The organism is Stenotrophomonas sp. NA06056, from assembly GCF_013364355.1.
Classification (GTDB): Bacteria; Pseudomonadota; Gammaproteobacteria; order Xanthomonadales; family Xanthomonadaceae; genus Stenotrophomonas.
In genome coordinates, this window is the sequence record NZ_CP054931.1 from 1,481,184 (window position 1) to 1,538,854 (window position 57,671).

The 57,671-nt window shown below is 65.8% G+C and carries 42 protein-coding genes and 1 pseudogene (2 of these 43 cut by a window edge); 20 read left to right on the plus strand and 23 right to left on the minus strand.

What is annotated here, in order from left to right:
• The 8 genes from HUT07_RS06515 to HUT07_RS06550 all read left to right on the plus strand — a co-directional run.
• Positions 1–1,426: the 3' portion of a thiamine pyrophosphate-dependent enzyme gene (locus HUT07_RS06515; protein WP_176020237.1), read on the plus strand. The gene continues 854 nt to the left of window position 1, outside the view; the window shows 1,426 of its 2,280 coding nt (coding positions 855–2,280); its start codon lies off the left edge, out of view; it ends in the stop codon at positions 1,424–1,426.
• A 3-nt stretch (positions 1,427–1,429) separates the two neighbouring features.
• Positions 1,430–3,373, plus strand: a complete 1,944-nt coding sequence (asnB, locus tag HUT07_RS06520; RefSeq protein ID WP_176020238.1) for an asparagine synthase (glutamine-hydrolyzing) — start codon at positions 1,430–1,432, stop codon at positions 3,371–3,373.
• A gap of 66 nt (positions 3,374–3,439) precedes the next feature.
• Entirely contained in the window at positions 3,440–4,000 is a 561-nt protein-coding gene (locus HUT07_RS06525) for an NAD(P)H-dependent oxidoreductase (RefSeq protein WP_176020239.1), read from the plus strand.
• Between the two features lie 213 nt (positions 4,001–4,213).
• Positions 4,214–5,650, plus strand: coding sequence for a replicative DNA helicase (locus tag HUT07_RS06530; protein WP_176020240.1), 1,437 nt, complete (start codon positions 4,214–4,216; stop codon positions 5,648–5,650).
• Between the two features lie 169 nt (positions 5,651–5,819).
• Positions 5,820–8,063 carry a TonB-dependent receptor gene (locus tag HUT07_RS06535; protein ID WP_176020241.1) on the plus strand — a complete coding sequence of 748 codons (2,244 nt, stop codon included), beginning with the start codon at positions 5,820–5,822 and terminating at the stop codon, positions 8,061–8,063.
• The gene (locus HUT07_RS06540) at positions 8,063–9,655 is read left to right on the plus strand and encodes an alkaline phosphatase D family protein (protein ID WP_176020242.1); all 1,593 of its coding nucleotides are present in this window, start codon (positions 8,063–8,065) and stop codon (positions 9,653–9,655) included. The genes HUT07_RS06535 and HUT07_RS06540 overlap by 1 nt, the downstream gene beginning before the upstream one ends.
• Positions 9,656–9,868: 213 nt before the next feature.
• Positions 9,869–10,087 carry a hypothetical protein gene (locus tag HUT07_RS06545; protein WP_099821131.1) on the plus strand — a complete coding sequence of 73 codons (219 nt, stop codon included), beginning with the start codon at positions 9,869–9,871 and terminating at the stop codon, positions 10,085–10,087.
• A complete protein-coding gene (locus HUT07_RS06550; RefSeq protein ID WP_176020243.1) occupies positions 10,084–10,359 on the plus strand; it encodes a hypothetical protein in 276 nt (91 codons plus the stop codon). The genes HUT07_RS06545 and HUT07_RS06550 overlap by 4 nt, the downstream gene beginning before the upstream one ends.
• A 96-nt stretch (positions 10,360–10,455) precedes the next feature.
• Here HUT07_RS06550 and HUT07_RS06555 read toward each other — a convergent pair whose 3' ends face one another.
• The 6 genes from HUT07_RS06555 to HUT07_RS06580 all read right to left on the minus strand — a co-directional run bounded on the left by HUT07_RS06555 (position 10,456) and on the right by HUT07_RS06580 (position 19,036).
• Positions 10,456–10,692 carry a hypothetical protein gene (locus HUT07_RS06555; protein WP_176020244.1) on the minus strand — a complete coding sequence of 79 codons (237 nt, stop codon included), beginning with the start codon at positions 10,690–10,692 and terminating at the stop codon, positions 10,456–10,458.
• 280 nt (positions 10,693–10,972) lie between these two features.
• The gene (gene lpdA / locus HUT07_RS06560) at positions 10,973–12,409 is read right to left on the minus strand and encodes a dihydrolipoyl dehydrogenase (protein WP_176020245.1); all 1,437 of its coding nucleotides are present in this window, start codon (positions 12,407–12,409) and stop codon (positions 10,973–10,975) included.
• Positions 12,410–12,472: 63 nt separating this feature from the next.
• Positions 12,473–13,675 (minus strand): dihydrolipoyllysine-residue succinyltransferase, encoded by a 1,203-nt coding sequence (sucB, locus tag HUT07_RS06565; RefSeq protein ID WP_176020246.1) that lies wholly within the window; start codon positions 13,673–13,675, stop codon positions 12,473–12,475.
• 39 nt (positions 13,676–13,714) lie between these two features.
• On the minus strand, positions 13,715–16,546 hold the full coding sequence (locus HUT07_RS06570; RefSeq protein ID WP_176020247.1) for a 2-oxoglutarate dehydrogenase E1 component: 2,832 nt from the start codon (positions 16,544–16,546) through the stop codon (positions 13,715–13,717).
• 186 nt (positions 16,547–16,732) lie between these two features.
• Positions 16,733–17,635, minus strand: a complete 903-nt coding sequence (locus tag HUT07_RS06575) for a GNAT family N-acetyltransferase (protein ID WP_176020248.1) — start codon at positions 17,633–17,635, stop codon at positions 16,733–16,735.
• Between the two features lie 3 nt (positions 17,636–17,638).
• On the minus strand, positions 17,639–19,036 hold the full coding sequence (locus tag HUT07_RS06580; RefSeq protein ID WP_176020249.1) for a cupin domain-containing protein: 1,398 nt from the start codon (positions 19,034–19,036) through the stop codon (positions 17,639–17,641).
• 803 nt (positions 19,037–19,839) lie between these two features.
• On the opposite strand from HUT07_RS06580, the pseudogene HUT07_RS06585 reads away from it, so the two are divergent.
• Positions 19,840–20,752: pseudogene (locus HUT07_RS06585) on the plus strand (IS110 family transposase).
• 250 nt (positions 20,753–21,002) lie between these two features.
• Here the strand turns inward: HUT07_RS06585 and purB are convergent.
• Positions 21,003–22,370: an adenylosuccinate lyase gene (gene purB, locus HUT07_RS06590; protein WP_176020250.1), complete on the minus strand. Its 1,368-nt coding sequence runs from the start codon at positions 22,368–22,370 to the stop codon at positions 21,003–21,005.
• 289 nt (positions 22,371–22,659) lie between these two features.
• Here purB and HUT07_RS06595 point away from each other — a divergent pair, with 289 nt between their 5' ends.
• Entirely contained in the window at positions 22,660–24,099 is a 1,440-nt protein-coding gene (locus HUT07_RS06595) for a class II fumarate hydratase (RefSeq protein ID WP_176020251.1), read from the plus strand.
• Between the two features lie 117 nt (positions 24,100–24,216).
• On the opposite strand, the gene HUT07_RS06600 is transcribed toward HUT07_RS06595, so the two are convergent.
• The 6 genes from HUT07_RS06600 to HUT07_RS06625 all read right to left on the minus strand — a co-directional run bounded on the left by HUT07_RS06600 (position 24,217) and on the right by HUT07_RS06625 (position 28,558).
• Entirely contained in the window at positions 24,217–24,642 is a 426-nt protein-coding gene (locus HUT07_RS06600) for a hypothetical protein (RefSeq protein ID WP_032951937.1), read from the minus strand.
• 106 nt (positions 24,643–24,748) lie between these two features.
• Positions 24,749–25,351 (minus strand): DUF2884 family protein, encoded by a 603-nt coding sequence (locus tag HUT07_RS06605; RefSeq protein WP_176020252.1) that lies wholly within the window; start codon positions 25,349–25,351, stop codon positions 24,749–24,751.
• 30 nt (positions 25,352–25,381) lie between these two features.
• The gene (locus tag HUT07_RS06610) at positions 25,382–26,266 is read right to left on the minus strand and encodes a DUF2807 domain-containing protein (RefSeq protein ID WP_176020253.1); all 885 of its coding nucleotides are present in this window, start codon (positions 26,264–26,266) and stop codon (positions 25,382–25,384) included.
• A gap of 23 nt (positions 26,267–26,289) precedes the next feature.
• Positions 26,290–27,312, minus strand: a complete 1,023-nt coding sequence (locus HUT07_RS06615; RefSeq protein WP_176020254.1) for a hypothetical protein — start codon at positions 27,310–27,312, stop codon at positions 26,290–26,292.
• A complete protein-coding gene (locus HUT07_RS06620) occupies positions 27,309–28,199 on the minus strand; it encodes an ABC transporter ATP-binding protein (RefSeq protein ID WP_176020255.1) in 891 nt (296 codons plus the stop codon). Before HUT07_RS06620 ends, HUT07_RS06615 begins: the two co-directional genes overlap by 4 nt.
• Positions 28,199–28,558: a GntR family transcriptional regulator gene (locus HUT07_RS06625; RefSeq protein ID WP_012511573.1), complete on the minus strand. Its 360-nt coding sequence runs from the start codon at positions 28,556–28,558 to the stop codon at positions 28,199–28,201. Before HUT07_RS06625 ends, HUT07_RS06620 begins: the two co-directional genes overlap by 1 nt.
• Positions 28,559–29,184: 626 nt before the next feature.
• Between HUT07_RS06625 and HUT07_RS06630 the strand changes: the two genes are divergently transcribed.
• The 6 genes from HUT07_RS06630 (at position 29,185) to HUT07_RS06655 (ending at position 35,291) form a co-directional block, all read left to right on the plus strand.
• Positions 29,185–29,772, plus strand: coding sequence for a glutathione peroxidase (locus tag HUT07_RS06630; RefSeq protein ID WP_176020256.1), 588 nt, complete (start codon positions 29,185–29,187; stop codon positions 29,770–29,772).
• 96 nt (positions 29,773–29,868) lie between these two features.
• On the plus strand, positions 29,869–30,846 hold the full coding sequence (locus tag HUT07_RS06635; RefSeq protein ID WP_176020257.1) for an FKBP-type peptidyl-prolyl cis-trans isomerase: 978 nt from the start codon (positions 29,869–29,871) through the stop codon (positions 30,844–30,846).
• A 23-nt stretch (positions 30,847–30,869) separates the two neighbouring features.
• Positions 30,870–32,219 carry a UDP-glucose/GDP-mannose dehydrogenase family protein gene (locus HUT07_RS06640; protein WP_176020258.1) on the plus strand — a complete coding sequence of 450 codons (1,350 nt, stop codon included), beginning with the start codon at positions 30,870–30,872 and terminating at the stop codon, positions 32,217–32,219.
• The gene (locus tag HUT07_RS06645; protein ID WP_025876828.1) at positions 32,212–32,451 is read left to right on the plus strand and encodes a SlyX family protein; all 240 of its coding nucleotides are present in this window, start codon (positions 32,212–32,214) and stop codon (positions 32,449–32,451) included. Before HUT07_RS06640 ends, HUT07_RS06645 begins: the two co-directional genes overlap by 8 nt.
• Positions 32,452–32,461: 10 nt before the next feature.
• Positions 32,462–33,145: a DUF2058 family protein gene (locus HUT07_RS06650; protein ID WP_176020259.1), complete on the plus strand. Its 684-nt coding sequence runs from the start codon at positions 32,462–32,464 to the stop codon at positions 33,143–33,145.
• Between the two features lie 67 nt (positions 33,146–33,212).
• Positions 33,213–35,291, plus strand: coding sequence for an acyltransferase family protein (locus tag HUT07_RS06655; protein WP_176020260.1), 2,079 nt, complete (start codon positions 33,213–33,215; stop codon positions 35,289–35,291).
• Positions 35,292–35,304: 13 nt separating this feature from the next.
• On the opposite strand, the gene metH is transcribed toward HUT07_RS06655, so the two are convergent.
• Genes metH through HUT07_RS06670 form a run of 3 tightly spaced genes read right to left on the minus strand, consistent with a single transcriptional unit; the run spans position 35,305 to position 40,072 of the window.
• Positions 35,305–37,989 carry a methionine synthase gene (metH, locus tag HUT07_RS06660; protein WP_176020261.1) on the minus strand — a complete coding sequence of 895 codons (2,685 nt, stop codon included), beginning with the start codon at positions 37,987–37,989 and terminating at the stop codon, positions 35,305–35,307.
• A gap of 51 nt (positions 37,990–38,040) precedes the next feature.
• The gene (locus HUT07_RS06665) at positions 38,041–39,135 is read right to left on the minus strand and encodes a homocysteine S-methyltransferase family protein (RefSeq protein WP_176020262.1); all 1,095 of its coding nucleotides are present in this window, start codon (positions 39,133–39,135) and stop codon (positions 38,041–38,043) included.
• Positions 39,136–39,142: 7 nt separating this feature from the next.
• Positions 39,143–40,072 carry a metalloregulator ArsR/SmtB family transcription factor gene (locus HUT07_RS06670; protein ID WP_025876836.1) on the minus strand — a complete coding sequence of 310 codons (930 nt, stop codon included), beginning with the start codon at positions 40,070–40,072 and terminating at the stop codon, positions 39,143–39,145.
• A 164-nt stretch (positions 40,073–40,236) separates the two neighbouring features.
• Between HUT07_RS06670 and HUT07_RS06675 the strand changes: the two genes are divergently transcribed.
• The gene (locus HUT07_RS06675) at positions 40,237–41,385 is read left to right on the plus strand and encodes an acyl-CoA dehydrogenase family protein (protein ID WP_176020263.1); all 1,149 of its coding nucleotides are present in this window, start codon (positions 40,237–40,239) and stop codon (positions 41,383–41,385) included.
• A gap of 278 nt (positions 41,386–41,663) precedes the next feature.
• Here the strand turns inward: HUT07_RS06675 and HUT07_RS06680 are convergent, their stop codons facing one another.
• The 3 genes from HUT07_RS06680 to HUT07_RS06690 are packed head-to-tail and all read right to left on the minus strand — an operon-like array spanning position 41,664 to position 46,773.
• Positions 41,664–44,837 (minus strand): multidrug efflux RND transporter permease subunit, encoded by a 3,174-nt coding sequence (locus tag HUT07_RS06680; RefSeq protein ID WP_176020264.1) that lies wholly within the window; start codon positions 44,835–44,837, stop codon positions 41,664–41,666.
• Between the two features lie 14 nt (positions 44,838–44,851).
• Positions 44,852–46,117 (minus strand): efflux RND transporter periplasmic adaptor subunit, encoded by a 1,266-nt coding sequence (locus HUT07_RS06685; RefSeq protein ID WP_176020265.1) that lies wholly within the window; start codon positions 46,115–46,117, stop codon positions 44,852–44,854.
• Complete coding sequence (locus HUT07_RS06690) at positions 46,117–46,773, minus strand: TetR/AcrR family transcriptional regulator (protein WP_176020266.1); 657 nt, start codon at positions 46,771–46,773, stop codon at positions 46,117–46,119. Before HUT07_RS06690 ends, HUT07_RS06685 begins: the two co-directional genes overlap by 1 nt.
• A 250-nt stretch (positions 46,774–47,023) precedes the next feature.
• On the opposite strand from HUT07_RS06690, the gene HUT07_RS06695 reads away from it, so the two are divergent.
• The 3 genes from HUT07_RS06695 (at position 47,024) to HUT07_RS06705 (ending at position 54,060) form a co-directional block, all read left to right on the plus strand.
• Entirely contained in the window at positions 47,024–52,000 is a 4,977-nt protein-coding gene (locus tag HUT07_RS06695) for an NAD-glutamate dehydrogenase domain-containing protein (protein ID WP_176020267.1), read from the plus strand.
• A 295-nt stretch (positions 52,001–52,295) separates the two neighbouring features.
• Positions 52,296–53,069, plus strand: a complete 774-nt coding sequence (locus HUT07_RS06700) for an NAD kinase (protein ID WP_176020268.1) — start codon at positions 52,296–52,298, stop codon at positions 53,067–53,069.
• A 46-nt stretch (positions 53,070–53,115) separates the two neighbouring features.
• Complete coding sequence (locus HUT07_RS06705; RefSeq protein ID WP_033831508.1) at positions 53,116–54,060, plus strand: 5'-nucleotidase; 945 nt, start codon at positions 53,116–53,118, stop codon at positions 54,058–54,060.
• A 75-nt stretch (positions 54,061–54,135) separates the two neighbouring features.
• Here HUT07_RS06705 and HUT07_RS06710 read toward each other — a convergent pair whose 3' ends face one another.
• From HUT07_RS06710 to HUT07_RS06725, 4 genes are all read right to left on the minus strand, one after another.
• Positions 54,136–54,687: a DUF2939 domain-containing protein gene (locus tag HUT07_RS06710; RefSeq protein ID WP_176020269.1), complete on the minus strand. Its 552-nt coding sequence runs from the start codon at positions 54,685–54,687 to the stop codon at positions 54,136–54,138.
• A gap of 72 nt (positions 54,688–54,759) precedes the next feature.
• Positions 54,760–55,446, minus strand: coding sequence for a DUF2461 domain-containing protein (locus tag HUT07_RS06715; protein WP_176020270.1), 687 nt, complete (start codon positions 55,444–55,446; stop codon positions 54,760–54,762).
• On the minus strand, positions 55,443–56,882 hold the full coding sequence (sbcB, locus tag HUT07_RS06720; protein WP_176020271.1) for an exodeoxyribonuclease I: 1,440 nt from the start codon (positions 56,880–56,882) through the stop codon (positions 55,443–55,445). The genes HUT07_RS06715 and sbcB overlap by 4 nt, the downstream gene beginning before the upstream one ends.
• Positions 56,882–57,671: the 3' portion of an NAD(P)/FAD-dependent oxidoreductase gene (locus tag HUT07_RS06725; protein ID WP_176020272.1), read on the minus strand. The gene runs 578 nt beyond the window's last position; only the last 790 of its 1,368 coding nucleotides appear in the window; its start codon lies beyond the right edge, outside the window; the stop codon is at positions 56,882–56,884. Before HUT07_RS06725 ends, sbcB begins: the two co-directional genes overlap by 1 nt.

The window sequence follows — 57,671 nt, forward strand, 5'->3', positions numbered from 1 at the left end:
CGAGCATTGCCGGCGCCTGCGTCGGCCCACTTTCCTGCACCTGCGTACCACCCGGTTGATGGGCCACGCCGGTACCGACTTCGAGGTGGAATGGCGTGCGTTGGCGGACCTGTGCGCCGCCGAGGCGCAGGACCCGCTGCTGCGTTCGGCGCAGATCGCGCTGGAATCGGGTTGGATGGATGCGGCGGGCGTCGAGTCGGCCTATGAAACCCTGCGCGCGCGCTGCATGGCTGCTGCCATCGATGCCGATACGCGTCCGAAACTGCAGACATTGCAGGAAGTGATCACCCCGTTGGCACCCTATACGCCGGCAGCGGTGCAGGCCGAGGCCGAGCGCGTGGCGCCCGTCGAGGCACGGCAGGCACTGTATGGCGGTGCCGATGCGCTGCCCGAACGGCAACCGCCGCGGCACCTGGCAATACAGATCAACCACGCGCTGCAGGAGCTGCTGGGCAAGTATCCGCAGGCGCTGCTGTTTGGCGAGGACGTCGCGCAGAAAGGCGGCGTCTACACGGTGACGCGCGACCTGCTGCGCCGCTTCGGCCCGCGCCGGGTCTTCAACACGCTGCTGGACGAGACCATGATCCTGGGCATGGCCCAGGGCCTGGCCAACATGGGAATGTTGCCGATCCCGGAGATCCAGTACCTGGCCTACCTGCACAACGCCATCGACCAGGTGCGCGGCGAGGCCTGCTCGCTGCAGTTCTTCTCCAATGACCAGTTCCGCAACCCGATGCTGGTGCGGGTAGCCGGGCTGGGCTACCAGAAGGGGTTCGGTGGCCATTTCCACAACGACAATTCGATCACGGCGCTGCGTGACATCCCGGGGCTGGTGGTGGGCTGTCCGTCGCGTGGCGATGATGCGGTGATGATGCTGCGCACCTTGGCGGCATTGGCCCGCGTGGACGGTCGGGTGGCGGTGTTCCTGGAACCGATCGCCCTTTACATGACCAAGGATCTGCACGTGGCCGGCGACGGCCAGTGGCTGTTCGACTACCCCGCGCCCGGGGAGGCGCTGGTGCTGGGTGAGGGCAGGGTGTACGCGCCGGATGCCACCGATCTGGTGATCTTCACCTACGGCAACGGTGTGCCGATGGCGCTGCGTGCAGCGACCGGTATCGAGCAGCAGCTGGGCTGGCAGGTGCGGGTGGTGGACCTGCGCTGGCTGGTGCCGTTGAATGCCGCCTTCATCGGCGCCCAGGCCGCCACCGCGCAACGGGTACTGGTGCTGGACGAGGGGCGGCAGAGCGGGGGCGTCGGCGAAGGCGTGATCACCGCGCTGGTCGAGGCTGGCCATGGCCACCTGCCAGTGCGCCGGGTCTGTGGTGCCGATACCTATACGCCGCTGGCGGGGGCAGCAATGTTCGGGCTTCCAAGCGACAATGCGGTGATTGGCGCCGCCCTCGACCTGGCGCAGGAACCCTGATGCATGTGTGGATTGGCGGGAATGTTGTTGCCGGCGGCACAGACACCGGCTGAGGTTCTGCAGGCGCAGGCGCTGGCCATGGGCCAGGCGTTGCACCATCGCGGGCCGGATGACGGCGGTACCTGGGTCGATGCCGCCGCCGGCGTCGCCCTGGCCCACCGGCGCCTGAGCATCCTCGATCTTTCACCGTTGGGTCACCAGCCGATGGCCTCGGCCGACGGCCGCTATGTGATGGCCTACAACGGCGAGGTCTACAACTTTGCCGCCCTGCGCGCCGAACTGGAGCCGCTGGGCCACGCGTTCCGTGGCCATTCCGATACCGAGGTGCTGTTGGCCGCGATCCTGCAGTGGGGCGTCGAGGACACGCTGCAGCGCGCCAACGGCATGTTCGCCATCGCCCTGTGGGACCGCCAGGAACAGTGCCTGTGGCTGGCCCGCGACCGGGTCGGCAAGAAGCCGCTGTATTACGGCTGGGCCGGTGATGCCGTGGTGTTCGGCTCCGAACTGAAGGCGCTGTGGCAGCACCCCGACTTCGACAACGATATCGACCGCGATGCGCTGACGCTGCTGCTGCGGCTGGACTACATTCCCGCCCCGCACAGCATCCACCAGCGCTGCTACAAGCTGATGCCCGGTCGCGTGCTGCGGCTGGACGCGGCGGCGGTGGCGGCAGGAGCCGCCGCACATCGCCCTGAGCAGGCACAGCGTCCGTACTGGGACGCGCGTGCGCGCATGCAGGCGGCACTGGCCGCACCGTTCCAAGGTCGCATCGAGGAGGCCGAGGAGCAGCTGGACGGCCTGCTGCGCGATGCGGTGGCGCTGCGCATGGTGGCCGATGTGCCGGTGGGCGTGTTCCTGTCCGGCGGCACCGATTCGTCGCTGGTGGCAGCGCTGATGCAGGCGCAGAGCGGGCAGCCGGTGCACAGCTTCAGCATCGGCTTCAGCGGCTCCCACCACGACGAGGCGCCGTTGGCCAGGGAACTGGCCACCCATCTTGGCTGCGATCACACCGAGCTGTACGTCAGCGGCGCCGACGCACTGGCGGTGGTGCCGCAGCTGCCGGCGATGTTCGATGAACCCTTTGCTGATGCGTCGCAGGTGCCGACCGCGCTGGTCGCCCGCCTCGCGCGGCAGGGCGTGACTGTCGCGTTGTCCGGCGATGGTGGCGATGAACTGTTTTTCGGCTACACCCGCTATGTGCGCGCGCTGCGCAACTGGCAGATGCTGGGGCGGGTGCCCGCGCCGCTGCGGCGCTGGATGGGCACGCGTGCGCACCAGCAGGGCGAAGCATCGCGCACCGGCGGGTTGGCCGCGTTGCTGGCCGAAACCGGCGCACGTGGCATCGGCGATGTGTATCGCAACCGTATCTCGCGCTGGCGCGATCCGGCGGCGGCGGTGATCGGTGCACGGGAGGCAGGCAGCTTCTACGACCTGGCCGATCCGCTGCATGGTGCCGGCACGCCGGCCGACGCGATGATGCTGGCCGACTTCGTCAGCTATCTTCCCGATGATCTGCTGTGCAAGGTCGACCGCACCTCGATGGCGGTCAGCCTGGAAGCGCGCGCGCCGTTGCTGGACTGGCGCGTGGCCGAGTTCGCGTGGTCGTTGCCGCTGGGCTTCAAGCGCAGTGAATCGACCAGCAAGGTGCTGCTCAAGCGCGTGCTGGGGCGCTATGTGCCGCAGTCGATGGTGCACCGGCCCAAGCGTGGCTTCGGCGCGCCGGTCAGCGATTGGCTGAAGGGCGATCTGAAGCCGTGGGCGGATGAACTGCTGCAGCCGGCGCGGCTGGAACGGGAAGGGGTGCTGTCGGCCGCGGCCGTGCAGCCGCTGTGGCAGCAGTTCCTGGGCGGCCAGCGCAAGTGGCACACGCACCTGTGGAACGTGCTGATGTTCCAGGCCTGGCAGGACCATTGGCGGCAGGTGCGCGCAGGCGTGCGGCGCGGCTGATCTTCACCGGTGGGGAAGGGCGCGGCCGCTACGCTGGCTCTCCCGCACCGTGAGGAGTATGCCCCGATGTCCGTCCCCACCATTGCTGTTTTCGTCGGCAGCCTGCGCAAGGAGTCCTGCAACCGCAAGCTGGCGCACGCGCTGGAAAAGCTGGCCGGCGACAAGGCGCGCTTCCAGTACGTGCAGATCGGCGACCTTCCGCTGTACGACCAGGATTTCGACGCCAGCTACCCGGCGCAGGGCACGCGCCTGAAGGACCAGGTGCGCGCCGCAGACGCCGTGCTGTTCGTTACCCCCGAGTACAACCGTTCTGTGCCGGGCGTGCTGAAGAATGCGATCGACATCGGTTCGCGCCCCTACGGCGACAGTGCCTTCGCAGGCAAGCCAGCGGCGGTGATCGGCGCCTCCATCGGCCAGATCGGCACCGCGGTGGCCCAGCAGCACCTGCGCAACAGCCTGGCCTTCCTGGACATGCACGTGCTTGGCCAGCCCGAGGCGTTCATCCACTTCAAGGATGGCCTGATCGATGCCGACGGCACGATCCACAATGAAGGCACGCAGGCCTTCCTGCAGGGCTACGTGGACCGGTTCCTGGCCCTGATCGCGGTACATGCCAAGGGCGATTGACGCCAGCGGCGGCGGTCCCCATCTGCGATAATGCTCCGCTGCGGGCGTCGCAACGACGCCCGTCGCAGGCAATGCGACGTCCTCGCGCCAGTCTGGACAGGCTCAGGTGGATATCCCCCGTTCTTCCACGGCTTATCCACAGGTTTGTCCATGGTCGCCGGGGTCGGCGCATGCCTACACTCGTCTGGCCCCTTTTGCAGGAAACACCGCAGCATGTCCGCCCGTTCCGGCTTCCGTTCCAACCGCAGAGAGCGCGGCGAAGGCTTCGATCGCGATCGTGATCGCGATGAATCGCGTATCGACCAGTTGCGCGTGCCGCCGCATTCGGTGGAAGCCGAACAGGCGGTGCTGGGCGGCCTGATGCTGGCACCGGACGCCTACGACCGGGTCAACGACCAGTTGACCGAGGGCGACTTCTACCGCCGCGACCACCAGATGATCTACCGGGCAATCCGCGAGCTGTCCGAGCGCGAGCGCCCCTTCGATGCGGTGACCCTGGGCGAGTGGTTTGAATCGCAGGGCAAGATGGAGCTGGTGGGCGATGGCGCCTATCTGATCGAACTGGCCAGCACCACGCCGTCGGCGGCCAACATCGTGGCCTATGCCGAGATCGTGCGCGACAAGGCGGTACTGCGGCAGCTGATCCAGGTTGGCACTGACATCGTCAATGATGGTTTCCAGCCCGAGGGCCGCGACAGCAGCGAGCTGCTGTCCGCTGCGGAAAAGAGCGTGTTCGCCATTGCCGAGCAGGGTGCGCGCGGCCGTACCGACTTCGTGGCCATGCCCGGTGCGTTGAAGGACGCCTTCGAAGAGCTGCGCAACCGTTTCGAGAATGGTGGCAACATCACCGGCCTGCCGACCGGCTACACCGATTTCGATGCGATGACCGCCGGCCTGCAGCCGACCGATCTGATCATCCTTGCCGCGCGACCTGCGATGGGCAAGACCACCTTCGCCCTGAACATCGCCGAGTACGCGGCGATCAAGTCGAAGAAGGGCGTGGCGGTGTTCTCGATGGAAATGTCCGCATCGCAGCTGGCGATGCGACTGATCTCCTCCAATGGCCGCATCAACGCGCAGCGCCTGCGTACCGGCCAGCTGGAGGACGAGGACTGGAGCCGGGTGACCGGTGCGATCAAGATGCTGAAGGAAACCAAGATCTTCATCGACGATACGCCGGGCGTGTCGCCGGAGATCCTGCGTTCCAAGTGCCGCCGCCTCAAGCGCGAGCACGATCTGGGCCTGATCGTGATCGACTACCTGCAGCTGATGAGCGTGCCGGGCAACAGCGAGAACCGCGCGACCGAAATTTCCGAGATCTCGCGTTCGTTGAAGGGCCTGGCCAAGGAACTGCACGTGCCGGTCATCGCACTGTCCCAGCTCAACCGCTCGCTGGAAACACGTACCGACAAGCGCCCGGTGATGGCCGATCTTCGCGAATCGGGCGCAATCGAGCAGGATGCGGACATGATCGTCTTCATCTACCGCGATGATTACTACAACAAGGAAAATTCGCCGGACAAGGGCCTGGCCGAGATCATCATCGGCAAGCACCGTGGTGGCCCCACTGGCTCGTGCAAGCTGAAATTCTTCGGCGAGTACACCCGCTTCGACAACCTGGCCCACGACTCGGTCGGTTCGTTCGAATAACCGTAGTGCCGGCCGCCGGCCGGCAACCACTCCCGGCCGGCAAACCAGTTGAAACGCCAAACGTCCGTACCTGGCGTGTAAATGACATGTAACGCAACGCTTCTACGATTCCGCCGCTGCTGCCCTTTCGACGCCGCCCTTCGGCGTCCAGCGCGCCCAAGGAATCCCCATGTCTTGCCATGCTCCGCTTCGCCGCAATCTGCTGGCCCTGCTGGTCTGTGCTTCGCTGCCATCGCTGGCCGCTGCTGAAACCGCTCCTGCCGTCGACGCGCAGTCGGCCACCACCCTGGATTCGGTCTCGGTGATCGGCCGCGGCGAGGCGCGCCAGGTCCAGCGCGTGACCGCCGAGGACATGAAGGTGCTGCCGCCCGGCGCCAACCCGCTGAAGCTGCTGGCCAGCAAGCCAGGCGTGCATTTCGAATCGGCCGATGCCACCGGTGCCTACGAGTGGTCCACCAGCATCAGCCTGCGCGGCTTCAACCAGAACCGCCTGGGCTACACGTTGGATGGCATTCCGCTGGGCAACATGGCCTATGGCAACAGCAACGGCCTGCACATCAGCCGCGCGGTGATCAGCGAGAACCTGGGCGGTGCCGAGGTCTCCACCGGCATCGGCGCGCTGGGCACCCCGTCCACCAGCAACCTGGGTGGCGTGTTCCAGTTCTATTCGATCGATCCGTCCACCGAGTACGGTGTGGTGCTGGCACAGAGTTTCGGTACCGACAGTGCACGCCGTAGCTATGCACGCCTGGAGACCGGCGAGCACCAGGGCTTTGCCGCCTATCTGTCCGGCGTGTATTCCGAAGGCGACAAGTGGAAGGGCAAAGGCTCGCAGGAGCTGAAGCAGTTCAACGGCAAGGCGACCTACAACTTCGGCGTCGACAGCAGGATCACCGCGCTGTTCAATGCATCGCGCCGCGTCGAGGCTGACTACCAGGATCTGTCGCTGGAAATGATTGATCGCCTGGGCTGGAACTGGGACAACTATGCGCCGGACTGGGATCGCGCGGTGGCCGCCGCCCGTGGCCAGTACAGCGGCGGTGTCAACAGCCCATGGGACGCGTACTACTCCGGTCACGGCCTGCGCAATGACGACCTGTCCAGCATCGCCGGTGACTTCGGCCTCCACGAGTCGATGCGCCTGAAGGTCAACGTCTACAACCACAGCAATCGCGGCCAGGGTCACTGGTTCAGCCCGTCCAATCCCTCCAACCCGGGTACCAGCCGCGAAATTCCGATCTCGATCCGCACCACCGAATATGCGATCGACCGCACCGGCGTGACCTCGGCGTTCACCTGGAACGTGGGTGGCCACGAGCTGGAAGCGGGCCTGTGGTACGAAGACAACGGTCACAGCGTGCAGCGCAACTTCTACTACATCGATGGGCCGATCACCGACGACTTCTTCCTGCGCAATCCGGACCAGCGCGTGTGGCACCAGCGCTATACCACCATCACCCGCCAGTTGTACGTGCAGGACCGCTTCCGCCTGTTCGACGACCGCCTGACCATCGATGTCGGCGCCAAGTCGCCCAATACACGCACCAGCGTGCGTACACCGCTGGGCAGTTATGCCGACAACAGCAGCCTGACCGCGAAGGAGGGCTTCCTGCCGCAGGCCGGCTTCAACTTCAAGCTGGACGAGCGCAACGAAATTTTCGGTTCCTATGCGAAAAACATCGCGGCCTACGCGCTGGGCGTGGGCAGTCCGTTCAATGTGCCGCAGGCAGCGTTCGATGCCAGCGCCAAGGATCTGAAGCCAGAACAATCGCGCACCATCGAACTGGGCTGGCGCGGCTACGGCCAGGGCTATGAAGCCTCGGTCGCGGTGTACGACGTCAAGTTCGACAACCGTCTGCTGGCCATCGCCCAGTGCGTCGGCATCCTCGGTTGCCCGGCGCTGTATTCCAACGTTGGATCGGTGACCAGCCGCGGCGCCGAGGCGACCCTGCAGCTCAAGCCGATGCAGGACCTGACCTGGTCCAACGCGCTGTCGTGGAATGACAGCACCTACGACAACGACTACGTGAACAATGGCGTGGTGCCGACCCGCGGCAAGAAGACGGTCGACACCCCGGAATGGATGTTCGCCAGCACCCTGGCGTGGACGCCGGGCCCGTGGGACCTGCGTTTGGCCGCCAACCACGTCGGCAAGCGTTACGTGACCTACACCAATGACCTCTCCGTGCCGAGCTACTGGCTGATCAATGCGTCGGTGGCCTATGACATGGGCAAGCTCGGCCCGGCGCAGAACCTGACGTTGGCGCTGAACCTGACCAACCTGGCTGACAAGAAGTACCTGGCAACCATCAACACCAACGGCACCTACGCCGCTGATCCGACCCGCAGCCTGGCGACCATGCAGGTCGGCGCGCCACGGCAGGTGATGGCCACCGCGACCGTGCGCTTCTGATGAAGCGCATCGCCGATCCGGAAACCCGCCGTCGTCTGCTGCGCCTGGCCTGGCAGGGGACCGGAGCGGCCATCGCCCTGGCGGCGATGCCCGGCGCCGCCGCTGCCGGTCCGCGGCCGCGGTTGGGACGCGATCCGTTCACCCTCGGCATCGCCGCGGGTGATCCCGATCCGCAGGGCGCGGTGCTGTGGACGCGTCTTGCACCCGATCCCCTCAACGGCGGCGGCATGCCGTCGCGCGCGATCCCGGTGCGCTGGTTCATTGCCGAAGATCCGTCGATGTGCCGGCTGGTGCAGCGTGGCGTGGCGGCGGCCGTGCCGGAGCTGGCCCATTCGGTGCACGTGGAAGTGACCGGCCTGCGCCCGGGCCGCGATTACTACTATCGATTCGCCTGCGACGGCGGCGAGGAGAGTCCCATTGGGCATTTCCGCACCGCACCGCTGCCGGATGCGCAGCTGCAGCAGCTGCGGCTGGCGTTGTGCACCTGCCAGGCCTGGAACAGCGGCTTCTATCCGGTGCTGGCTGACATTGCCCGCAGTGATGTCGATCTGGTGCTGCATGCCGGTGACTACCTGTACGAATACAGCCCGCTGCAGAACGCGCGTGGCATGACGCTGGATGCACAGCGCTTCAGCGGTGAAACCCTCAGCCTGGAGCGCTATCGCGACCAGTACGCGCTGTACAAGCTCGACCCCGACCTGCAAGCCGCGCACGCCGCGCACGCCTTCGCGGTGATCTGGGACGATCACGAAGTGCAGAACGACTATTCCGGCATCCACCCGGAAAAGAGCGACGTGCCGACCGAGGACTTCATCGTCCGTCGCGCCGCTGCGTATCGCGCGTTCTACGAACACCTGCCGATGCGCAGCACGCCCACCGGCAACGGAGGCCTGCGCGTGCACCGCCGCCTGCGCTACGGCGACCTGGCCCAGCTGACGTTGCTGGATTGCCGCCAGTTCCGTCCGGCCAATCCCTGTGGCGTCGGCGAATCGCCACGCTGCGACGCGGCCCTGGACCCGCGCATGAGCATGCTCGGCGTGGGGCAGGAGGCCTGGTTCGCGCAGTCGATGGCGGCCGCAACGGGAACACGCTGGAACGTGGTGGTGCAGCAGCTGCTGATGGCGCAGTTGCGGTTGGATCAGGGTACGCCGCGCGAACGGTTCTGGAACGATGCCTGGGATGGCTACCCAGCGGCCCGCAACCGGTTGCTGCAGGCGATGCAGGCGGGCGGGCGGGGCAATGCCATCGTACTGGGCGGCGACTGGCATTCCACGTTCGTCAACGACCTGAAGCTGGATTTCGATGCCGCCGATGCGCCGGTGATCGCCACCGAGTTCATCGCTCCGGCGATCAGCAGCGGCGGTGATGACACGCCGTATGGCCCGTACTACGGCCCATCGATTCCGCAGAACCCGCACATCCGCTATTTCGATGGCGACCGGCGTGGCTGGTGGAAGCTGCAGTTGAACCGGCAGACGGTGGACGCGGAACTGCGCGTTGCCGACAGCGTGTTGCGCGCGGATGCCGCAGTGCGCACCGCGGCGCGCTTCCAGGTGGCCCACGGCCGCCCGGGGGCATCGCAGCTTCTGTAGAGCCGAGCCCACGCTCGGCTGCTCTCTGCCTCCGGTGGGTGCGGACCGCTGGTCCGCACATTCCCATGAGCAGCCGAGCGTGGGCTCGGCTCTACAACAGCGTTGGACCGGTTTCATCGCCCCCAGCCGGGTTTCGTCGCAAACCGTTTGCGGCCGCCGGGGCAGGGCAGCAAGGTGTCCGCAGGCGGCAAGGTGCCGCCGAAGGAGCCTGTGATGAAGACCTTGTTCGCGCTCGGGGTGTGGTGCCTGCTGTTCGTGCTGTGCTGGCCGCTGGCGATCCTCGCCTTGATCGCCTGGCCGTTCGTATGGCTGCTGAGCCTGCCGTTCCGCCTGGTCGGCATCACCTTCTCGGCGCTGTTCGCCTTCCTGCGTGCGCTGTTCATGCTGCCGGCACGCCTGCTGGGCGGTGGCCGTGGGGCGGTGACCGCATGAGGCCGCATGCCATCATCACGCTGGTGCTGCTGATGGCGGCGCCAGCCTTGGCCAAGGAGCCGCCGTCGGCCTACCTTGAGCGCCAGCACGCTGCAGGCAACGCGGAAGCCAAGGGCGCCGGGAAGAGCGCCGAGAAGGAAGGCTGCCGGATAGTGAAGGAATGGAAGGTGGGTGAGGTGATCGCCCAGCACCGCATTTGTGACGATCCGCCGAAGACGGACACTATGGACCGACCTGCACCGCCGCAGCGTGAGGCGCGGCATGCAATGTAGTCAGGCAGTCTTCGCGCGCGGCCCGTCCTCCGCAGTCGGCCGAGCGCTGATCCGTTGCAGATAGGCTGGCGCTGCAGGTCCCATGCCAAGCACGACTCAGCCCGAGGGCGGTCGAGCGATGGCCAACGGCCGGACCAGCTCTTCGCCGGTAGCGGCGATTTCGAAATCCACGCCGTCGAAGGTGACGGAACTGCCATTTGCCAGCGCGTATCTCGGCAGACCTTCGGCCAGGCCTGAAGCAGGAAGAATCGTTGCGTCGAACTGCGGCCAGAACTTGAACACCAACACCCTGCGGCCATCTTCGCCCCGGGTCTCAATTCGTTCGTTCTCCATCCAGATCTCCACTGTCTGAACAGCCCCACGAGCAGGTGCGGGAGCACCACCTGTCGCGCATCCGTGGCTTGGCGATGCTACGCGACCTCAGGTGTGAGCCTACCGCATTGGAGGTCAACGCCCGTGTGAGGGCGAGGGCGACACCGCTCGCCTGACGCGCGCCGAGTGCCAATGGGCTCCGCCCTTGCTCTGCAGTCATCGTGAAACAAGAAACCCCGCCGAGGCGGGGTTTCTGGTATCCAGCAATGCCGGCCAGTGGCCGGCACTACCTGGCGAACGATCAGTTCGCCTTGTGGATGGCGCGCTTGCTCACGGCCATCGCTGCGTCGTGGATCACTTCCGACAGCGACGGGTGGGCGTGGCAGATGCGTGCCAGGTCGTCGGCCGAACCGCTGAACTCCATGGTCAGCACGCCTTCGTGCACCAGCTCGGACACGTTGGCGCCGACCAGGTGCATGCCCAGGATGCGATCGGTTTCGGCGTGGGCCAGAACCTTCACGAAGCCTGCCGGCTCGATCATCGCCACGGCACGGCCGTTGGCGGCGAACGGGAAGCTGCCGGCCTTGTACGGGATGCCTTCGGCCTTCAGCTGCTGCTCGGTCTTGCCGACCCAGGCCAGTTCCGGCTCGGTGTAGATGACCCACGGAATGGTGTCGAAGTTGACGTGGCCCGGCAGGCCGGCGATCAGCTCGGCAACCGCGATGCCTTCCTCGAAGCCCTTGTGCGCCAGCATCGGGCCGCGCACGCAGTCACCGACCGCCCAGACGCCGTTGACGCCGGTGTGGCAGTGCGCGTCGACTTCGATCTGGCCACGCTCGTTGATCTTGACGCCGGTACCTTCGGCCAGCAGGCCCTTGGTGGCGGCGCGACGGCCGACGGCCACCAGCAGCTTGTCCACGACCAGCGACTTCTCGCCTTCGGCGTCGGTGTAGGTCAGGGCGACTTCCTTCTTCTTGCCCTTGCCGGTCACTTCGGCCTTGGAGACCTTGGCACCCAGGCGGATGTCCAGGCCCTGCTTCTTGAATTCCTTGGCGGCGGTCTTGGCCACTTCGGTATCAGCGGCAGCCAGGAAGTCCGGCAGCGCTTCCAGGATGGTCACTTCCGAACCCAGGCGCTTCCACACGCTGCCCAGTTCCAGGCCGATCACACCAGCGCCGATCACGGCCAGGCGTGCCGGCACTTCGGTGAAGTCCAGGCCGCCGACGTTGTCGACGATGGTCTCGCCGTCGAACTTGGCGAACGGCAGTTCGATCGAGTCCGAACCGGCGGCGATGATGACGTTGGTGCCCTTCAGTTCGACGACCGAGCCGTCATGCTGGGTGACCTTGACCACGTTGCCCGGCTGCAGTTCGCCGAAGCCGTAATAGGCGGCGACCTTGTTGGCCTTGAACAGCATGGCGATGCCGCCGGTGAACTGCTTGACGATCTTGTCCTTGCGGCCAACCATCGCCTCGACGTCCATCTTGGCATCCTTGAAGCTGATGCCGTGGTCGCCAAAGATGTGGCCCATGTTCCAGAACTGGCGCGAGGAATCCAGCAGCGCCTTGGACGGGATGCAGCCCACGCGCAGGCAGGTGCCACCGAGGGCCGGCTTGCCGTCCTTGCCCAGCGCTGCGTCGATGCAGGCGGTCTTCAGGCCAAGCTGGGCCGCGCGGATGGCAGCGTGGTAACCGGCCGGGCCGGCACCGATGACGACGACGTCGAATTGTTCAGCCATTGAATTATTCCTTGATGCATTACCAGAACCCCTCCGCGCAGGCGCGGAGGGGCGGGAGGTTTCTTACAGGCCGAACAGCATGCGGCCCGGGTTTTCCAGCTGGTTCTTGATGTCCACCAGGAACTGCACCGAGTCCTTGCCGTCGATGATGCGGTGATCGTAGGACAGCGCCAGGTACATCATCGGCGCGATCACGACCTGGCCGTTCTGGGCGATCGGACGCTCCTTGATGGCATGCATGCCGAGGATGGCGCTCTGCGGCGGGTTGATGATCGGGGTCGACAGCAGCGAACCGAAGGTGCCGCCGTTGGTCACGGTGAAGGTGCCGCCCTGCAGTTCTTCCAGGCTCAGCTTGCCGTCACGGGCCTTCTTGGCGTAGTCGGCGATGGTCTTTTCGATGTCGGCGAACGACATGCGCTCGACGTTGCGCAGCACCGGCGTGACCAGGCCCTTCTCGGTCGACACGGCGATCGAGATGTCCGAGTAGCCGTGGTAGATGATGTCGTCGCCGTCGATCGAGGCATTGACCAGCGGGAAGCGCTGCAGCGCGTTGGCGGCGGCCTTCACGAAGAAGCTCATGAAGCCGAGCTTGATGCCATGTGCCTTGACGAACTCGTCCTGCAGTTCCTTGCGCGCCGCCGACACCTTGGACAGGTCGACTTCGTTGAAGGTGGTCAGCATGGCGGTGGAGTTCTTCGACTCCATCAGGCGCTCGGCGATGCGCTTGCGGATGCGGGTCATCGGCACGCGTTCTTCCGGACGTGCACCACCGGCCTTGCCGGCGCCACCGTTGCGGGCGAAGTTGACGATGTCTTCCTTGGTGACCGCGCCACGACGGCCGGTGCCATCGACGTCGGCCGGGTTCACGCCTTCAGTGATGGCGCTGAAACGGGCGCCCGGCGGCAGTGCATCTGCAGCCGACTTCGCAGCCGGGGCCGGAGCGGCGGCTGCGGCCGGAGCAGCGGCGGCCGGGGCAGCGGCTGCAGCCGGCGCGGCTTCAGCGGCCGGAGCCGGGGCAGCGGCCACGGCGCCTTCTTCGATGATCGCCACGACCTGGCTGGAGGTCACGGTCGCGCCTTCGGCGAACTTGATTTCCTTGATCACGCCATCGACCGGCGACGGCACTTCCAGGACGACCTTGTCGGTTTCCAGGTCAAGCAGGTTTTCGTCGCGCTTGACGGCGTCGCCCACCTTCTTGTGCCAGGTGGCGATGGTGCCGTCGGCGACGGATTCGGGCAGTACCGGGGCTTTGACTTCGGTGGCCATGCGGGAGCTTCCTGGTTTGTCTTCTAAATAGGGGGAGAGTTATTCAGCGAACGAGTCGTTGAACGGGTTGACCAGTGCATCGGCGACCAGCTGCTGCTGTTCGCGGACGTGGTCAGCCATGTGACCGGCAGCCGGCGAAGCCGAACGTGCGCGACCGGCGTAGTGCAGGCTCTGGCCATCGGCCAGGCAGAACTGCAGGTGGTGGCGGATCTGGTACCACGCGCCCTGGTTCTGCGGTTCTTCCTGCGTCCACACCACGTCGGTGGCCTTGCCGTACTTCTGCAGTTCGGCGGCCAGCAGCGCACGCGGGAACGGATACAGCTGCTCCACGCGGATGATCGCCACGTCGTCCTGGCCACGCTTGGTCTGGTCTTCCAGCAGGTCGTAGTAGACCTTGCCCGAGCACAGCACCACGCGCTTGACCTTCTTGGCGTCGGCATTGGCATCGCCGATCAGGTGCTGGAACTCGCCATTGGCCAGCTCGTCCAGGGTCGACACGGCCAGCTTGTGGCGCAGCAGCGACTTGGGCGACATGACCACCAGCGGCTTGCGGGTGGTGAGGTGCTGCTGGCGACGCAGCATGTGGAAGGCCTGCGCCGGGGTCGACGGCACCACCACCAGCATGTTCTCCAGCGCGCACAGCTGCAGGAAGCGCTCCAGGCGCGCCGAGCTGTGTTCCGGGCCCTGGCCTTCATAGCCGTGCGGCAGCAGCAGGGTCAGGCCGGAAATGCGGCCCCACTTTGCTTCGCCGGCGGCGATGAACTGATCGATCACCACCTGGGCGCCGTTGGCGAAGTCGCCGAACTGGCCTTCCCAGATGCACAGGGTGTTCGGATCGGTGGTGGAGAAGCCGTACTCATAGGCCATCACCGCTTCTTCGCTGAGCAGCGAATCGATGACGGTGGCCTTCTCCGGCGAATCCACCAGCTGCCGCAGCGGCAGGTAGTAGTTGTCGGTCTTCTGGTCGTGCAGGATCGCGTGGCGGTGGGTGAACGTGCCGCGGCCGACGTCCTGGCCGACAAGGCGCAGGGCACTGCCTTCGTCCAGCAGGGTGGCGTAGGCCAGGTTCTCGGCAAAGCCCCAGTCGCCCGGGATCTCGCCGGCAGCCATCTTGCGACGGTCGTCATACACCTTGGCGACGCGCGAGTGCAGCTGCACTTCTTCAGGCACGGTGTTGATCAGCTTGGCCAGCGCCAGCAGCTTGTCCTTGTCGACCTTGGTCGAGATCGGATCGGACAGCTTGCCTTCCAGCAGCTTGGGCCAATCAACGAACAGCGGGCTGGTCGGCGGGGTCTTCTCGACCTTGGCCAGCTCGGTGGTCACTTCACCGGCATCGAGCTTCTCGCGGTACGCATCGACCATCGCCTTGCCGGCACCGGCGGCGATCACGCCCGCCTTTTCCAGCTGCTCGGCATACATCTCGCGGGTGGTGGCGTGCTTGCGGATCACCTGGTACATCAGCGGCTGGGTGATCGCCGGCTCGTCGGCCTCGTTGTGGCCCCAACGGCGGTAGCACATCAGGTCGATGACCACGTCCTTGGCGAACTTCTGGCGGAACTCGAAGGCCAGCTGCGCAGCGAACACCACTGCTTCCGGATCATCGCCGTTCACGTGCAGCACCGGCGCGGCGATCATCTTCGCCACATCGGTGGCATAGCGCGTGGAGCGCGTATCCAGCGGATTGGAGGTGGTGAAGCCAACCTGGTTGTTGACCACGATGTGCACGGTGCCGCCGACGGCGAAGCCGCGGGCCTGCGACATCTGGAACAGCTCCATGACCACGCCCTGGCCGGAGAAGGCCGCGTCGCCGTGGATCAGGATCGGCATCACCTGCTTGCGTGCGGTGTCCTTGCGGCGCTCCTGGCGCGAACGCACGGAACCGGCCACGACCGGGTCAGCGATTTCCAGGTGCGACGGGTTGAACGCCAGCGCCAGGTGCACCGGGCCGCCGTCGGTGGCCACGTCGGCCGAGAAGCCCATGTGGTACTTCACGTCGCCGGCCGAAGCGTGCTCGTCGTGCTCGAACTTGCCTTCGAACTCGTCGAACAGCTTGCGCGGGTTCTTGCCCAGGGTGTTGACCAGCACGTTCAGGCGGCCGCGGTGGGCCATGCCGATCACCACGTCCTTGACGCCATCCTTGCCGGCGCTGCGGATGATGGTGTCCATCATCGGGATCAGCGAGTCGCCGCCTTCCAGCGAGAAGCGCTTCTGGCCGACGTACTTGGTGTGCAGGTAGCGCTCGAGGCCTTCGGCGGCGGTCAGGCGCTCCAGCGTGCGGCGCTGGGTATCAGCGTCCAGCTGGTAGTTGCCACCGGCAAGTTCCAGCTTCTTGTAGATCCACTGGCGCTGCTCGACCTCGGAGATGTGCATGAACTCCGCACCGATCGAACCGGTGTAGGTCGCCTTCAGGCGCGCCAGCAGGTCACGCAGCTTCATGCGCGGCTGGCCACCGACACCGCCGGTGCTGAACTCGCTGTTGAGGTCACCATCGGACAGGCTGTGGAACGGCAGGCCCAGGTCCGGGGTGTTGACCGGCGCGGCCAGGCCCAGCGGGTCCAGGCGGGCGTCCAGATGACCACGCGAGCGGTAGGCGGTGATCAGACGACCGACATTGCGCTCGCGCTCATCGCCTGCTCCGTTGCCAGTGCCTGCTTTCAGCGCATCCTTGGCCGCGTCCGCGATGTGGGAAATGACGGCCGAGTGCGGAATGTCGCCTGCTTCGCGGCCCTTGAAGCCGTCGAAGTAGGTTTTCCATTTGGGATCGACACTATCCGGGGAGACCAGGTACTGCTCGTACAGGTCCTCGACATAGGAGGCGTTGCCGCCGGCGAGTTGCGAAGATTGCGCAAACTGCTTCAGTTGATTGTCCACGATGGAGGGTGCTGATTCGCTTTGTGGGGTATGGCTTCAGAAGGACCCGGCACGAAGATGAATAGCCATGCACGGGCGCGTTCAAACGGCCAAATTGTACCCCCATCCGGACACGAAGGGGCAGCGACGAGGGCATCGGGCGTCCCCCGGTGTCGGTCCCAGACAGGTTGAGCGTAGCGGTCGCGGTCAGATGCCGAGTGCGCGCAATTCGCTGCATTCGCGCGAACGGTCCCAGACACGCTGCAATTGCTGCTCGAACGGCTGCGAACGTGCCGGCAGCGCGATTGCGGATTCGCCATCGAGGCGATGACCGATGAGACGAAAGTAGAAGTCGCCTGCGTCGTTGAGCAGGCAGGCCGAGGCCAGGGCGCGATCGATCGGATCGGCGACCTCGCGGAACTGGATCACACTGGGGAGGCGCTGGAACAGCGCCAGCAGCGGCGCGCCGGCGCTGGCGATGGCCGCGGCGTCATGCACGATCATCCGCAACTGCTTGTCGTGGCGGGCGGTGACGAAGCGGCGCAGGGCCGCCTGTACCGGTGGCGCGTCCAGCAGGCCAGGGTCCAGCTGCCGGCTGTGCAGCCACAACCGGCGGCGTGCGCGATGGATGATCGCCGTGGTGATCGCCACCGCTTCAGCGCGGCTGTCGATGGCGGAAACGGCTTGCAACCGACGGCGCATCTGCTGGTGGCCGATGCCGGCCTCTTCGAATTCCGGGCCTTCCGGCAGGAAGCCCTGGCGGGCATAGAAATCGCGCGCCGGCAGCTGCGCATGCAGGTGCAGCTCGGCCAGGCCGAGCTGGTGCCCGGCCTGTACCAGCGCCTCCAGCAGGGCCTCGCCAACGCCATGGCCGCGATACGCAGCCAGTACCGCCATGCGGCCGATACGGCCATCCGGCGCCAGCCGGCCTGTGCCGACCGGTTGGCCTTGGGCATCCAGGGCCAGCACGTGGGCACAGACCGGATCCAGGGCATCGCGCTCGAGGACGGCGTCGATGCCCTGCTCCTGCACGAACACCCGCTGGCGTACGTCGTGGATGGCGACGTGGGCCTCGGCGTGGCGTACCTGCTGGACCCGGATCGGGCTCATCGCTCAGCCGCGGCCGGTGTCGCTGTCATCTTCGTCGTGGTCATCGAAGTTGACGATCACTTCAATGCCGTCGTCGTGCACGGTCACCAGATGGACGTCATCGGACATGGCGTCAGTGTCGATGACCTCGATCTGCTCGCGGCCCTCGACCACCTCGCCGAGGACTTCTTCGTCCTCGTCCGCGTACATCTCGTTCGGATCGATCAGCTGGAACACACCGCCGACCAGCAGCTGCTGGATCACCGCACGGCCCTTGTCGGACAGGCCGCGGTAGGCGGCAGCGTCGAGCTGCTCGGCACCGGCCAGGCGCTGCGCGTCCTTCACCGGCAGGGCGAAATCCTGGCCGCTGACATACAGGCTGGCGCCACGCTTGGCCCGGCGCCAGGCCAGCCGCGCCCACGGGTGGCGCTGCAGCAGCAGGCCCGAGGCCAGTGCCTGCACCACTTCTTCCGGGGCCGGTGCGGCCTGGTGGGCCATCACCTCGCCGGCGGCGCGGTAGGTGGTGATGAAGCGGCCGAACCAGTCACCCAGCTTGTCCGGATCGTTCATGCGGATGGCGTTGAGCGCGGTGATCACCCGCGCCATCGCCACCGTGTCGATCTCGTTCGGGTCGGCCGGTGCCTTCAGGTCAGCATCCTCATAGCGGATGTTCTCGTCGGCATCGGCGATCAACGTGTCCAGATAGTCACTGATCAGCTCGGCCGAGGACGGCGCGCGCATGCCGAACGAGAAGGTCAAGCACGGGTCTTCGGCGACGCCGTGATGCGGCACGTTCGGCGGCAGGTACAGCATGTCGCCCGGCGCCAGCACCCAGTCGTGGGTCGGCTTGAACACCTGCAGCAGCTTCAGCTCCACGTCGGGACGGAAGCCCAGCGGCGGGCGCTTGCCCTTGATCGATTCGCTGGCATCGATCTGCCAGCGGCGGTGGCCGTGGGCCTGCAGCAGGAACACGTCGTACTGGTCGACATGGGCGCCAACCGAGCCACCAGTGGCGGCGAAGCTGATCATCACATCGTCCATGCGCCAGCGCGGCAGGAAGCTGAAGTGTTCGATCAGGGCGCGCACGTCCTTGTCCCACTTGTCCACGTCCTGCACCAGCAGGGTCCAGTCGTGGTCGGGCAGGGCGGGGAAGATGTCTTCCTGGAACGGGCCGCTGCGCACGCGCCAGCTGTCCTGGGCCTTGTCGTGCTCGATCAGGCGGGCCAGTACGCCTTCCTCGCACGCCAGCCCGGCCAGGTCTTCCGGCTGCACCGGGGTCTGGAAATCGGGGAAGGCGTTACGGATCAGGAGCGGGCGTTTCTGCCAGAAGTCGCGCAGGAACGCGGCCGGGGACATGCCCAGCGGCTGGCCACGACGGGCGTGGACTTCGATCAGGGGGGAGGTGGACTTGCGGGCGGCCATGGGGGAGTTCCTTGCAGCGGAAAGCGGGAGGGGCGGCGTGGCGGGCCGCCAAGGCCTCCATTGTCCGACGTTCGTTGGGATTGCGCACGTGTGGTGGTTTGTCGCGGGGTTCCGGCCAACGGCGGAGCCCCTCGTGGCGGGGGTCTGGGTTGGTCGCTGAAGGCAAAAGCCGAAGCCGGGGTTGGCCGGGCGGGTGGGCTGCGCGGGGGACGCCGTGAACCCGTCCCTGGGGGCTTGGCCGCGGCATCCATGCCGCGGACACCCCCGCGCAGCCCCCCCGCCCGGCCCATGACAGATTCCTGCGTGGCCCGCCACGGAATGGAAGAAGAAAATCAAAAGCCTGTAGATCCACGCCATGCGTGGATGGGGCATTCCTGGGCAACGTCATCCACGCATGGCGTGGATCTACATGGGCTCCATCGCCGGCAATTTGCATACGGCCCAAAACGCAAAGAGGGACGCGGCGAAGCCGCGTCCCTCTTTCAAATTCCGTCCCGACAACCCAACGCTCTTCGATCCGTCACTAGGACTCTGTCAGAGGTGGGGCGGGTTGGGTTCGCGGGGGTGTCAGCCGCATGGATGCGGCTGCCAAGCCTTATCTGATCGGAATCTGGCAGCGTAGGTGCCGAGAGCCGGCGTGGGCCGCCGTGCAAGCCTGGATCTCGACGATCGCCTTGGAGCTTGGCGCCCACGCCGGAATCTCCCTTGATCCGCCCGAACAGTTGCTGGAGCTGACACTCGCAGTAATAAGACTGGGCAAGCGGGGGAGCTCTCGACCCTTCCAGACTATACGGAGTCCGGTGATGAACGGGATCGGGATTGATGTCAGCAAGCGCCAACTGGATGTCGGCACGACGGACGGAGAGGTGCTGCAGGTTAGCAATAGCGCTTCGGGTTTCGCTGAATTGGATCTCTGGTTGAGGAAACATCCGGTGAGCCAGATCGTGCTGGAGGCCACTGGGGGCTACGAACAGTCAGTACTGAACTTTCTGCACAACGCCGGTCATGCGGTGGTTCGTGCCAACGCGCTGCGGGCTCGCAGGCTGGCCGGGGGAATGGGCCAGTGGCCAAGACCGGCCGTCTGGATGCCTATGCATTGGCGCAGATGGCGGCCTTGGTGAAACTGCCCGCCTATCAGCCACTGGAGCCCGGCAGCAAAAGCTGCGGGAATTTGTGCGGGCGCGTCGACAGACGATGGAAGCCCTGACCGTAGCGCGCCAGCAGCAGGAGATGGTGACCGATCGTGAGTTGCGCCGACTGCTGCAAGCCAGCATCAGCCGCCTGCAGAGGATGGTTGGGCGTTTGGGACAGCAGATTGCCGAGCAGGTTGCCCAGCAACCCCAGCTGGCGGTACTGAAGTCGATGAAAGGCGTGGGCCCTGTCCTGCAGGCGGTATTGGCCAGCTATCTGCCGGAGCTGGGCAAGATCAGCGGCAAGGCCATCGCCAGTCTGGTCGGTGTAGCACCCATGTCCCACGACAGTGGAACCATGCGCGGCAAACGAAGCATCCATGGCGGCAGGGCCGAGATCCGTCAGGTGCTTTACATGGCCAGCATGTCGGCCATGCGGCATGAACCTCGACTGCGCGATTTCTACCAGTCGCTGCGAGCCCGAGGCAAAGAAGGAAAAGTAGCCATCGTGGCGGTGATGCGGAAGATGCTGGTGATTCTCAACGCCCGCGTGCGTGACGCTCAAGGCGGATCGATCCCCGCCTGAAGCCAGTCTGCGCGTGCCCCAAAAGGCTGCCGGCCAGCGGCCGGCACTACCGTGCGTGACTGTCGGAGGGGCCGAGGCCCCTCTCTCAACACAGTTGCTCCACGGATGGATTCACGGCGTCCCCCGCGAACCCAACCCGCCCCGCCAAGCGCGACATAACCCAGAGCCGCCTTTGACGTTGCTGTTGCTTTTGCCGTGGCAGTACAAGCCTGCCGCAGGCAGCGCCCGCGGCCGCCGCCGCAGGAAAACCTTAGATCTTCTTCGCCAGCGACTCGGCCAGGCCGATATAGCTGCCCGGGGTCATCTCCAGCAGGCGCTGCTTCGCATCCGCCGGCAGCTCCAGTCCCTGCACGAACGCGCGCATCGACTCGGCCGTGATGCCCTGGCCGCGGGTCAGCGCCTTCAGCTGCTCGTACGGGTTCGGCAGGCCATGGCGGCGCATCACCGTCTGCACGGCCTCGGCCAGCACCTCCCAGGCCGCGTCCAGATCCGCGTCCAGGCGCTGCGGGTTCACTTCCAGCTTGCCCAGGCCCTTGGCCAGCGAATCCAGCGCCACCTGGCTGTGGCCGAACGCGGTACCCAGCGCACGCAGCACGGTGGAGTCGGTCAGGTCACGCTGCCAGCGGCTGATCGGCAGCTTTGCGCTGAAATGCTCGAACAGCGCATTGGCGATGCCGAAGTTGCCTTCGGCGTTCTCGAAATCGATCGGGTTGACCTTGTGCGGCATCGTCGACGAGCCGACTTCGCCTTCCTTCAGGCGCTGCTTGAAGTAGCCCAGCGAGACGTAGCCCCAGATGTCACGGGCCAGGTCGATCAGGATGATGTTGGCGCGGCGCGCGGCATCACCGATCTCGGCGATGTTGTCGTGCGGCTCGATCTGCGTGGTGTAGGGGTTGAACACCAGGCCCAGGCCGGTAACGAAGCGCTCGGCGAAGGCCGGCCAGTCCACGTCCGGGTAGCTGGCGACGTGGGCGTTGTAGTTGCCGACCGCGCCGTTGATCTTGCCGGTCAGCTCGACCGCGGCGATCTGCCGGCGCTGGCGCTCCAGGCGGGCGACCACGTTGGCCAGTTCCTTGCCCAGGGTGGTCGGCGAGGCGGTCTGTCCATGGGTGCGCGACAGCATCGGCTGGCCAGTCTGGGCGTGCGCCAGGTTGCGCAGTGCGGTGGCGATGCCGTCCAGGGTCGGCAGCAGCACCTCGCGGCGGGCCTGTTCCAGCATCAGGCCGTAGCTGAGGTTGTTGATGTCTTCGCTGGTGCAGGCGAAATGCACGAACTCCAGCGCCGGCGCCAGCTCGGCATCGTCCTTCAGCTGTTCCTTGATGAAGTACTCCACCGCCTTGACGTCATGGTTGGTGGTGCGCTCGATCTCCTTCACGCGCGCGGCCTGGGCCGGGCTGAAGCCGCTGGCCAGCGCACGCAGGCGGACGATGGCGGCGTCGGAGAACGCGGCCAGCTCGACGATGCCCGGTTCGGCGGCCAGGGCCAGCAGCCACTCCACTTCGACCGTGACGCGGGCCTTGATCAGGCCGTACTCGGAGAAGATCGGGCGCAGGGCGTCGACCTTGCCGGCGTAGCGGCCATCGAGCGGGGACAGGGCGAGCAGGGCGGATTCGGACATGTCGGCAGGGAAGGGCGAGCGGCGGGGGCCATATTCTACGACGCGGGGCCTTTGCATGCTCGGTAGCGCCGGGCGATGCCCGGCGGATGGCGGCCGCGCTGCGCGCTCGCCGGGCACGGCCCGGCGCTACCCGTGTAAACGGCCCTGCGGATGAAACGATCTGGCCCGCGCTCGTCATCCCACACCGCAGGCAACGGAGTATCGTTGTCGCAGCCGCCAGCCCGGGAAGCGACACCCTGCCAGCCGCCGCTTCCCTTTCCCCAACCGAAGTAGTGCGGAGTTGAATGCAATGAGCAAAGCTGCAAGCAAGAGCGCCCCCAAGGGGTTCCGGATCGAGCACGACAGCATGGGCGAGCTGCAGGTGCCTGCTGACGCGCTGTGGGGCGCGCAGACCCAGCGCGCTGTACAGAATTTCCCGGTGTCGGGCCAGCGCATGCCGCGCGGCTTCATCCGCGCACTGGGCCTGGTCAAGGGAGCTGCCGCCGGCGTCAACGCCGAGCTGGGCCACTTGTCCAAGACGGTGGCCAAGGCGATCCAGTCTGCCGCTGCTGAAGTGGCGGACGGCACGTGGGATGCGCAGTTCCCGATCGACGTCTACCAGACCGGTTCGGGTACCTCCTCGAACATGAACGCCAACGAGGTCATCGCCACCCTGGCCAACCGTGCGGGCAAGGCCGGCAAGACCGTGGTGCACCCCAACGATCACGTCAACCAGGGGCAGAGCTCCAACGATGTGATTCCGACCGCGCTGCGGGTGTCGGCCGTGCTGGCCACCCACGAGCAGCTGCTGCCGGCGCTGGCGCACCTGCGCAAGACCCTGGACAAGAAGGGCCGCAGCCTGCGCAAGGTGGTCAAGACCGGTCGCACCCATCTGATGGATGCGATGCCGCTGACCTTCGAGCAGGAATTCGGTGCGTGGTCGGCGCAGCTGGCCTCGGCGCAGGAGCGCATCGAGGACAGCCTCAAGCGCGTGCGCCGCCTGCCGCTGGGCGGCACTGCCATCGGCACCGGCATCAATGCCGACCCGCGCTTCGGTGCGCAGGTGGCCAAGGCGCTGAAGCAGCAGACCGGTTTCAAGTTCGACAGCGCCGAGAACAAGTTCGAAGGCCTGGCTGCGCAGGATGATGCGGTTGAACTGTCGGGACAGCTCAACGCGCTGGCGGTGGCCCTGATCAAGATCGCCAACGATCTGCGCTGGATGAACGCCGGCCCGCTGGCGGGCCTGGGCGAGATCGAACTGCCGGCACTGCAGCCGGGGTCTTCGATCATGCCGGGCAAGGTCAATCCGGTGATTCCGGAGGCGACGGTGATGGCCTGCGCCCAGGTGATCGGCCACCACACGGCGATTACCGTGGCTGGCCAGACCGGCAACTTCCAGCTCAATGTGACGCTGCCGCTGATCGCGGTGAACCTGCTCGATGGCATCGGCCTGCTGGCCAATGTGTCGACCCTGCTGGCCGACAGCGCCATTGCTGGCCTGAAGGTGCGCGAAGACCGCGTGGCCGAGGCGCTGGCGCGCAATCCGATCCTGGTGACTGCGCTGAACCCGATCATCGGCTACGAGAAAGCCGCTGCCATCGCCAAGCGGGCCTACAAGGAACAGCGGCCGGTGCTGGACGTGGCGCTGGAAGACAGTGGTCTGGCCGAAGCCGAGCTGCGCCGGCTGCTGGATCCCGCCGCGCTGACGGCCGGTGGCATCCAGTCCGGTGGCGGTGGTGCCGGCGGCTGATCTGCAATCTGCAGCCTGTAGAGCCGAGCCCATGCTCGGCTCAGGTGACAGGCAGTAGCCGAGCATGGGCTCGGCTCTACAAGTGGAAACGCCGCCCGGGAGGGCGGCGTTCTTGTTTCAGCGACGGTCGGCGACGATGTTGCCGAAGGTCTCGGTGTAGTCCTTGAACTCGGGAATGGTCTGCACCAGGTCCGGCGGAATCACCTGCATGCCTTCCGGCGGCACGATCTTCACCGGCTGCATGTTGGGGTCGGCCGGTGCGGCCACCAGCGTGTTCTGGCGCAGCACCTGCAGCTTGCCGAACATCGTCTGCAGCATCTGCTTCTGCTCGGCATTGAGCGGGATCAGGATCTCGTCGATCTTCATCTGCCCGTCGGGCAGGATGATGATGTTCGGTGCCGGCTGGCGGCGCACGGTCACGATGCTTTCGCTGACCGAGATCTTCGGTTTGCCACGCTCGGCGCGGTGGTTGCGGTAGTCCTGGTCGCAGCCGACCAGGCCAAGGCAGAGCAGGGCGGCCAGCAGCAGAAACAGCTTTTTCATGGCGGTTCAATGAAGTGCATCCGGGGTCGCCATTGTAAGCCCGCCGGGACGCAGCGGCCGGCAACGCGTGCGCGCTGCCGGCCGGGTGCGCTGATGTGTCGCAGGGTCAGCGGTTGACGACGGTGTCCTTGCCGCAGTCGTCCACATCGCTCTGGTCCATCGTGGCGTAGGGCTTGAACGCCGGCAGCGACGCAGCCAGCGCCTGCTGGCTGGCCAGCATGGCCGGCATGCGGTCGCAGATGCGCTTGGCCTGCGCCTCGATCTTGGCGGCCTCGGCGTTGATCCGCTTTTCGATGCCTTCGCTGTCGCCGCTGAAGATGCCCTTCAGTGCTTCACCGGCAGCGTTGGCGCCGAGCTTGGCGCCCGCCAGGCCGACATCCATGCCGTCCATCGCCACTGCCACCACGTGCCCACGGTAATCGAGCAGCTGGCGCCGCTGGCCATCGTCCAGCGTCACCTGCTTGCCACCGATCAGCAGCTGTCCCTGCGGAGTGATCTCCGCGCGCGGCTGGTTGTCGGCGGAGATCTTGATATTGCCTTCGGTGATTTCCTTGCGGGCGTCGTCCATCGCTTCCTTGACGGTCTGGCCGACGCCACCGGCGGTCTCGGCCACCGCCTTGCCGGCGGTCTTGTCGGGGCTGGACGTGTCGCCACAGGCGATCAACGGCAGGCACAGCAGGGCAGCAGGCAGCAGGCGCAGCAGGTTCATGGCATTTCCCTCGAATCGGAAGGTTGGACGTTACTTGCCGCGGGGCAGGGTGACGGTGCCGGCCACGCTGCGATGCTGGACATCGCCGCTGCCGCTGTGCTCGACGGTGAGATTGCCGCGCACGCCATCGACGTCGATATCGCCCGAGCCGTGGCTGCGCACGCGGACATTGCCGCCGACCTGCTCGATATCGACATTGCCGGAACCGACTACGCCGACCTCGACATTGCCCTGCACCTGCTTGAAGCCGATGTCGCCGGAACCGACGGTATCCAGCCGCGCATTGCCACGCACGTCGGTCACCTTCAGATCACCGGAGCCGACGGTACCGACGCTGGCGTCGCCGCCGATGTTGCGGGCATTGACGTCGCCCGAACCCAGCGAGAGCAGGTTGAACGATGCGGCGCCATCGACGTCCAGGTCGCCCGAGCCGACGGCGGCATGCACGCTGCCACGGGTGCCGCGGGCGATGCCATCACCGGAGCCCACGTCCATGCTCAGCGACTGCGCGTTCTCGATGCTGGCATCACCGGAACCGATCTTGAACTGCAGTGGCAGGTTGTCCGGCACGCTGCCACGAATGTCCAGCCAGGCGTAGCTGTTGCCCATCGACAGCGAGCCGCGGCTGTCGCGGCGCAGGCTCACCACCAGCTTGTCGCCCACGCGCCGCTGGTCCAGCACCAGCTGCTCCAGCCAGTCCTTGTTGGACGCGCATGCGCGACCTTCGAGCTGGCCGCCGCCAGCGCTGGCGACCACCTTCAGGTCATGCTGGTTGATCTCGAACACCACCGCCTTGGCGCCGGCGGCGTCGATCTTCAACGCGCGTGGCGCGGAGAACTTGCAGTTCGGTGCATCGGCGGCCAGCGCCGACAAGGGCAACAGCAACAGCGCACTACAGGCAATCAAGGAACGCATGGGTGGTGCCTCCAGGTTGAAGATCAGATTTCGCCGGCGCGCTTGCGCAGGCGGATGGCGATGAAGATGAAGGCCACGCCGAAGGCCGCGCCGATCCACAGGTCGGGCATCGCCAGCGACTTCAGCTGCGCGCCGGGCGACATCAGGGCAACGATCGAGTCCAGGTCCTGCCTGGATTCGCCGCCTGCGCGGTACAGCAGGTCCATCCCTGGCATCGCACCCAGCAGCAGGCGGCCGACGATGTGCTGCCAGAACCAGCCGGTGGTCAGGTCGAACAGGTGCATCAGCTTGGTGGTGCTGACGATGATGCCGGCAAACAGTGGCAGCATCACCGCCCACAGGAACGGCTTGCTCCGGGCCCAGGCCGAGCACAGCAGCAGCCAGCCGGCAGTCGGCAGTGCCCACAGGGCGTACACCGGGATGGACACGAACATGCCCAGCACCAGGCTCATCGGGTTGGCCGGGCCGACGATCAACTGCATCGCGTCACCGCCGTGGGAGACCACCACCAGGCACAGCACCAGCATGAACACCAGCAGGGTCAGGCTGGACGCGATGATGGCGATCAGCGGTGCGACGATCAGCGCACTGAACACCTTCGACAGCACGGTCTGGGTGTCCGACAGTGGCAGCGATTTCCAGAACAGGATGCTGCGGTCGCGGCGGTCGTCATACAGCGCGCCCAGGCAGTAGAAGAACACCACGAACGCGAGCACGATCAGCGGCCAGGACGAGGTCAGTACCATCGCCAGGTCCAGGCCGTTGCCCAGGTCGGCCATGTCCTTGGCGCTGATGTCGCGGGTCAGCACGGCCAGGTCCAGGCCGTTGATGTTCACGCTCTCGCCGTCGATGTGCAGGCCGCCATCGCGCGCGGCACGATGCAGGGCGAACAGGCCCAGGCCGATGCCGATGCCGCTCATCAGCAGCGAAACGATGCCGGCGATCACCGGGGCATACAGGAAACCACCACGGTTTTCCCAGTATTCGCGCTTGAGCAGCCAGCGCAGGGTGCCGGCCGGGCTGACAGGATGGTTGACGGCATTCATGCGTAGGTCCCCTTCATGACAGCGACGAACAGATCGGCAAGGCCGGCGTTGCGGGTTTCACCCAGGCTGGTCAGCTGGCTGCGTGGCACCCCGTCGAACAGCAGGACGGTCTTGCCGAAGGCCTGGCTGCGCTCGTCGATGGGCTTCAGTGCGCGGGCGGTTTCAAGCTGATCGGCGCCGACCAGCAGTTCGGTATAGCGCTCGCCGACCTCGTCCATTTCCGCATTGAGCACGATGCGGCCGTCGCGGATGAACATCACGTCGGTGAGGATGTGCTCGATCTCTTCCACCTGGTGGGTGGTGACGATGATGGTCTTCTGCTCGTCGAAGTAGTCTTCCAGCAGGCGCTGGTAGAACTCCTTGCGGTACAGGATGTCCAGGCCGAGCGTGGGCTCGTCCAGTACCAGCACCTTGGCGTCGATGGCCATCACCAGGGCCAGGTGCAGCTGCACGATCATGCCCTTGGACAGTTCGCGTACGCGTTGCTTCGGCTGCAGCTTGGTGTTGGCCAGGAAGCGCTCGCAACGGGCACGGTCGAAGCGGGGGTGCACGCCGGCAACGAAGTCGATCGCCTCACGCACCTTCAGCCAGCGCGGCAGCACGGCGACGTCGGCGATGAAGCAGATGTCGTTCATGAGATCGTCGCGGTGCGCTCGCGGATCACGGCCGAGCACACTCAACTCACCCTCCACCGAGGTCAGGCCGAGCACCGCCTTCAGCGCGGTGGTCTTGCCGGCGCCGTTGGGGCCGATCAGGCCGATGATGCGGCCTGCCGGAATGGAGAAGCTGGCGTTGTCGAGCGCGAGCGTGTTCTTGTAGGCCTTGCGAAGGCCTCGGGCGGTAATGACAGCGTCGCTTGGCGCAGCGGTAGTGGGACTGGCATTCATCAGAATTTCCCCTGGGGCAACAATTCGTCGAGACTCAGGCCCAGTCGCTGGATGCGCTCCAGAACGGCCGGCCATTCTTCATTGAGGAAGCGTTCGCGCTCGCTGCTGCGCAGCTGCGTGGCCGCCTGTTCGGTCATGAACATGCCCAGGCCGCGGCGCTTCTCGACCAGGCCTTCATCGGCCAGCTCCTGGTAGGCGCGCGAAACGGTGATGGGGTTGAGCTGGTAATCGGCGGCCACCTGGCGCACCGAAGGAAGGGCATCGCCTGGCTTGAGGATTCCGTCAAGCATCATGGCGATCACGCGTTCCTTCAGCTGGCGGTAGATGGGAGCGCCGTCGCTCCACTGGATGTCGCTCATATTCAGCTCCGTGGGGTCAGCGGCTGTGCGAACGAGAAATACGGCATGGACAGGGAGCTGTGCAGCCGACGCGGGGGGGAGGGGGAGGGAGCGGCATTCCCTGCCGTGGGTACTGCTGCGTCCTGCGTACTGTCTTCGAAGAGGGTGGGGGAGGAAGCGGCCGGCGGTGCCGGCATGGCCAGCCAGACCAGGACGAACAGGGTTGATACGGCGGTGACCGCGGGGGCGGTAAGGCTACGACGCATCCGGGTGTTCATGGTTTCCCCCCCTGTCTCAGGTGACTGGTGTTGTATGCAACTATAACACCGGCACGCCTGTGTGCAAGTCCTGCCCCTACCCAACTGATGGCAGGGGTGGTCATGGTGCCGAAATATCCTTCCAACCCGCTGATTCTTATTGAAAAACGGATGGAGAGGGGGCTTCCTTTCGGCCAGCCTCCCATTCAGCCATGTCCATGCTATGTCATCACCGGTGCGGTGAAGCGGCCTGCAGACGCCTTCCGCCAAGCCGCGCAAAGCCCAGCAGCGCGTGCGCTGCAGGGGCGTGCAGACCCCGGTGCTATAGTTCGGCCGATTCCCGGCCGGTCACGGCCGGACCCTTGGAACGGCTACCGCGGAACGTCTCCCATGCCTTTGTCGACTGCCACCTCGCGCCGCCTTCGCGGCCTGTCCCTGTTGACCCTGCTGGCCGCGGGCCTGGCCACGTCGGCCGGCGCTTTCGCCGCCGATCTGCTGGACCTGTCGTATCGGCCGCTGGCGGGCAAGCAGCAGGTCAACCTGCAGCAGCGCTACCACGGCCAAGTGCTGCTGGTGGTCAATACCGCCAGCAAGTGTGGCTATACCCCGCAGTACGAGGGTCTGGAAGCACTGCAGAAGCAGTACGCCAGCAAGGGGTTTGCGGTACTCGGTTTCCCGTCCAACGATTTCAAGGGACAGGAACCTGGTGACGAAAAGCAGATCCAGGATTTCTGCACGCTTACTTATGGCGTGAAGTTCCCGATGTTCGAAAAGGTGCACGTAACCGGCGCGCAGGCCACGCCGCTGTATCAGCGCTTGACCGCCGCCACCGGTGTGGCGCCCGCCTGGAACTTCCACAAGTATCTGGTCGGGCGCGATGGCCGGGTCATCGCCCAGTACGCGAGCAAGGTCACCCCGGATGATCCGCAGCTGAAAGCGGCCATCGACAAGGCGCTTGCAGCACCGGCCGTACATTGAATGGCGGCACGGATGCCTCGACATCGACGGCATGCGTGCGACAATACGTGTTTTCGCGCCGACGTCGGCGTCCAGTCACTTCCAGGAATGCAGCGAATGAAGATGGGAATGCGCGGCGCCGCGGCGTCGGTTCTGATTCTGGCGATGGGCACCACCGGTGTCGCACTGTCGCAACAACCGGCCGCTCCCTCGGCCGCCAAGGAGACCGCACCCTTGAATTCCCCCAAGCAGAAGCTCGGCTACGCCATTGGCCTGGATGTGGCCAAGTCGTTCGCGCCGATCGCCGATGAAATCGATGCGGCCGCGCTGCGCACTGCCGTGGAACGTTCCTTCGAAGGCCTGCAGCCGCAGATCACCCAGGAACAGGCCAAGGCGACCGATGCCGCCCTGCGCCAGGTGGTGATGGCCCGCAGCGGGCAGCAGGTGCCGGGCGTTGCGCCGGGCTCGCAGCCGGCGAAGGTCGACCGGGTGAAGGTCGCGCAGATGATCGGCGCCTATTCGGTGGGTCCGTCGCTGGCACAGCTGAAGGACGATATCGATACCGCCTCGCTGTTTGACGCAATCAACACTGGCCTGAGCAAGGGCCAGCCGAAGATGACCGAAGCCGACGCTACCGCCACCATCCAGTCGTTCATGGGTGCCAAGCAGGCCGAGATGCAGGCCAAGGCAGCGCAGGCCGCGCAGACCAACCGTCAGGAAGGCAATGCATTCCTGGCCAAGAACAAGACCCAGCCGGGCGTGGTGACCACGCCGTCGGGCCTGCAGTACCAGGTGATCCGCCCGGGCAGCGGCGAGCGTCCGTTGCCGTCCAGCAAGGTGCGCGTGAACTACGAAGGCAAGCTGCTGAACGGCACGGTCTTCGACAGCTCCGCAGGCCGTGGTCCGGCCGAATTCGGTCTGGACCAGGTCATCAAGGGCTGGACCGAGGGCGTAGCCCTGATGCCGGTCGGCTCGAAGTACCGCTTCTGGATCCCGGGTGAACTGGCGTACGGCGAGAACGGCACCCCGGGTGGTCCGATCGGTCCGAACTCCACCCTGACCTTCGACGTCGAGTTGCTGGGCGTTCTGCCGTAAGCCACCACGGAGTCAGCACGGATATGCGCGTTGCGATTTTTGGTACCGGCTATGTAGGTCTGGTGACCGGCACCTGCCTGGCCGACGTTGGCCACCAGGTGGTCTGCGTCGATATCGACCAGGCCAAGGTGGATGGCCTCAACCGGGGCGTCATCCCGATCTACGAGCCCGGCCTGGAGCCGATGGTGAAGGCCAACCACGCTGCGTCGCGGCTGGTGTTCACCACCGACGCGGCGACCGCCATCGGCCACGGCCAGGTGGTGTTCATCGCTGTGGGCACGCCGCCGGACGAGGATGGCAGCGCGGACCTGCAGTACGTGCTGGCCGTGGCCCGCACCATCGGCCGGTACATCTCGGTGCCGACGGTGGTGGTCAACAAGTCGACGGTGCCGGTAGGCACCGCCGACAAGGTGCGTGCGGCCATTTCCGAGGAACTGGCGGCGCGTGGGGCCGATATTGCCTTCGATGTGGTGTCCAACCCTGAATTCCTGAAGGAAGGCGACGCCGTTGCCGACTGCATGCGGCCTGACCGCATCATCATCGGTGCGACCAGCGCCGAATCGGTCGCCGTGATGCGTCGCCTGTACGCACCGTTCAATCGCAACCACGATCGCGTGGTGGAGATGGACGTGCGTTCGGCCGAGCTGACCAAGTACGCCGCCAATGCGATGCTGGCCACCAAGATTTCGTTCATGAATGAAATCGCCAACATTGCCGAGCGCGTCGGCGCCGACGTCGAACAGGTCCGCCAGGGCATCGGTTCGGACCCCCGTATCGGCTGGCACTTCATTTATCCGGGTGCCGGTTACGGCGGTTCGTGTTTCCCCAAGGACGTGCAGGCACTGGCCCGCACCGCGCAGCAGGCCGGCCTGGAGCCGAAACTGCTGAACGCGGTGGAGGCGGTCAATGAATCGCAGAAGGGGCACCTGTTTGCCCTGATCCAGCGGCACTACGACAAGGGTGAAGATGAAGGCGTGCGCGGCAGGACGTTTGCCGTGTGGGGCCTGGCGTTCAAGCCGAACACCGACGACATGCGCGAGGCCTCCAGCCGTCGCCTGCTGGCCCAGTTGTGGGAAGGCGGTGCAACAGTGCGCGCCTACGATCCGGAGGCGATGCATGAATCGCAGCGGATCTTCGGCGAGCGCGACGATCTGGTGTTCTGTGACAGCGCCGACGACGCGCTGCAGGGTGCCGACGCGTTGGTCGTGGTGACCGAGTGGAAGCAGTTCCGCAGCCCCGATTTCCAGATGCTGCGCGAGCGGCTGAAGGATGCGGTGGTGTTCGATGGCCGCAATCTGTACGAGCCGGCTGACGTCGAGGCCGCTGGCCTTGCGTATTACGGCATTGGCCGGGGGCGTTCGTTGCATGTCTGAAGTACCGACCGAACGCGAGCAGGCGCTGGAAGCGCGCCTGGTCGAGCTGGAGATGCGCGTGTCCTTCCAGGAACACGCGCTGGCCGAACTGAGCGATGCACTGGCAGACGCACGTATGGAAGGCAGCCGCAATGCCGGCATCCTGCGCGTGCTGCTGGAGGACCTGGGCAAGGTCCGCAATGCATTGAATTCTTCTGATCCGGCGAGCGAACCGCCGCCGCCGCACTACTGATCCATATCCTATGAGCGATACCCTCCGCGACCAGCTGATGGGCCTGGGCTTCAAGCCCGCGCCCAAGCCCGAGCGCAAGAATGATGGCCCCCGCCGTGATGGCCGCCCGCAGGGCAAGGGTGGCACTGGCAATGGAAAGCCGCAGCAGGCTGGCAGGGGCGAACACAAGCCCGGCGAGCGGCGGGCGCATGGCAATGGCGGTCCGGGCAAGCCCGGCCAGCAGCGTGGCCAGGGCCACGGGCAGGGGCCGCGCAAGCCGCGTACCGCCGAGGAAATGGATCTGGCCAAGGCCTACGCGATCCGTGCGCAGCGCGAAAAGGAAGAGCGCATCGAGAACGAGCGCCTGAAGCAGGAAGATGCCCGCCAGCGTCGCGAAGCCAAGGTGAAGCTGGAAGAGCTGCTGAAGGACAAGGGCCTGAACGCCGAAGCGGCCGATATCGCGCGCCACTTCCCGTATGGCGGCAAGATCAAGCGCATCTACGTCACCGCTGAGCAGCTCAAGGCACTCAATGCCGGTGAACTGGGCGTGGTCCAGCTCAACGGTCGCTACCTGCTGGTGACGGCCGAGGTTCTGGCCCAGTCTGAAGCGGTGTTTGCTGCTTCGGTTGCACTGAAGGTCGACCCGAATGCGCCGGCCGAGGACGATCCCTACGCCGACCCCCAGTACCAGGTGCCAGACGACCTGGTCTGGTAAGCCAACGCCACCATTGTTGAACACACTGGGCGCCGTCGGGCGCCCAGTGCATGTCAGGAGCAGGGTCATGCAGGAACGCAGTCCCGGGTACTTCCCGCATATCGATGGCCTGCGTGCGATCGCAGTGCTGGCGGTGATCCTCTACCACCTCAAGGCGAGCTGGCTGCCGGGTGGCTTTACTGGCGTGGACGTGTTCTTCGTCATCTCCGGCTTCGTGGTCAGCGCCTCGGTCGATCGCCTGCCGGCGATTGGAGGCTGGGCTGGATTGGCCCGCTTCTATGCGCGCCGCATGCGTCGCATCGCGCCGGCGCTGGTGGCGTGCCTGCTGGTGACGGCGATGTTCAGCGCGTTGCTGATTCCTGAATCCTGGCTCAGCGAGACCAGCGACAAGACGGGCCGCATGGCGTTCTTCGGGTTGAGCAACTGGGTACTGGCCAGCACCGGCAACGACTATTTTTCGCCGCGCACCGAGTTCAATCCCTACACACATACCTGGTCGCTGGGTGTCGAAGAGCAGTTCTACCTGCTGTTCCCGATGTTGTTCCTGGCTTGGGCCAAAGGCCGGCGCGGCGCCTGGCTGTCGGTGGGCCTGTTTGCCGCAGCGACGGTGGCATCGCTAGGCTACGCGGTGTTCCGTGCAGGGCAGGGTGGCCATGAGATCGATGCGTTCTACCTCACCACCGCGCGGTTCTGGCAGCTCGGCGCGGGTGTGCTGCTGTTCCAGCTGCTGTCGCTGAGCGGCCGGTTTACGCCGCCGCCGTCTCCGCCGCGCGGGATCAGCTGGCGCTCGCCGCTGCTGCTGTTGAGTGTCGTGGCGCTGGGCTATGGGCTCTGGTCCGCGCGGCCAGGCCACTCGCCGTGGATTGACGGGTTGTGGCCGGTGCTGGGCACACTGGGCCTGCTGGGTCTGCTGCAGCGCTCGCCCGGGGGCTGGATCGGTCGTGCGTTGGCGGCAACACCGATGGTGACGGTCGGACGTCTGTCCTATTCGCTGTATCTCTGGCACTGGCCGGTCTTCGTGCTTTTCCGCTGGACGGTGGGCCTGGAAACCATCGGTACCGGCGCCGCCGCGCTGTTGTGCGTCGCGCTGCTGTCCTGGCTGTCGTGGCGCTGGGTGGAACAACCCTTGCGGCACGGGGCGCGCTGGCGCATCAGCAACGCGCGCTGGGTCGTGGCCGGGCTGGGCGTGCTGGTAGTCGGCGCCGGCCTGCAGACGGCGCTGGTCAAGACCCAGCAGTACACCTCGCTCAGCGTGGTCAGCCGTGCTCCGCTGGACTGGTATCCGTATGCCAAGGGGCTGAAGAAGGAAATCCCCGACTGCCGCGTGCGGGTCAGCAACGTGCCGGTACTGGGTGGACAGGCCCGCCTTTACGAGCGCGGTGAGTGCCCTGGACGTGCCGCATCCACTCGTCAGTTGTTCGTGGCCGGCGATTCGCACGCGCTGGCCTATCACGAGATGTTGCAGCGCCTTGCCGTGCTCGATGGTGCACCGATCCGCCTGTACAGCAGTGGCGGATGCGCGCTGGTCGGGTTGCGTGCCTGGCAGGGCCCCAATCCTGCTTGCGAGGCCTATACGCGCAACGTGCTGGAAGATATCCAGGCGCGTGCGCAGCCGGGTGATGTGGTGTTGCTGGCAGGGCTGCGCCTGCCACGCCTGTCCGAGCAGTACGCGCTGTTCGATGTTGCCCAGGTGCGTGCCGATCATCTGAGCGAGACGGCCAGTGCGGGCCGCAAGGCCGAGATCGCGCATTGGATCGAGCAGCTCACACCGCTGACCGACCGTGGCGTGCGCATCGTGCTGGAAGCGCCCAAGCCGGTGCTGCCGGCACCGCCGTACCGTTGCTCGGATGTGTTCAACCGGCACAATCCGATCTGTGCCAACGGCATGACGGTTGCGCGCAGCGAGATCGAGCAGTTGCGCGAGCCGGTGCTGGCTGCTCTGCAGCAGGTCGCTGCAGGCCTGCCGGGTGCATCCGTGTGGGATCCGATGCCGTTGCTGTGCCCGGGCGAGCGCTGCCTTCCCACCCGCGACGGCAAGCCGCTGTTCTTCGATGGTGACCATCTCAGCGGATACAGCAACCGTCTGCTGCTGCCGGATTTCCAGCGTCAGCTGCAGCGTCTGCAGGCGCCGGCCGTCGCCCCCTGATCGGGCGCGGCGATCATTCTGGATCGTAGTCGAGATTGGACGCCAGCCAGCGTTCGGCCTGGGCGCGGTCCACACCCTTGCGGCGTGCGTAGTCAGCCACCTGTTCGCGACCGAGACGGCCAACCACGAAATACTGGCTCTGCGGGTGGCTGAAGTAATAGCCCGACACCGCCGCGGTCGGCAGCATCGCGAAGCTTTCGGTCAGCTGCATGCCGGCGTTGGTTTCCGCGCCCAGCAGGTCGAACAATCGGCGCTTTTCACTGTGTTCGGGGCAGGCGGGGTAACCGGGCGCTGGGCGGATGCCGCGGTACTTTTCGTCGATCAGCGCTTCGTTGTCGAGTGATTCGGCGTGGTCGTAGCCCCAGAATCCGGTACGCACGCGCTGGTGCAGGCGTTCGGCCAGGGCTTCGGCAAAGCGGTCGGCGAGCGCTTTCAGCAGGATCGCGTTGTAGTCGTCGTGGTCGGCCTCGAAGCGTGCCACGTGCGCGTCGATACCGATGCCTGCGGTCACGGCGAAGGCGCCGATCCAGTCCTGCTTGCCGCTGTCGGCCGGGGCGATGAAATCGGCAAGGCAGAAATCTGGCCGTTCGGCAGGCTTGTCCACCTGCTGGCGCAGGAAGTGCAGGGTGGCCTCGCCATCGGGATGCTGCACCCGTACGTCGTCGCCGATGCTGTTGGCGGGCCACAGGCCGAACACGGCCTTGGCCTGCAGCCACTTCTCGTTGACGATGCGCTCGAGCATCGCGCGGGCGTCCTGGTACAACTCGCTGGCCTGGGTGCCGACGATCTCATCGGTGAGGATGGCGGGGTATTTGCCGGCCAGTTCCCAGGCCTGGAAGAACGGCGTCCAGTCGATGTAGGGCACCAGTTCGGCCAGCGGATAATCATCGAATACATGCAGACCGGGCTGCTTCGGTGCGGGTGGGGTGTACGCCTCCCAGTCGCCCTGGAACATCTGGCCGCGTGCATGCTCCAGCGACACCAGGCGCTTGGCGTCGCCGCGGTTGCGATGGCGGGTACGGATCTCGGCGTAGTCCGCCTCGTTGGCCGCGACGAACGCATCGCGCAACTCGCGCGAGATCAGCGACTGCGCAACGCCCACGGCGCGCGAGGCATCCTTCACCCACACGGTCGGCGCTTTGTAATGCGGGTCGATCTTCAGCGCGGTGTGCGCACGCGAGGTGGTCGCGCCGCCGATCATCAGGGGGAGATCGAATCCCTGTCGCTGCATTTCACGGGCGACATGGCTCATTTCCTCCAGCGACGGCGTGATCAGGCCGGACAGGCCGATGATGTCGGCGTGGTGCTCGCGTGCGGCATCGAGGATCTTCTGCGCCGGCACCATCACGCCAAGGTCGATCACCTCGAAGTTGTTGCAGGCCAGGACCACGCCGACGATGTTCTTGCCGATGTCGTGCACATCGCCCTTCACCGTGGCCATGATGATCTTGCCATTGCTGCGGGCGGTGTCGCCGCTGCGTGCCTTCTCGGCTTCGATGTAGGGCAGCAGGTAGGCCACCGCCTTCTTCATCACCCGTGCCGACTTCACCACCTGCGGCAGGAACATCTTGCCGGCACCGAACAGATCGCCGACCACGTTCATGCCATCCATCAGCGGGCCTTCGATCACGTCCAGCGGCCGGCTGGAACGCTGCCGGGCTTCTTCGGTATCGGCTTCGACCCAGGCGTCCAGGCCATGCACCAGCGCATGCGCCAAGCGTGCATCCACCGGCTTCTCGCGCCAGGCCAGGTCCTCGGTCTTCGCCGCGCCCTTGCTGCCCTTGTAGCGCTCGGCGATCTCAAGCAGGCGCTCGGTGGCATCACGGCGACGGTTGAGGATCACGTCTTCGACCCGCTCACGCAGGTCCGGTTCCAGCTCGTCGTAGATCGGCATGGCGCCGGCGTTGACGATGCCCATGTCCATGCCGGCGGCGATCGCGTGGTACAGGAAGACCGAGTGGATCGCCTGGCGCACGGTCTCGTTGCCACGGAACGAGAACGAAACGTTCGATACGCCGCCGGACACATGGCAGTGCGGCAGCGTCTGCTTGATGATGCGGGTGGCTTCGATGAAGTCGACCGCGTAGTTGTCATGCTCTTCAATGCCGGTGGCGACGGCGAAGATGTTCGGGTCGAAGATGATGTCCTGCGGCGGGAAGCCGATTTCATCGACCAGCAGGCGATAGGCACGCGTGCAGATTTCGACCTTGCGCGCGCAGGTGTCGGCTTGCCCGGCCTCATCGAAGGCCATCACCACCGCGGCCGCGCCGTAGCGCAGCACCTTGCGCGCATGCTCGCGGAACAGGTCCTCGCCTTCCTTCAGCGAGATCGAATTGACCACGCTCTTGCCCTGCAGGCACTTCAGGCCCGCCTCGATCACGCTCCATTTGGAGGAGTCGACCATCACCGGAATGCGCGCGATGTCCGGTTCGGACATGATCAGGTTGAGGTAGCGGGTCATCGCCGCTTCCGAATCGATCAGGCCCTCGTCCATGTTGACGTCGAGGATCTGTGCGCCGCTGGCCACCTGCTGCCGGGCCACATCCACCGCTTCCTCGTAACGGCCTTCCTTGATCAGTTTGCGGAACTGGGCGCTGCCGGTGACATTGGTGCGTTCGCCGACATTGACGAACAGCAGGTCCGGGGTGATGACCAGCGGTTCCAGGCCGGACAGGCGGGTAGGGCGTACGGTCGTCATGGCAGGCGGCAGCTCAACGGCAACAGGGCGGAGAGTGGATGGCGATGGCGTTCATGCGGCCTGGACCTGGGCGACAGGCAAGGCGCGCGGCGGCAGCCCGGCCACCGCCAGCGCGATCGCGCGGATGTGGTCCGGGGTGGAGCCGCAGCAGCCACCCACCAGGTTCAGCAGGCCATCCTCGGCGAAGCCTCGGAGGGTGGCCGCCATTTCATCGGGTGTTTCGTCGTACTCACCGAATGCATTGGGCAGGCCCGCATTGGGATGGGCACTGACGTAACAGTCCGACACCTGCGACAGGGTTTCCACATGCGGGCGCATGGCATCGGCGCCGAGCGCGCAGTTCAGGCCGATCGACAACGGTCGTGCATGTGCCAGCGACGCTTGGAACGCTTCGGCGGTCTGCCCCGACAGGGTGCGCCCGGAGGCATCGGTGATGGTGCCGGAGATCATGATCGGCAGCCGTGCGCCACGCGCATCGAAGGCTTCCTCGATGGCGTACAGCGCGGCTTTGGCGTTGAGCGTATCGAAGATGGTTTCGACCATGATCGTGTCGGCGCCACCATCAATCAGGCCATCGATGGCTTCGCGGTAGGTGCCGCGCAGCTCATCGAAACTGGTGTTGCGGTAGCCGGGATCGTTGACGTCCGGGCTGATCGAAGCGGTACGACTGGTCGGGCCGAGCACGCCGATGACGAAGCGCGGCTTGCCCGGCGTGGTCGCCGCCACCGCATCACAGCAGGCACGGGCAACGGCGGCGCCCGCCTTGTTCAGTTCGTACACAAGGTGTTCGAGGTGGTAGTCGGCCTGGCTGACCGAGGTGGCGTTGAAGGTGTTGGTTTCCACCAGGTCCGCGCCCGCTTCCAGGTATGCGGTGTGGATGCCGGCGATGACCTCCGGCCGGGTCAGCAGCAGCAGGTCGTTGTTGCCTTTCAGGTCGTGGCCTTCCGGTGTCCCGCCATGGTCGCAGCCGGGGCCATGGACATGGTCGTAGCCGCCGGCGAAGCGCTCGCCCCGGTAGTCGTCTTCCTGCAGGCCGTGTCGCTGGATCATCGTGCCCATCGCGCCGTCGATGATCAGGATGCGATCACGCAGGGCAGCGAGCAGCGATTCCACGCGTTCCGGGTGCAACCAGGGCAGGGCGGGCATGTCGGCCTCAGGGTTTGTTGGCGATCAGCGAAATCACTTCGAAATGCGGCGGGCGCTTTTCTCGGGTGACCGTTTCCAGGTTGGAGACCTGCAGGCCGGCCTTGTCGACGAACTTCTTCAGTTCCTTGTCGCTGAAGCCGAGGTTGACGTGGCCATAGGCATCGACCGCGGCCTTGTGTTCGTGGCGGGCCAGGCTGCACAGCAGCAGGCGACCGCCCGGACGCAGCACGCGCGCGGCCTCGGTGACCGCCTGCGCCGGCTTGCTGGCGTAAGTCAGGGCGTGCATCAGCACGACCAGGTCGAAGCTGCGGTCCTTGAAGGGCAGGGCATGCATGTCGCCCTCGCGCACTTCCACGTTGGGCAGGCGGCGCAGGCGTTCGCTGGCGGCGGCCACCACGCGCGCGCTGGTATCGATGCAGACGTAACGACGGGCATGGGGGGCGACCAGTTCGGCCAGCACACCGTCGCCGGAAGCGATATCCAGCACGTCGCCGGTTTCCAGCAACGGCAGCGCAGTGCGGGCCAGTGCCTCCCAGGTGCGGCCCGGAGAATAGTGGCGCTCCATGTCGCCGGCCACGCTGTCGGCCCAGTTCTGGTCGGCAGCGCGGTGGGCGAGCACCGCCGCGACCCGTTCAGCATCCTGGCGCAGCAACGGGTCGTCGCTTCCGTTGCTCAGGGCATGCCACAATGCACGTTGCGCCGGGTCCAGCTGGGCTTCGTCGAAGCGGTAGTAGGCCGACACGCCCGCACGGCGGTCGCGCACCAGGCCGGCTTCCTTCAGGCGCGCCAGATGCGTGGACACCCGCGGCTGTGCCAACCGGGTGATGGCCGAAAGCTCCGCCACGGTCAGCTCTTCCTGCTCCAGCAGTGCCAGCAGGCGCACGCGGGTGGCGTCGGCGAACACCTTCAGGCGAGTCGACCAGTCTTCCAGATCCATAAATATCTACCTATCGCGATATAGAGATATATTCGCCGACCACACCCCTTCCGGTCAAGTCGCAGCTCCCCGCGAGTCAGCCGCCGATGCCCCGCCCCCGGTACAATTGGAAGACCTGGGCGCGCCGCGCGCGGCCCATAACATCATGTACCCGGGAGGGTGTTGTGGATTTCAGCTTTACCGAAGAGCAGTTGATGCTGCAGGACGTGGCGCGTCGCATCGCGCAGGAAAAGATCGCCCCGAGCGCGGAGCACCACGATCGCACCGGCGAATTCCCGTTGGACAACATCCGCCTGCTGGGCGAGAACGGCCTGATGGGCATCGAAGTGCCGGCCGAATACGGCGGCGCAGGCATGGACCCGATCGCGTACGTGCTGGCGATGGTGGAGGTCGCCGCCGGTGATGCTGCGCATTCGACCATCATGTCGGTCAACAATTCGCTGTTCTGCAACGGCATCCTGACCCATGGCAGTGAAGCGCAGAAGCAGAAGTACGTGCGCGCGATCGCCGAAGGCGAGGCCATCGGTGCATTCGCACTGACCGAGCCGCAGTCGGGTTCGGACGCCACTGCGATGCGTTGCCGTGCGATCAAGCAGGCTGACGGCAGCTATGTCATCAACGGCAAGAAGAGCTGGATCACCTCCGGCCCGGTGGCCAAGTACATCGTGCTGTTCGCGATGAGCGAGCCGGACAAGGGCGCGCGTGGCATCACCGCCTTCATGATCGACACCGACAAGGCCGGTTTCGGTCGCGGCAAGACCGAACCGAAGCTGGGCATCCGCGCCTCGGCCACCTGCGAGATCGAGTTCAACGACTACGTGGCGCAGCCGGAAGACGTGCTGGGCCAGGAGGGCGAGGGCTTCAAGATCGCCATGGGCGTGCTCGACGCCGGTCGCATCGGTATCGCCTCGCAGGCGATCGGCATCGCGCGTGCCGCCTATGAGGCGACCCTGGAATACGTCAAGGACCGCAAGGCCTTCGGTGCGGCCATCGGTACCTTCCAGATGACCCAGGCGAAGATCGCCGACATGAAGTGCAAGCTGGATGCGGCGCTGCTGCTGACCCTGCGTGCCGCATGGGTGAAGGGCGAGGGCAAGCGCTTCAGCAACGAAGCCGCCATCGCCAAGCTGACCGCATCGGAAGCAGCGATGTGGATCACCCACCAGGCGGTGCAGATCCATGGCGGCATGGGCTATTCGAAGGAAATGCCGCTGGAGCGCTACTTCCGTGATGCCAAGATCACCGAGATCTACGAAGGCACCTCGGAGATCCAGCGCCTGGTAATCGCCCGCAACGAAACCGGGCTGCGTTGATTCTCCCGTGCCGCGCCGCTGCAATGGCGGCGCGGCAGTAGATCCACGCCATGCGTGGATGCGCTGTTCTCTGGCCATCTGTAGAGCCGAGCCCATGCTCGGCTCCGGTACAAGCAGCCGAGCATGGGCTCGGCTCTACAGGGCGGCAACCCGCGTAGCGCCATCGGACCTGTCGTTGCTTGGGTAGATGCCAACCTTGGTTGGCATGGATTCAAAAGCGGCAAGAAAAAAGGCCCCGGATCGCTCCGGGGCCTTTCTCGTTTCAGCTAACCGCTGGATCAACGATCCGGACGGTGGGCAGCATCCGCATCACGCTGGCGCTCCATGAACTCCTTCGACGGTTCATCCAGCTTGTCGCCCAGCATGCGGCGCACGACCACGAAGAACACCGGGATCATCAGCAGGCCGAGCAGGGTGGCGAACAGCATGCCACCGATCACGCCGGTGCCGATCGCGTGACGCGAGTTGGCGCCCGCACCGGAGGAGATCGCCATCGGGATGACGCCCATGATGAACGCAAACGACGTCATCAGGATCGGGCGGAATCGCAGGCGCGCCGCTTCGATGGTGGCATCGCGCAGGGTCTTGCCCGCCGCACGCTGCTCCACCGCGAACTCCACGATCAGGATCGCGTTCTTCGCCGCCAGGCCGATCACGGTGATCAGGCCGATCTTGAAGAACAGATCGTTCGGCAGGCCACGCATCATCGATAGGGCCAGTGCGCCCAGCACGCCGAGCGGTACCACCAGCAGCACCGCCACCGGGATCGACCAGCTTTCATACAGCGCGGCCAGGCACAGGAAGACGACCACGATGGACAGCACCAGCAGCAGCGTCGCCGCGTTGCCGGCCAAGATTTCCTGGTAGGACATGCCCGACCAGTCGTAGCCGAAGCCCGCCGGCAGGTCGTCGTTGACGATGCCTTCCATGGTCTGCATCGCTTCACCCGAGCTGGTGCCCGGTGCCTGCGAACCGACGATGTTGATCGCCGAGTAGCCGTTGTAGCGGCTCAGCGACGGCGGCGCCGACACCCATTCGGACTTGACCACCGTGTTGAGCGGGATCATCGCACTGGTGCCATCGGCATTGGTGGTCAGGCTGGACGGGCTGTAGAAGCTCTTCAGCGATTCCTGGCCGGTGCGGTACGGACCATCGGCCTGCATGGTCACACGCTTGATGCGGCCTTCGTAGAAGAAGTCGTTGACGTACACCGGGGCCAGCATCAGCTGGATGGTGCTGTACACGTCCGACACCGACATGCCCATCGACTGTGCCTGCACGCGGTCCACGTGCAGCTGCAGCTGAGGTGCATTTTCCAGGCCGTTCGGGCGCACGCCCACCAGGTGGTCCGGCTTCTGCGCGGCCTGGCCGAGCAGGATGTTGCGCGCCTGCGTCAGCTGTTCGTAACCGGCACCGCTGCGGTCCTGCAGCCACATGTCGAAGCCACCGAACTGGCCAAGGCCCTGCACGGTCGGCAGGTTGACCACGAAGATCTGCGCTTCCTTGATGCCGTAGAACGCGCCGTTCATGTTCTGGATGAATTCCGGAGCAGTGAACTTGCGCTCTTCCCACGGCTTCAGGCGGATGAAGCCCATACCCACGTTCTCGCCGGAACCGACGAAGCTGAAGCCGGCCACCTGCAGCATGCCTTCATAGCCATCCTGCTTTTCCAGGATGCCACGCATCTGTGCGAACGCTTCGTTGGTCTGGCTCTTGGTCGAGCCCGGCGGCAACTGCACGATGGCCAGTGCGTAGCCCTGGTCTTCTTCAGGCAGGAAGCTGCCCGGCATGCGGGTGAACAGGAAGCCACACAGCGCGGTCAGCACCACGAACAGGATCATCCAGCGCGGTGCATGGCGCACTGCGGAGGTGATGTGGCCCACATAGGTGTGGCTGATCTTGTCGTAGTACTTGTTGAAGGTGCGGTAGACGATGTTCGGGTTGTCGTTGTGCGTCGGCTTCAGGAACGTCGCGCACAGCGCCGGGGTGAAGCCCAGGGCCAGGAACGCCGAGAACGCCATCGAGATGGCGATGGTCAGGGCGAACTGCTTGTAGATCTCACCGGCCGCACCGCCCTGCAGGGCCGAGGGGATGAACACCGCCGCCAGCACCACGGTGATGGCCACCACAGCACCGGTGATCTGGGTCATCGCCTTCTGCGTGGCCGGCTTCGGCGCCAGGCCTTCCTCGGTCATGATGCGTTCGACGTTCTCGATCACCACGATCGCGTCATCGACCACGATGCCGATCGCCAGCACCATCGCGAACAGGGTCAGCTGGTTGATCGTGAAGCCGATCATCCACATGCCCAGGAACGTACCCAGCAGGGCCACCGGGATGACCAGCGTCGGGATCAGGGTGGCGCGGAAGTTCTGCAGGAAGATCAGCATCACCAGGAACACCAGCAACACGGCTTCGAACAGGGTCTTGACCACTTCCTGGATCGAGATCTTGACGAAGGTGGTGCTGTCGTACGGCGAGAACCAGGTGACGCCGGACGGGAAGCTGGGCTGCAGCTCGTCCATCTTGCCGCGCACGGCCTCGGCCACGTTCAGGGCGTTGGCACCCGGCAGCAGCTGGATCGCGAAGGCGCCGGTGGGCTTGCCGTTGTACTGGGTATCGAAGCCGTAGTTGTTGGCACCGAAGGCAACACGGGCGATGTCCTTCAACAGCACGCGCGAGCCATCAGCATTGGCCCGCAGGATGATGTTCTCGAACTCCTGTGGCGAACTGAAGCGGCCTTCGGCCGACACCGTGGCAGTGAAGTGCTGGCCTTCCGGCGATGGGTCAGAACCCAGTGCGCCGGCGGCGAACTGCACGTTCTGCGCGCGTACCGCCGCCAGCACCTGGCTGGCCGACAGGCCATAGCCCTGCATCTTTTCCGGGTTGAGCCAGATGTTCATGGCGTACTCGGAACCGAACTGCTGGGTGCTGCCGACGCCGGGAATACGCGAGACCTGGTCGAGCACGCGCGAACCAACGATGTCGTTCAGCGCGTCGCGGTTGATGGCCGGCGTATCGGACTGCAGGGCCACCACCATCAGGAAGCCGGCGTTGGCCTTGGCCACCACCACACCCTGTTGGGTCACTTCTGAAGGCAGTCGCGGCGTGGCCAGCGAGACCTTGTTCTGCACCTGCACCTGGGCGATGTCCGGATCGGTACCCGTCTCGAAGGTCAGGGTGATCGAGGCGCGGCCGTTGGACGCGGACGAGGAGCTGAAGTACAGCAGATGATCGATACCGGTCAGCTGCTGCTCGATCACCTGGGTGACCGACTTCTCCGTGGTGTCCGCGCTCGCGCCCGGGTAGGTGGCCGAGACGGTCACCTGCGGCGGGGCGATGTTGGGGTAGGACTCGACGCCGAGGTTGAGGATCGCGATCACGCCGCTGAGCGAGATCAGGATCGCCACCACCCAGGCGAAGACTGGATGTTCGATGAAAAATTTAGGCATGACGGAAGGTCCCGTTACTGCTTGTTCGATTCGGTGGCGGCCGGCTCGGCCTTGTCGGCCTGGTCAGCCTTGGCCGGTGCCTTGGCGTCGGCCGGAGCCGTGGCAGCCGCGCCCGGGGCAGCAGCGCCGGCGGCAGGCTTGCCGTTGGCGTCCTGGCCCGGGGTCCACGGCTTGGCCGTGGCCGGCGTACCTTCCTTGACCTTCTGTACGCCGGCGACGACCACCTTGTCACCAGCGGCCAGGCCTTCGCTGACCAGCCAGTTGCCGTTCTGCGCGCCGTCGGTCTTGACGTTCTTGCGTACGACCTTGCCGTCGGCGCCCACCACCATCACATAGCCGCCGGTGGTATCGCGCAGCAGCGCCTGCTGCGGCACCAGGTAGGCGTTGTTGCGCTCGCCCAGGTTGGCCTGGAAGCTGACGAAGGCGCCCGGCAGCAGGATCTTCTGCGGGTTCGGCAGTACCGCACGCAGCGACACCGCGCCGGTAGCCGGGTCGACCGTGGTCGAGGAGAAGTCCAGCGTGCCCGGCTCGCTGTAGGTGCTGCCGTCGGCCAGCTTGACGTTGACCGTCGCCTTGCCGTCGCCGGACAGGGCCAGGGTGCCCTTGGCCTGCTGCGCACGCAGCTGGGTCAGTTCATCCACGCTCAGCGAGAAGTTCACGTACAGCGGATCGAGCTGGTCCACGGTGGTCAGCAGGGTCACATCACCCTGGCCGACCAGCGCGCCTTCGGTCACCTGCTGCTTGTTGGCCACGCCACTGATCGGGGCAGTGACGCTGGTGTAGCCCAGGCTGATGCGGCTGCTGGTCACCGAGGCTTCGGCCTGCTTGACCGCGGCCAGCGCGGTGCGCTCGGCCGACTCGGCGTTGTCCAGGTCGGCCTTCGATACGAACTTCTGCGGTGCCAGCGAACGGGCGCGGTCAGCGGCGACCTTGGCGTTGGCGTAGGTCGCGCGGGCCGACGCCAGCTGGGCTTCGGAGGCACTGAGCGAGGCACGCAGCGGCGCCGGATCGATCAGGAACAGGGTCTGGCCCTGCTTGACCTCGCTGCCTTCCTGATAGACGCGCTTGAGCAGCACGCCGGGTACGCGGGCGCGCACATCGGCGCTGCGGAACGGCGACAGGCGACCGACCAGCTCGCGCTGCAGCGGCAGGGTCTGCGGCTTGGCGTCGATCACGCCCACCTCCGGCGGTGGGGGCGTCGGCTGTTCCGGCTTCTTGCAGGCCGCTACGGCGACAGCGACGGCGCACGTCAAGGCAAGGGTGCGGAGTGGGGCGGTCATCAGGAGGAACTCCGGGGTTGGTTTGAAGGCGGGGCCGGCGAAGGCTGCGGCGCGAATGCGCGCAGGAAGCCATCGACGGAGAACTCTGCCCAGCGCCGACGCAACGCTGCGTCATCACGATGGGGGGTATGGAAGCGCTGTTTGTCGAAATCCTGACCGGCGATCATGCTCAGCAGCAGTTCGGCCATGAAGTGCGGGTCGTCATGCCGCAGCAGACCGCGACTGCAAACGGTTTCAATCCATTCAGCAAGATGAAGCGTCAACGCACCGGCGCCATGCCGGTACAGCGTACGCGCCTCTTCGGGAAACTGTGCAGCATCGGCGGCGATCAGGCGGCAGGCCTGGCCGACGTGGGGCTGGTTGAAGTGCTCCAGGAAGTCGGTGGCGAACTGCAGCAGGCTGCCACGCAGGTCGTCACCGCGGAGTGCACGCAGCATGGCGCCGGTCGCGTGACCGACGTGGCGCTGCATCACCCGCCGCAGCAGGGCCTGCTTGTTGCCGTAGCGCGAGTACAGGGTCTGCTTGGAACAGCCAGCATGCTGGGCGACCGCGTCCATGCTCATCTGCATGCCCTGCTGGGCGAGCAGCTCGCGCACGGCATCGAACACGCGCTCATCACGCGCATCGAGGGCGACAGGAAGGTAGGCCGGATTCACGCGGTGGACTATACCGTCCAGTTCAGGATTGTGGAATCGCGCCGATGTTGCCGCATGTGTCTTCCGGTAACACGTTTTGCCGATCCTGTCGGCAACGCTGTGCGACCTCGATGCCCATACCGGTGCGAACTGAATAGGGCATCTAAACCGCAGCAAACCCGAATGTGGTTATTCCGTCCTGCAGCAAGGCCTTTTCGTGCGGTAGGGCTACAATTTCATTTTCCCAACTGAGCAAGCGCGCCGCTCTGCCATGAAACCGCAAAAAACCGCAGCCAAGACCGTGAAAAACAAAAGCAAACCAGTTGAGTCGGAGGTCGCAGTGACCGCTGGTTTCTCCCTGGAGCCGGTGTACACGGCCTTGCGCAAGCGTTACCCCGCGGCCGCTCAGGCCGAGGCAGTGGCATTTGCCTCCAGCTTCTACAAGCGCATGGAGGCCGACGAGTTCCCCCATCACAGTGCTGAGGAATGGGCTGCGCTTGCCGCCGAAACGCTGGAATTCGCCCGCGCCCGCAAGGCCGGCAAGGCCAACGTCCGCGTGTTCAACCCGACGGTGAAGGCAAACGGTTGGGAGTCGCCGCACACCGTGCTGCAGATCATCAACGACGACATGCCGTTCCTGGTCGACACCGTGACCATGTCGTTGGCCGAGCACGGCGTTGGCGTGCATGTACTGGGCCATCCGGTGCTGCAGTTCACCCGTGACAAGGCCGGCAAGTTGACCAAGGTCGGCGAGGGTGCGCTGGAGTCGGTGATGCTGCTGGAGATCGACCGCCAGCCGGCCGAAGCCATGGCCGCCATCGAGCAGGCCATCAACAAGGCGCTGGATGAAGTGCGTGCGATCGTGCGCGACTGGCAGCCGATGAAGGACAAGGCGCTGGCGCTGGCCGACGACCTTGGCAGCCGCCAGCTGCCGGTCGACGACGCGTCGCGCAAGGAAGCACAGGAGTTCCTGCGCTGGGCCGCCGACAACCACTTCACCTTCTTCGGCTACCGCGAGTACCGCGTCGAGAAGCAGGGCAAGGAAGACGTGCTGGCGCCGTTGAACGACACCGGCCTGGGCCTGATGCGCGGCAAGGACAAGTCCGCCGCCCGTCCGGTCAAGACCCTGGCCGCGCAGGGCCTGAACACCACGTCCGGTTTGAAGGACGCGCTGATCCTGACCAAGACCAATGCCCGTTCGCGCGTGCATCGCGCCGGTTACATGGACTACATCGGCGTGCTGGAATTCGACGCCAAGGGCAAGATCATCGGCGAGCAGCGCTTCCTCGGCCTGTTCACCTCCAGCGCCTACAACCGTCGCCCGTGGGAAATCCCGCTGGTGCGCCAGCGCCACGAGCACGTGATGAAGCAGTCGGGCCTGGCTCCGGCCAGCCACAGTGGCAAGGCCCTGCGCCACATCCTGGAAACCCTGCCGCGCGAAGAACTGTTCCAGTCCAGCGAGGACGAACTGTTCCGCACCGCGATGGGCGTGCTGGGCCTGCAGGAGCGCGTGCGCAGCCGCCTGTTCCTGCGCCGCGACAAGTACAGCCGTTTCATCTCCGCGCTGGTCTACCTGCCGCGCGAGCGCTTCAACACCGATGTGCGCCTGCGCATCGAAGCGATGCTGAAGGACGCGCTGCACGGTGAGTACGTCGACAGCTCGGTGGTGCTGGGCGAGTCGCCGCTGGCCCAGGTGCACCTGATCGTGCGCCCGAAGCCGGGTGAGATGCTCGACGTCGATACCGCCGAACTGGAGCAGAAGCTGGCCCAGGTGCTGCGCAACTGGCAGGACGATCTGCGCGAAGCGCTGGTCACCCGCCACGGCGAGACCGAAGGCCTGCGCATCGCCGCCCGTATCGGCAAGGCGCTGCCGGCCGGCTACATCGAAGACAACAGCACCGCTGTTGCCGCCAACGATGTCAGCCAGCTCGACGCCCTGACCGGCCCGGACGACCTGCGCCTGAGCCTGCAGGCCGTGCCGCGCGAAAGCGGCGATGGCCTGCGCCTGAAACTGTATCGCCAGCTGGACGACATTCCGCTGTCGGACGCGCTGCCGATGATGGAAAACATGGGCCTGCGCGTGATCGCCGAGCGTCCGTACCGCCTGTCGGTCGACAACGCCCCGGTGTACGTGCAGGACTTCGAGGTCGAGTCGACCGCCGGCGCGATCGATGCCGCCAGTGTCGATGAAGCCTTCGGCGAGACCTTCGCCCGCGTCTGGCACGGCGATGCCGAGAACGACGGCTTCAATCGCCTGGTGCTGGCTGCCGGCCTGCACTGGCGCCAGGTCGCCATGCTGCGTGGCTACTGCAAGTACCTGCTGCAGACCGGCGTGCCGTTCTCGCAGGCCTATGTGGAAGGCACCTTCGCCCGTTACCCGCTGCTGGCCCGCCTGCTGGTCGAGCTGTTCGAAGCCCGCTTCGATCCGGCCACCGGCCACGAAGGCAAGGAGGACATCGCGGCCGGCCAGGCCCAGCTGAAGGCGCACTTCGATGTGCTGGCTGCCGGCGACGACGCCACCCTGAAGGTGCTCAAGACCGTGGTCGACGCCCGCAAGGGTGACCGCGACGCGCAGATGCAGGCCGCGCGCGATGCGCTGCTGAAGCTGATGGACCGCGTGTCGAGCCTGGACGAGGACCGCATCCTGCGCTCGTTCATGGGCGTGATCGACGCGACCCTGCGTACCAGCTACTACCAGACCGATGCCAACGGCCAGCACGGCCATGTCATCAGCTTCAAGTTCGATTCGGCGCTGGTGCCGGACCTGCCGAAGCCGCGCCCGTACCGCGAGATCTTCGTCTACGGCCCGCGCGTGGAAGGTACCCACCTGCGCTTCGGCGCGGTCGCCCGTGGTGGCCTGCGCTGGTCGGATCGTCGCGAAGACTTCCGTACCGAGGTGCTGGGCCTGGTCAAGGCGCAGATGGTCAAGAACACCGTCATCGTGCCGGTCGGCGCGAAGGGCGGCTTCTTCGCCAAGACCCCGCCGGTGAATGGTGACCGCGACGCGATCTTCGCCAACGGCGTGGCCTGCTACAAGCTGTTCATCCAGGGCCTGTTGGACATCACCGACAACATCGTCAACAACAAGATCGTGCCGCCGGTGGATGTCGTGCGCCACGACATGGACGATCCGTACCTGGTGGTGGCCGCTGACAAGGGCACCGCGACCTTCTCCGACATCGCCAACGGCCTGGCCATCGCGCACGGCTTCTGGATGGGGGATGCGTTCGCCTCCGGTGGCTCGGTCGGTTACGACCACAAGGGCATGGGCATCACCGCACGCGGTGCGTGGGAGTCGGTCAAGCGCCACTTCCGTGCGCTGGGCCGTGACAGCCAGACCCAGGACTTCACTGCGGTCGGCGTCGGCGACATGTCCGGCGACGTGTTCGGCAACGGCATGCTGCTGTCGCGCCACATCCGCCTGGTGGCCGCGTTCGACCACCGCCACATCTTCCTGGACCCGAACCCGGATGCGGCCACCACGTTCGTCGAACGTGAGCGCCTGTTCACCGTGCCGCGTTCGAGCTGGGCGGACTACGATGCCAAGCTGATCAGCAAGGGCGGCGGCATCTTCCCGCGCACCCTGAAGTCGATCGAGATCACCCCGCAGGTGCGTGAAGCGCTGGGCCTGGACGAGAACGTCAAGGCGCTGTCGCCGAACGACCTGATGAGCGCGATCCTGAAGGCACCGGTCGACCTGCTGTGGAACGGCGGCATCGGTACCTACGTCAAGGCCGCCAGCGAGCAGCACAGCGATGTCGGCGACCGCGCCAACAACGCGCTGCGCGTGAACGGTGGCGAGCTGCGCTGCAAGGTGGTGGGCGAGGGCGGCAACCTGGGCATGACCCAGCTGGGCCGCATCGAAGCTGCCCAGGCCGGTGTGCTGCTCAACACCGACTTCATCGACAACTCGGCCGGTGTCGATACCTCCGACCATGAAGTCAACATCAAGATCCTGCTCAACGACGTGGTGCGGGCCAAGAAGCTGACCGTCGAGCAGCGCAACAAGCTGCTGGCGTCGATGACCGACGAAGTCGCCGCGCTGGTGCTCAATGACAACTACCGCCAGAACCAGGCCTTGAGCCTGATGGAGCGGATGGCAGTCAAGCGCCTGGGTTCCAAGCAGCACTTCATCCGTACCCTGGAACAGCAGGGCCTGCTTGATCGCCAGATCGAGTTCCTGCCGTCCGATGCCGAGCTGTCCCAGCGCAAGGCGCGTGGCCAGGGCCTGACCCGTCCGGAACTGTCGGTGCTGCTGTCCTATTCCAAGCTGGTGGCGTTCGCCCAGCTGCTGGATTCGGACATCCCGGAAGATCCGTACCTGTCCAAGGAACTGCAGCGCTACTTCCCGACCCCGCTGCAGAAGAAGTACGCCGACGCGATGGAGCGTCACCGCCTGAAGCGCGAAATCATCGCCACGGCCGTGACCAACCAGACCATCAACCGCATGGGCGCCACGTTCCTGATGCGCATGCAGGAAGACACCGGCCGCACCATTGCCGAGGTCGCCAAGGCCTACACCATCAGCCGTGAAACGCTGGATGCACGCGCGCTGTGGGCGCAGATCGATGCCCTCGACGGCACTCTGCCGGAGTCGGTGCAGATCGATGCACTGGAAGTGATCTGGAAGCTGCAGCGTTCGTTCGTGCGCTGGCTGCTGTCCCGCCCGGGCCCGATGCCGGGCATCACCGAGGCGGTCAACCGTTACCAGGGACCGTTCAACGACATCCGTGTTGCTTCGGGTGTGCTGCCGGATTCGCAGCGTCCGACCTACGAAGCCCTGGTGGCCGAGTGGAAGGAAAAGGGCCTGCCGTCGGCACTGGCACAGCAGCTGGCCGAACTGCACTTCCTGGAGCCGGCGTTCGACATCATCGAACTGGCCCGCACCCGCAAGCTGAAGCCGGTGGACGTCTCCAAGATCCACTTCCGCCTGGGCGACGCGCTGCAGCTGCCGTGGCTGTTCGAGCAGATCGACGCGCTGGAGGTCAACGGGCGCTGGCACGCGGTGGCACGTGGCGTGCTGCGCGACGAACTGGCGGCACACCACCGCAGCCTGGCTGGCCAGGTGCTGGCCACCAAGGGCAGCACCGCTGAAGCCAAGGTGGCTGCATGGATCGGTCGTGATGACAGCAGCCTGCGCTTCACCCTGGCGATGCTGGCAGAACTGGCCGAGCAGAAGACCCTGGACTACCCGACCGTTTCGGTCGCAGTCCAGCGCCTGGGTCAGCTTGCTGCCCACGGCGCGTAACTGAAGTAGTGCCAGGCCACGCCTGGCATGCGTGAACCGGAACGGCCCCGCGAAAGCGGGGCCGTTCTGTTTCTGCCCTTGACCTTTGCGACCACCTGACCCGACGCCGGCCGTTAACCTGCCAGGTGGATGACCGGCATATCCGCCGGGACCGTGAGCGCCATGGATGGCGCGATCGAGCCCCCAGGGACGGGTTTACGGCGTGTCCCGGCGGATATGCCGGTCATCCGCCACGCGGGGTCCATCCCCCGGCGCTCGGTTATGCTCTCCACCAAGCCTTCCCTCGGATCCACCGATGAGCGACACCCCCCGCATCGCTTTCCTCGCCAGCACCACCGAACCTGCGCAGATGGCCCGCGCAGCGATGGTCTCGCGCTATGGCGACCACGCGCCGGATCAGGCCGAGGTGCTGTGCCCGCTCGGTGGCGATGGCTTCATGCTGCAGACCCTGCATCGTCACGGACACCTGGGCAAGCCGGTATTCGGAATGAAGCTGGGGACGGTGGGTTTCCTGATGAACCAGTATCGCGGCGACGACGACGTGCATGCGCGTATCGCCCGCGCCGAGCCGGCCCACCTGCGTCCGCTGGAAATGATGGCGCTGACCGAATCGGGCACGACCACCGGATCGCTGGCCTACAACGATGTCTCGCTGTTGCGCCAGACCCGGCAGGCGGCGCATATCGGCATCGATCTCAATGGCCAGGAACGGGTGGGCGAGCTGATCGGCGATGGTGTGCTGGTGGCCACGCCGGCCGGAAGCACCGCCTACAACTACTCCGCGCATGGGCCGGTGCTGCCACTGGGCTCGCACACCATCGCCCTGACGCCACTGGCCCCGTATCGCCCGCGACGCTGGCGCGGCGCCATCCTCAAGGCTGATACCGAAGTGCGCTTCCGCGTGCTTGATCCCTACAAGCGTCCGGTCAGCGTCACCGCCGATTCGCACGAGACCCGCGATGTGGTCGAAGTGACGATCCGCGAATCGCGCGAGCACCGGGTGACCCTGCTGTTCGACCCGGAGCACAACCTGGAAGACCGGATCCTGAGCGAACAGTTCGTTTTTTGACGACAATAGGCGGCCGGCACTGCCGACCGCTTGAAGGACCCCACCGATGGGCGACAACTCCCCCCGCTTGCTGACCGTCGCGGTGACCTCGCGTGCGCTGTTCGACCTGGAAGAAAGCCATGCGCTGTTCGAGAGCGATGGCGTGGCCGCCTATGCCGAGTACCAGCGCCAGCACGAGGACGACATCCTCGGGCCGGGCGTGGCCTTCCCGGTGGTGCGCAAGCTGCTGGCGCTGAACCAGGGCGCCAGCCCCGAGAATCCGCGCGTGGAAGTGATCCTGCTGTCGCGCAACTCGGCCGATACCGGCCTGCGCATCTTCAATTCCATCCAGCACTACGGGCTGGGCATCATCCGCGCGACCTTCACCGCCGGTGAGCCGACATGGCCGTACGTGAAGCCGTTCGGCACCGACCTGTTCCTGTCAGCCAACCCGGAATCGGTGCGCAGCGCGCTGCGCCATGGCATCGCTGCGGCGACCATCCTGCCCAAGCCGCCGGGCGAGACCGCTGCCGCTGCCGCCGACCAGATCGACATCACCCGCCCGGCCGGGCAGCTGCGCATCGCCTTCGACGGTGATGCGGTGATCTTCGGTGATGAAAGCGAGCGCATTTCGCGCGAGCAGGGCGTGGAGGCGTTTGGTCGCCATGAGCGCGAGCGCGCCCGTGAACCGCTCAGTGGCGGTCCGTTCCGCGGTTTCCTCTCTGCGCTGCATACCTTGCAGGAAGTATTCCCGGCCGGCGACAGCGCGCCCATCCGCACGGCGCTGGTGACCGCGCGTTCGGCACCGGCACACGAGCGGGTAATCCGCACCCTGCGCGAATGGGGTGTGCGCCTGGACGAGGCACTTTTCCTCGGCGGTCGGCACAAGGGCCCGTTCCTGCAGGCGTTCGGTGCCGATATCTTCTTCGATGATTCGCAGCACAACATCGACAGTGCGCGTGAACACGTGGCCGCCGGGCACGTCCCGCACGGCGTCGCCAACGAGGGGTGAACCCATGGCCGGTGGGTGCCAACCGTTGGTTGGCACTGCCATGCAGCCGCGCCCACCAAGGTGGGCAGCTACCGGCTATGGCGTTCCTGACATCCCCAGCTGCAGGTCCACCACCTTCCAGCGCAGGCCCTGCGGTTCCAGCACCACTTTCAATGGCGGCTGGCCAGGGCCGCGATCGACATCGACCACGAAGCGATCCAGGGCTTCAAAGTGGTGTTCGGCATTCTTCAGTGGTCGCGCCGGTTCGGTCGTGCCGAAGGCATCGCCCCCCTGCAGTTCATTGCGGCCACGCTTCCACAGCACATGGCCCTGCAGCATCGCACCGATGCCGGTGGGGGTGACCATCGTGTCCACCGCAGCGCCGCCCAGCTGGTCACCCAGCCCGTACAGCAGGGCGCCGAAGGGGCTGGCCGCTACTTCAGGGCCGGCCTGGCGCACCAGGTAATCATTGAGCTGGGCGCGCAGGCTGGTACGCACGCGCGGGAAATCCACGTAGCGTTCCAGGCGCGCGGTGTCCCGTTGTTCGATGGCCTTGGACAGGCCATGCACGGTCAGGTAGGGGCCGCCGAACCACCAGCCGGCCATCACCACGATCAGCAGAGCAAGGATGCCAATGAGCTTCTTCATGGTGCACAGCCTGCCGCAAGTGGGGTGGTCGGTGGTGAACGATGGGTGATGCCGATGAGGGCCGAGCGCCGGTCAGAACTCCAGATCCAGCGCAGCGCACAGGTAGTCGACGAACGGGCCCAGCGCCGCCAGGTCCTTGCCGAGCGTGGACAGCAGGCGCGGGCCGGTCATCGTGGCATCGTCCAGCGAACGCCACATCACCCAGTTGCGGTGCTTGAGGTCATCGATGAATTCGAAGTCGGCCGGGAAGCCGCGCGGCGGTCTTACCAGCTTCTCGGTTTCCTCAAAGTCGAAGCGCTTGCGCAGCGCCGGCGCATGCGCGGCTGCCTTCCAGCTGCCCGGGTTGTCTAGGATGAAGTGGCGGACGCGGCGCTGGGTTTCCGGTTCGGGATGCCACAGTCCCGCACCGACGAAGCTCTCGCCCGGTTGCAGGTGCACGTAGAACGAGGGTGCGGCCACTTCACGCCGGCGCTCATGGAACAGGCGCGCACCCTGCCAGGTTTTATAAGGCGACTTGTCGTTGGAGAAACGCGCGTCACGGTGGATGCGGAACAACGAACCGCCTACGCCACGGGTGTCTGCACGGAAGTGGTCGCTCACTTCGGTCAGTGCCGGCTGCAGGTCGCCCAGCAGGCGCAGGAACGGCTGCCGCACGTGGTCTTCGTACTGCTGGCGATGGTCGTTGAACCAGGTCTTGTCGTTGTGCAGCGCCAGGCTGCGCAGGAACTTGAAACTGGCATCAGAGAAATAGGTGCTCACAGATCCTCCTGCAGGTGCTGGCCCCAGTCACGCAGCGATTGAAGCAACGCAGCGCGGCGGGCATCGTCGGGTGCATCGGCTGCCAGCGCATCCAGCTGCTGCTGGTACTGGTCCAGGTTGAGTTCGCCCATGCCTTCCTCGCCGAACAGGCGCTGGCGGCGGTAGGCCTTCCAACGCTCGCGTTCGTCCGGTGAGAGGCTTCCGGGATGATTGCGGGCGCGATAGCGGAACAGCAGCTCGGGCAGGCGCGGGTCACGGAAGCGGCCTTCCAGCGCTGCCAGCTGCTCCGGTTGGGTGGTGCGCGCGAGTGCCAGCAGCGGCTTGTCGCCGGCGCCGAGGAAGCCGTCGTACAGCGAAGCATCCACATCGGACACGCTCGCCGTGCGCGGCTGGTTGTAGACCTGGCGTGCCTTCTCGGCCAACTGCGGTGCGAACGCGCGCAGTCGTTCCACCTTGGCTTCGATCGCGGCAACGTCCAACCCGAGTCGTGCGTGATCATCGGCGCGCAGGTGGTTCCAGGCCACCAGCGCCGGCACTTTGTTCAGGTGCACTTCCTTCAACGGCACCCGGGCGACGCCTTCAGGCAGTTCGCTGGCGCGCAGGTACAGGCGCTGGGCGATCACCTCGGCGGGCAGTTCCAGCAGGTCATCGATGTCGCCATCGAGGTCGAACACGATCACCCGGTTGTTGATGGTCGGGTGTACCGCCAGCGGCAGCACCGGTGCCGCGCACAGGCGGCTGGCCGGGTAACGCATCGAGATATGCAGCACCGGCTTCAGTGCGGGGATGTCGAGCAGGCTGCCGACGAAACGCTTGTCGCGCAGCTTCAGCGCGTAGTCCCACAGGCGCGGCTGCGACTGCTTGAACAGGCGGGCCATGCCGATCGTCGCGCGCACGTCCGACAATGCTTCGTGGGCATCGCCCTCGCGTACGCCGTTGGCCTCGGCCAGGTGCTCAAGCTTGAACGACGTGGCGCCGTCCTCGCGCTTGGGCCAGTGGATGCCCTCCGGTCGGATGGCATGCATCAGCCGCAGCATGTCCAGCAGGTCCCAGCGCGAGTTGCCATTGCGCCACTCGCGTTCGTACGGGTCGTGGAAGTTGCGGAACAGGCCGTAGCGGATGAATTCGTCGTCGAAGCGCAGGGTGTTGTAACCCAGCGCGCAGGTGCCGGGACGCGACAGCTGCTCGTTGATGCGATCGAACGCTTCGGCTTCGCTGATGCCTTCGGCCAGCGCCTGCTGCGGGGTGATGCCGGTGACCATCGTGGCCATCGGCGAGGGCAGCAGATCGTCGGCCGGGCGAACAAAGAAGCTGACCGGCGTGTCGATCTCGTTGAGGTCGCTGTCGGTACGGATCGCCGCGTACTGCGCAATGCGGGTACGGCGCGGATCCTGGCCGAAGGTTTCCAGATCGTAGAACAGGAAGGTGTCGGCCATCAGTGCGCGCCCTCCAGCACCGGCAACCGCGCATGGATCTGCGCTTCCAGTGCGGCCCAGTCGATGTTGTCCAGGGTGTGGTGGCCAGCGGTGGCGGCGATCAGCATTCCGCGCTGGATGTCGGTGCGGCGCAGCGCCTCGGCATAGGGCGTGTGCAGGAACGTGACCATCGTGTAGTGCGGTACGAAGCGCGTCGGCCAGCGCCGCTGCAGTTCCTGTTCCAGCTCACGCTGCAGCAGGAAGGCCGGATCGGCTACCCGGTCGCGCATCTCCAGATAGTTCTCCAGCGCCATCTGCTGGATCGCACGCGCATTCGGTTTGCGCTCGGCTTCGAACCCGGCGAAGGCACTCTGCAGGTCGTCCGCGTCCATCAGATGACGGGCCAATGCCACGCAGTCCTCGAACGCACAGTTCATGCCCTGGCCGTGGAACGGCACCATCGCGTGCGCGGCATCGCCAATAAGCACGGCGCGGTCCTGCTGGTGCCAACGTTCCAGGGTGAGCGTGCCGAGCAGGCCGGGCGGATGCTGCTCCCAGTCCGCACGCAGGTTGGGAATCAGCGGCAGGGTATCGGCGAACTCACGCGCGAACAGTGCTTCAGCCTGGACGCCGCTGTTGACCGTAGCAAAGCTCGGATCGCCCTGGTTGGGCAGGAACAGGGTCACGGTGAACGTGCCCTCGTGGTTGGGCAGGGCGATGCACATGTAGTGGCCGCGCGGCCAGATGTGCAGGGCATTGCGCTCGATGCGGAAGCCGCCATCGTCGGTCGGCGGGATCTCCAGTTCCTTG

Bases quoted from the DNA above. Each gene is read 5' to 3' on its own strand.
- asnB (WP_176020238.1), top strand. From the start codon at position 1,430: ATGTGTGGATTGGCGGGAATGTTGTTGCCGGCGGCACAGACACCGGCT.
- HUT07_RS06525 (WP_176020239.1), top strand. From the start codon at position 3,440: ATGTCCGTCCCCACCATTGCTGTTTTCGTCGGCAGCCTGCGCAAGGAG.
- HUT07_RS06530 (WP_176020240.1), top strand. From the start codon at position 4,214: ATGTCCGCCCGTTCCGGCTTCCGTTCCAACCGCAGAGAGCGCGGCGAA.
- HUT07_RS06535 (WP_176020241.1), top strand. From the start codon at position 5,820: ATGTCTTGCCATGCTCCGCTTCGCCGCAATCTGCTGGCCCTGCTGGTC.
- HUT07_RS06540 (WP_176020242.1), top strand. From the start codon at position 8,063: ATGAAGCGCATCGCCGATCCGGAAACCCGCCGTCGTCTGCTGCGCCTG.
- HUT07_RS06545 (WP_099821131.1), top strand. From the start codon at position 9,869: ATGAAGACCTTGTTCGCGCTCGGGGTGTGGTGCCTGCTGTTCGTGCTG.
- HUT07_RS06550 (WP_176020243.1), top strand. From the start codon at position 10,084: ATGAGGCCGCATGCCATCATCACGCTGGTGCTGCTGATGGCGGCGCCA.
- HUT07_RS06555 (WP_176020244.1), bottom strand. From the start codon at position 10,692: ATGGAGAACGAACGAATTGAGACCCGGGGCGAAGATGGCCGCAGGGTG.
- lpdA (WP_176020245.1), bottom strand. From the start codon at position 12,409: ATGGCTGAACAATTCGACGTCGTCGTCATCGGTGCCGGCCCGGCCGGT.
- sucB (WP_176020246.1), bottom strand. From the start codon at position 13,675: ATGGCCACCGAAGTCAAAGCCCCGGTACTGCCCGAATCCGTCGCCGAC.
- HUT07_RS06575 (WP_176020248.1), bottom strand. From the start codon at position 17,635: ATGAGCCCGATCCGGGTCCAGCAGGTACGCCACGCCGAGGCCCACGTC.
- HUT07_RS06580 (WP_176020249.1), bottom strand. From the start codon at position 19,036: ATGGCCGCCCGCAAGTCCACCTCCCCCCTGATCGAAGTCCACGCCCGT.
- purB (WP_176020250.1), bottom strand. From the start codon at position 22,370: ATGTCCGAATCCGCCCTGCTCGCCCTGTCCCCGCTCGATGGCCGCTAC.
- HUT07_RS06595 (WP_176020251.1), top strand. From the start codon at position 22,660: ATGAGCAAAGCTGCAAGCAAGAGCGCCCCCAAGGGGTTCCGGATCGAG.
- HUT07_RS06600 (WP_032951937.1), bottom strand. From the start codon at position 24,642: ATGAAAAAGCTGTTTCTGCTGCTGGCCGCCCTGCTCTGCCTTGGCCTG.
- HUT07_RS06605 (WP_176020252.1), bottom strand. From the start codon at position 25,351: ATGAACCTGCTGCGCCTGCTGCCTGCTGCCCTGCTGTGCCTGCCGTTG.
- HUT07_RS06610 (WP_176020253.1), bottom strand. From the start codon at position 26,266: ATGCGTTCCTTGATTGCCTGTAGTGCGCTGTTGCTGTTGCCCTTGTCG.
- HUT07_RS06615 (WP_176020254.1), bottom strand. From the start codon at position 27,312: ATGAATGCCGTCAACCATCCTGTCAGCCCGGCCGGCACCCTGCGCTGG.
- HUT07_RS06620 (WP_176020255.1), bottom strand. From the start codon at position 28,199: ATGAATGCCAGTCCCACTACCGCTGCGCCAAGCGACGCTGTCATTACC.
- HUT07_RS06625 (WP_012511573.1), bottom strand. From the start codon at position 28,558: ATGAGCGACATCCAGTGGAGCGACGGCGCTCCCATCTACCGCCAGCTG.
- HUT07_RS06630 (WP_176020256.1), top strand. From the start codon at position 29,185: ATGCCTTTGTCGACTGCCACCTCGCGCCGCCTTCGCGGCCTGTCCCTG.
- HUT07_RS06635 (WP_176020257.1), top strand. From the start codon at position 29,869: ATGAAGATGGGAATGCGCGGCGCCGCGGCGTCGGTTCTGATTCTGGCG.
- HUT07_RS06640 (WP_176020258.1), top strand. From the start codon at position 30,870: ATGCGCGTTGCGATTTTTGGTACCGGCTATGTAGGTCTGGTGACCGGC.
- HUT07_RS06645 (WP_025876828.1), top strand. From the start codon at position 32,212: ATGTCTGAAGTACCGACCGAACGCGAGCAGGCGCTGGAAGCGCGCCTG.
- HUT07_RS06650 (WP_176020259.1), top strand. From the start codon at position 32,462: ATGAGCGATACCCTCCGCGACCAGCTGATGGGCCTGGGCTTCAAGCCC.
- HUT07_RS06655 (WP_176020260.1), top strand. From the start codon at position 33,213: ATGCAGGAACGCAGTCCCGGGTACTTCCCGCATATCGATGGCCTGCGT.
- metH (WP_176020261.1), bottom strand. From the start codon at position 37,989: ATGACGACCGTACGCCCTACCCGCCTGTCCGGCCTGGAACCGCTGGTC.
- HUT07_RS06665 (WP_176020262.1), bottom strand. From the start codon at position 39,135: ATGCCCGCCCTGCCCTGGTTGCACCCGGAACGCGTGGAATCGCTGCTC.
- HUT07_RS06670 (WP_025876836.1), bottom strand. From the start codon at position 40,072: ATGGATCTGGAAGACTGGTCGACTCGCCTGAAGGTGTTCGCCGACGCC.
- HUT07_RS06680 (WP_176020264.1), bottom strand. From the start codon at position 44,837: ATGCCTAAATTTTTCATCGAACATCCAGTCTTCGCCTGGGTGGTGGCG.
- HUT07_RS06685 (WP_176020265.1), bottom strand. From the start codon at position 46,117: ATGACCGCCCCACTCCGCACCCTTGCCTTGACGTGCGCCGTCGCTGTC.
- HUT07_RS06695 (WP_176020267.1), top strand. From the start codon at position 47,024: ATGAAACCGCAAAAAACCGCAGCCAAGACCGTGAAAAACAAAAGCAAA.
- HUT07_RS06700 (WP_176020268.1), top strand. From the start codon at position 52,296: ATGAGCGACACCCCCCGCATCGCTTTCCTCGCCAGCACCACCGAACCT.
- HUT07_RS06705 (WP_033831508.1), top strand. From the start codon at position 53,116: ATGGGCGACAACTCCCCCCGCTTGCTGACCGTCGCGGTGACCTCGCGT.
- HUT07_RS06710 (WP_176020269.1), bottom strand. From the start codon at position 54,687: ATGAAGAAGCTCATTGGCATCCTTGCTCTGCTGATCGTGGTGATGGCC.
- sbcB (WP_176020271.1), bottom strand. From the start codon at position 56,882: ATGGCCGACACCTTCCTGTTCTACGATCTGGAAACCTTCGGCCAGGAT.